The following is a 57,671-nucleotide window of genomic DNA, read 5'->3' as shown; positions in this document are numbered from 1 at the left end:
CTACAGAGAATGTGGCTCGAGGGGGGCGGTCATGCTGGTTCAGGTGCATTGGACAAACAAGAGATACGACTACGTGAAGGATTACATGCTCGACAGCCTGATAGAGGCCGGTGTCGTTGCCAGATTTCTCCGTTCTTCCGGCTGGGTGACCATCGGCATCGATCCGATTCGCAGGTCGAAGCATCAAAAGTCCTACGGCGGTCCGGAAAGAAGGCACATAGGAAGCGCTGCCGCATGAAACGCCGTCTATCAGGACGCTTCGACGTGGTACTGTCGGATTTTCTAACAGCCCCTTTGGCAGCGGTATTGTTGCTGCGGTAAAAGACGCCGGCGGCGTCCTACACTTCCCTTTTGCGACACGATCACCGCGATGTGCGATTCCCACTGCAACACCCATGTTCGGCTTCACTGAAGAACATCTCCAACGTTTATCCCCTCCGTCTAAAACCATTTCCCGGACGTCCATCTCTTTGTAAAAAAAATCGACAGAATCTCCGCGCAAAGCGCCAATCCTTTTTGAATCGGCCTGTTACGGGTTATTTGCCTTCCCGTCGGGCGGTCCTCACCCGGATTTTCCCGTGATTTCGGCTCACTTCGCTCTGAAAGCCTCTCTGCCTTTGTCGAGATACCTTACAGAAGGCGGCATGCCGGTTTGATAGGTCCGATGTAAAAACGGCTACTTGGAGTTATGGCACGGCTGGTGCAGTAGGAAAAGCAACTTAATGTCCCTTCAAGGAAAATGAGGTTAAAAAAGGAGGTAGGTCATGAAAAAGTTGATACTAGCAGCCGCTGCCGCGCTGATGTTCTCAACATCAGCCTTTGCTGAGCCGGTTCTCCAACTGTACATCCCTGGTGCTACTTACGATTCAACCGAGACCTGGGTCACAACCAGTAATTCCTTCACCCTCTGGGTTTTAGGTTGGGGAAACAAGGAGCCTATCACCAACGTCTTCCTGTCCGCCGCGTTCAAGACCGGTGAGACCGGCACCATCACTTTAACCCCGACAACGGCGGCTTCCCCTGTTATCGATCCATCAACGCCCTCAGCCCCGACCGTAGGCCCGAGCGGTGTAGGCGATCAACCCGTACTTGGTGACGGCAGCCTGCTTCCTAGCCACGGCATCTATGGTGCTGGGACTAGTTGGGTCTCCTTCGGCCTCGGCGATTTCACCCTTACGGACTCTATGATAGGCGACTTCAGCGTCACCGCACCTGACCTGTCCACGCTCTCCACCCCGGGGCAGATCAACGCCTATACCGTAGATATCACCGGTTACGCAAGTGGCGTCCACTTCGATGCGTACGACCACATACTCTCCGGGAACCACGTAAGCTACCTCTTCGCTCCCTTCTCACATGATGCAGAAGGTGGCGGTAACCCGCCCGTTCCCGAACCGGGAACCATAGTACTGCTCGGCGCAGGGTTCCTTGGCCTGGCAATTTATGGCAAACGTCGTCAACGCAGCTAGTTGCCGTACCGCGGAGAAGATGAAGAGAGGGACTAGACAAAGTCATCGATGGTTGACGACCCCTGAATAGGGAAGATGAAAGAATGACCCGCCACCGATTCCAGTATGCTTGGAACAGTGGCGGGTTTTTCTGTGGCAGTCTCGAGCGCCATGCCGGTGCATCCCCACATTGCAGCAAACCCGGTAGCTAACAGCCGGGCCTTCCTCAACGTTGTCGCAGGCTTCACTAAACCCGGCCCCTCACCTCCCGGCAATTACCAAAAAGATCCCGTCACTTATTATCTTTTTATAATCTGCCAAGAAATGAGTGTTACCTGCTTGCGTCACAGCCGGGCTATGTAAGAATATCCGACAGAGGCGTCGTCGTACCTTTGGTGTTACGGAGCAGTCAATGGGAGCGTCCCTTGTTGGAGCGAATTGGAGGAACCCCATGAAATTATTTTTGTTGCTGCTGGCGTTGTTGGTCGTCTTACCCGGATGTGGCAGCAAGACGAAAGAAGACCTATACAACGAAGGTGTAAAGCAGATGGACGCTGCCAACCCCGCCGGGGCCGTTGTCTACTTCAAAAACGCCCTCGACAAGGACGGCAACTTCCTGGAAGCGAGATACCAGTTGGGCAAGGCTTACGCCGCGCTGGGTAAAAACAGCCAGGCGGAAAAGGAATTTGCCAAGGTTCTCACCCAGAATCCCTCCCGCGATGAGGTGATGCTTGAACTGGCACGGCTTAGCAACGCCATGGGAAAAGGGGACCAGGCCTTCACAATGGGGCAGCAGTACCTTTCCAGGCATCCAGGGGATGCCCAGGGACTCGAGGTTCTCGGCATCTCATTCGTAGTTCGGGACAGGTACCAGGATGCCCGGGATTACCTGGTACGGGCGCTTCAGGCCGATCAGAAGCGCCCTGAAACAAAGCTGTACCTTGCCGACGTGTACCAGGCCCTGGGAGACGTTCAGCAGGCGAGGGGCATGCTGAACACGCTGCTCCAGACGCAACCGGACAACTTCAAGGCCTTGTTCAAGTTGGCTGCTCTGGAAAAGGTGGCCGGCAACACTGACAAGGCGGTCTCCCTTTACGAGAAGATCCTCAAGCTCGACCCGAACCGCAGTGAGGCCGTATACAAGCTCGGGCTGATTCAGGTGGAGAGAAAAGAGCTTGATCAGGCTAACGCCGCAGCGGAGCGGATGATCGACAGGTCGCCGAAAAACGGTGACGGCTATCGTCTGAAGGGAATCGTGGCGTTTTACCGCAAAGACTACGCCGAGGCCATCACGCTGCTGCAGCAATCGGTAAAACTCTCTCCCAACCCCGACGGGTACCACTTCTTGGGGCTTAGCTACTACAGTAAGGGGGAATTCGAGAACGCCCTGAGCCAGTTCCGCTTCATCCTTGACAGGATGCCGTCGGCGCGCCAGGCGCGCCTCGTGATGGCACAGACGCTTTTGGCCCAACAAAGGACTGAGGACGGCATCACCGAGATCAAAAAGGTCCTCGCCGCCGACGAATCCGATGCCGCTGCCCACGCCATGCTCGGGACTGCGTACATGTCCCAGGGCCTTTTCGACCAGGGGGTGCGCGAACTCGATCGCGCCACCCGGCTCGATCCGAAGCTGGTGGCGGCGCACCTAAAGAAAGGCGCGTTCTACCTGTCCAAGGGGAAAGGGCGGGAAGGGGAGGTTGAACTCGCAGCAGCGGTTCAGTCCGCGCCGAATGCCACGGGGGGCAGGCTCTTGCTCGCCTCTTACTACAGCCGCGAGAAGAACCCGGCAAAAGCCATTTCGGTTTTGCAGGGTGGGCTTAAAGGTGCGAAGTCGGACGCGGCGCTCTACAACGCCATCGCGGCTGTGCAACTGGGCTCGGGAAACAGGGGGGAGGGGCTTAAGAACCTGGAACAGGCGAAACGAATCGACCCCGCCTTCACCGCCTCGTACCAGAATCTGGCCAGTTACTATGCTGCTACCGGCGACTACACAAGGGCGATCAGCGAGTTCAATGCGCTGCTTGCCAAGGACCCGAGAAACGTACGCGCCATGCTCGGGCTTGCCGCACTGAACGATTTGACCGGTAAGGAAGCAGAGGCACTCTCCTTCTACCGGAAGGCGGTTCAGACCAAGGCGCCCGAGGCCTTTTTGGCGCTGGCTGCCTACCACCAGAAGAAGCGCGCGGACGGCAAGGCGATCGAGGTGCTCGACGAGGCGATCAAAGTTTTGCCGTCGGCAGTCGCTCCACTCGACTTCAAGGCCCGCATCTACCTGGCACAGAAGGATTATCGCAGGGCGCTCAAGGTGGCCGACGACATGGAACTTTTGAACCAGGAACGCGGGCTGAGGCTAAAGGTTGCCACCTATGCGGCCATGAAGGACCGCGCCAAGGCGATCGAGAACGCCCGCAGGCTGGCAGCCAAGCGGCCCGGCGCCGCAGACGGTCACCTGCTGCTCGCTTCGGTGTACCTGAACTTGGGCTCCGTACCCGAAGCGCTGGCCGAGGCGGATCAGGCGGTCCAGGCGGACGGCAAAAGCGCCGACGTGCGCATCACGCAAGGGAACATCTACAAGGCCGCGAAGGAGTACGACAAGGCCCAGGCCGCTTACCTCGCGGCAGCGAAGCTGAGACCGGACTACGCGCCCGCCCACACCGCCCTTGCCGAGATCCTCGACGCGACCGGGAAAAAGAAAGAGGCTGCCGCCAAATACCGGCTGGCGCTTAAATGCGATGCCGCGTACCTGCCGGCCCTCAACAACCTTGCCTACCTCTGCGCCGATGGGTACGGCAGCAAGGAAGAGGCGCTTCGTTATTCGTTCGAGGCCTATCGCATCGATCCGGGCAACGCCTTGGTGACCGACACCCTTGGCTACGCCCTTTACCGCAACGGGCGCAACGCGGATGCCGTCAAAGTGCTGGAGCGGGCGGCCGTGCTCGCTCCGGGGAACCCCACGGTGCGCTACCACCTGGCGCTTGCCTATCGTCAGACGGGGGATCTGGCCCGTTCGCAGAAGGCGCTCCAGGAATCCCTTGCCATGGGAGAGTACCCGGACCGCAAGGCGGCTCAGGCGCTTTTAGCACAGTTGAGAAAATAGATGCCCGGCGCGCGAGCCCCGCGGCGGGGAGGAAATCCGAACCTGTATGGACCTGCGTGTAGCTTTTTACATATTTACCGACGCGGTACTCGCCATCGCCGCACTGCTTTTGGCTGCCGGGGTGCGCTTCGGCAGCCCGGTCCTGGCCCAGGAATGGCGCCCGGAACAGGGGGTGATGGGTGGCGTCTTGTTCGTCTCCGTCACCCTCTTTTCCTCTTATCTGATGGAGGTATACTCGCTCCCCCGGGAGAGTCGCAAGCGCGATATCCTCGCCGCCTGCACCCAGGGGGGATGCGCCGCCTTTTTCTTCCTCTCCGTGGTCTATTACCTCTGGCCGGAGCTGATGCTTGGACGCGGGCTCCTCTTTTTCGCGTTGGGTTTTTTCGTGGTGCTGCAGGCCTCCTGGTACGCGCTCACCAACGTCAACTCAAGGAAGGTCCCTTTCGCCCAGCGCGTCCTGATTCTCGGCACCGGCGACCTCGCCTGCCAGCTCGGGGGGCTTCTCACCTCGCAAAGCGGCTCCTTCACCCTGGCCGGTTACCTCGAGTGCGACCCGGGGCATCGCCCGGAGCAGACGGTGCACGACCCGGAACGGTTCCGGTCGTTGATCATCCCGGCCCAGGACGATCTCTTGCAGATCGCGCGGGAGCAAAAGGCGTCGGTGATCGTGGTGGCGCTAGCCGAGCGGCGCGGCGTGCTGCCTCTACAGGAGATGATGCGCTGCAAGCTAAACGGCATCGAGGTCCTCGACGCGCCTACCTTCTACGAGCTGGTACAGGAAAAGCTTTTGCTGGAGGAGATGACCCCCTCCTGGATCATATTCTCAAGCGGCTTTCGCCGCACCGCCCTCATCAACGTGTACAAGCGCTGCATCGATATCCTCTTGTCGTTGACCGGCCTTTTGCTGAGCGCCCCCTTGTTGCCCCTTGTCGTCCTGGCCGTGAAGCTCGACTCCCCCGGCCCGCTCTTTTACAGGCAAAGGCGCGTAGGCCTCGGGGAGAAGATCTTCACCCTCTACAAGTTTCGCTCCATGCGCGAAGATGCGGAGCGTGACGGCGCCGTCTGGGCGCAGAAAAACGACGCGCGCATTACCCGGGTGGGCGCCGTCCTGCGCAACTCGCGCATCGATGAAATCCCGCAGCTCATAAACGTGCTGCGCGGCGAGATGAGCTTCATAGGCCCAAGGCCGGAGCGCCCGGAGTTCGTTGAGAAGCTGAGGCAGGAGATCTACTACTACTCCAAGCGCCACACCATCAAACCCGGTGTGACCGGTTGGGCGCAGGTCCGCTACCCGTACGGCTCCACGGCGCAGGACGCCATCGAGAAGCTGCGCTACGACCTCTACTACATCAAGAACCTTTCCGTGTTCCTCGACACCCGGATCATCTTCGAGACGGTCAAGGTGGTGCTTTTCGGACGCGGAAGATGAGTTAAAAGGAGGAAACAATGAGACTGAGACTGCTGGTACTGATAACGGTCGCGCTTTTTTCCCTCCCCGCCGCCCTCTTCGGAGGCGATTACCAGATCGGGGAGGGGGATCTCCTGGACATCGCGGTCTGGGGGGTGAAGGACCTGAATTTCCAGGTCCGGGTCCGCCCCGACGGCAAGATCACCGTCCCGGGCCTTGGAGAGGTGACCGCGAGCGGCAGCACCCCGAGCCAGCTTCAGGGGTACCTCGGGGGGCGGCTGAAGGAGCTGGTGAAGAACCCTATCGTCACCGTCACGGTGCGCGAGATCACCAACTCCAAGGTGTACATCTTCGGTTCCGGCGTGAAGGCGGGGGTCTACGACCTCTCGAGGCGCACGACGCTCTTGCAGCTTCTGTGCATGCTGCCGGAGGTGAAGACCGCCGACCTGCGCAACGCCTACCTCTTGCGCGAGGGGCAGAAGATGAAGGTCGATCTGCACCGCCTGTTTATCCAGGGGGACACGAGCCAGGACCTGCAGCTCGAGTCGAACGACTCGTTGTTCGTTCCGCTTCTTACCGACCGCAGCGTCTACGTTCTCGGTGCGGTGAACCTTCCGAAATCCATCGAGTACCGGGAGGGGATGAAGGTGATGGAGGCGATCCTGGAGGCGGGGGGCTTCACCAAGTTTGCCGACCAAAACGACGTGGTGGTGCGCAGGAAGGAGGGGGACAAGCCCCGCTCCCTGGAGGTCAAGGCGAAGAAGCTGTTCAAGGAGGGGGATCTCTCCCAGAACATCGACCTGAAGGCCGGGGATTACATACTGGTCAAGGAAGCATTTTTTTAGGCATAGGGGGCAGCCGTGCAGGAATCTGAATACAAGAAATACGTGCAGCTTGTCACGAGGCACAAGGAACGCTTCGTTCTTTGGGCGCTGCTGATCATGACCCTCGTCTTTCTGGTGAGCTACCTTCTGCCGAGAAAGTACGAGTCCTCGAGCACCGTGTTCATCGAGAAAAACGTGATCAGCGAACTGGTGAAGGGGATCACGGTCACCCCCTCCATGGACGACACCATCAACGTACTCACCTACGCCATCACCAGCCGGTCGCTTCTGACCAAGGCGATGGAGAGCCTGGACATGAACCTCGGCAAGGAGGGGAATGACGAGCTGATCAGGGATCTGCAGAAAAACATCACGGTGAAGGTCAAGGAGAAGAACAACCTCTTCATCATCTCCTTCGCCTACAGCGATCCGAGGATCTCGCGCGACTTCGTGAACACCTTGGTGCGGCTGTACATCGAGCAGAATACCTCGTCGAAGCGGGGCGAATCGTACGACGCCACCAAGTTCCTGGCCGAGCAGATCCAGACCTTCAACACGAAACTGGAGAAGAGCGAGGGCGAGGTGAACGCCTACAAGCGCGAGAAGGGTGGGATCATCTCGATCGACGAAGGCAAGCTCTTCGAGGAGATCAACACGGCCCAGCAAAAACTCTACGACCTGCAGTTAAGAAGGCGCCAGCTCGAGGGGATGCGCCAGGTGACCAGGCGAGCCAACGACCCCCTTCAGTCCAGGTTGATCGCCCTGCAAAAGCGGCTCGAAGAGTTGCGGGTGCAGTACACGGACAGCTACCCGGAGGTGCTCACCGTGAAGGGGGATATCGAGACGGTGCAGGAGCAGCTCAAAGCCCGCAAGGGGGGAGAGCCGCAGCCGCTCGACCCGCAGGAAGTGGCGAAGATCGACTCCGAGGTCGCGGCCCTGAAGGTGGTCGAGGAGGGGCTTAACCGGCATATCCAGAAGAACCGCGAGGTCCTGCAGAGTATCCCGGGGGCGAAGGCGGGGCTCGCGAAGCTCGAGGTGGAGCGGGAGAATCAGAAAAAGCTCTACGACGAGCTCTATGCGCGGCACGGGCAGTCCGAGGTCTCCAAGCAGATGGAAGTGCAGGACAAATCCACCACCTTCCGCATCGTGGATCCGGCGGTCCTGCCCGTCAAGCCCTCGAGCCCGAACCGGATCATGATCATGCTGGCGGGGATATTTGGCGGGCTCGCCGGCAGTCTCGGCCTCCTGGTGCTTCGGGACCAGTTCGACGGCTCGGTTAAGGAGCTCTCCTTCGTGAAGGCCCTGGGGGTACCGGTTCTCGCCGTCGTCCCGAGGATGGTCGATGCGCAGCAGGCGATAACGATGCGCAGAAGGACACACCGCATCATCGCGGTTGCAGCGGTCTATTTCCTGCTTCTGCTGGTGTTCCCGGTCATGGAGCTTCTGCAACTGCCGTACATGGACAGGCTTTTGGACCACCTGACGCCGATAAGCCAGGGGCTATGGGGGATGCTGCACTAGCGATAACGAACCGGCCGCGTCCCGACACGGGAGCGGGGAGAGCGGCAGCGAGGATATTATGAGCAGAATTGAGATGGCGATGGAAAAGGCGGCACGGCTCAGAGAGGAAGGGGCTCCCCGCGAGGCGGCAGAGGGGAGCGGCACCACGGAGGTTGCGACGGCGGCGCCGCCGGGGAATGCGACGCGCGTCGCCACGGCGCCGCCGGCAGTTCCGCCGGAGCGGGTGCTGATGCCCAGGCACCCCTTCCTGGTCAACATCCTCGACCCGCACTCACCGGCTGCCGAGGAGTACCGAAAGCTGAAGTCGGTCCTCGTGAAGCTCACCGACGGGGACAGGTTCAAAAACTCGATCATGGTGACGAGCTCGGTCCCCGGGGAAGGCAAAAGCCTCACGGCTCTCAACCTTGCCGCGAGCCTTGCCCAGGGGCTCGACCACACCGTGCTTCTGGTCGACGCAGACCTGCGCCGCCCGTCCCTGCACAAATACCTGGAGATCGAGCAGGGCCCTGGCCTCGCCGACATCCTCTCCGGCAAGGCCGAGATCCCCGACACCATCGTGCAGACCGGTCTCGGGAAGCTCTCGCTGATCCGCTCGGGAGGCCATGTGGAGAACCCGGTGGAGCTTTTCTCCTCACAGAAGATGCGCGCCCTCGTGGACGAGCTTAAAAACCGCTACCCGGATCGCTACATCATCTTCGACACCCCTCCCTTGCTCCCCTTTGCCGAGAGCCGGGCCCTCGCCAATATCGTGGACGGGGTATTGCTCGTGGTCATGGAACGGCTCGCCAGCGAGGAAGAGGTGCTGGAGGCGTACGAGTCGGTGAAGGGGCCGGGGCTTTTAGGGGTCGTGTATAACGCGGCGTGCGAGTCCGGAAATGACGAGCGCTACGCTTACTACAAGCACTACCAGGGGCAGGGACAGTAGGTCCGGGAGCTGTTATGTACGAGGAATTCTTCAACTTCACCAGAAAGCCCTTCGAGCTCGTGCCGGACCCGGACTTCATCTTCCTCTCCCGGTCGCACAAAAAGGCGGTCACCTACCTCGATTACGGCATCAGGGAGCGGGCCGGGTTCCTTCTTCTGACCGGCGACGTGGGAAGCGGCAAGACCACCCTGATCAGGGACCTGATCGGCAAGAAGTACGAGCGCGTGGTGCTTGCCAAGGTGTTCAACACGCGCGTCAGCGTCGAACAGCTCCTCGCAATGATAAACGACGACTTCGGCCTCGACGTCTCGGGTAAGGACAAGGTGGCCCTGATCCGCGACCTGAACGACTTCCTTTTGGAGCAGTACGCGAAGGGGAACGCGCCGATCCTCGTCATCGACGAGGCGCAGAACCTGGATGCGGAGCTCCTGGAGGAGGTGCGTCTGCTCTCAAACCTCGAGAGCTCGCACAACAAGCTTCTGCAAATCGTCCTCGTGGGGCAGCCCGAACTGCGCGACACCATGGCGGGGCCCGAACTCATGCAGCTGCGCCAAAGGATCAGCGTCAGCTGCCACCTGACCGCGCTCTCGCGTGACGAGACGACCGCCTACATCATGCATCGGATGGAGGTAGCGGGGAACCGGGAGGCCGTAGTCTTCACCGAGGAGGCGCTCGACCTGGTCCACGGCTTCAGCCGCGGCATTCCGAGGCTCGTGAACATCATCTGCGACTTCCTGCTGCTCGCGGCCTTCGCCGACGAGGTGCGCACCGTCACCGCCGCGATGACGCACGAGGTGGCCGACGATCTCGATTTCGAGCGCACCTATTGGGGAGTGGGGTTCCCCGCTCGGGTTGGTGCGCCAGAGCCCGTGAACGAGGCCGGTGGCGAAACGCTCGCGCGGGTCGAGGGGCGCCTGGAGGTTATCGAGGAGGACCTGGGTGAGCGCCTCCCCAGGGCCCTGAAGAGCTTCGAGGAAGCGATGCAGCGGATGCATGGGGAGTTTTCGAGGCGCATCGAGAGTAACGAGAAGAAGGTTACCGGCATCGCGGAGCAGTTGGAGACGGTCTCCTACGCTATCGAGAGCCTGGTCCTCTCCTCCGCGGGGCGTCCAGCCGCCGCGAGCTTCGCGCGCCGATTGATGGACGGAGTCAGCAATATCGGGGTGAAAAAATGACAGGGACCTTTCCGACACGCCGCACCGCGGCGACCTTTTTCGCCGCATCAGTTCTGGCCACCTCCCCGGCCCTAGCAGCCGATTTCCGCGTTACCCCTTCGCTTTCGCTCAGTGAGGAGTACAACGACAACCTGTTCCAGACCGCCCACCGGGAGAAAACGGATTTCGTGACCCGCGTACAGCCGACCATCGCGCTGTCGGCCGAGGGGGGGGGGTACACTACCAGTCTCTCCTACGGCGTCGACTACCGCTATTTCGCGAAGAATAGCCGCAGCGACCAGTTCGACCACCGCGCCGCCATGCTGGGCAACCTCCGCTTCTTCGACGACTTCTTCCACGTGGACCTCTCCGACACCTACAGCCGGGTCTCCTCCGAGTTGGCGCGTGACCTCACCGGCGAGAGCCTTGTCGTCAATCAGACGCTGCAGAATAACGCCATCGTCTCGCCTTTTTTAACCTGGCATCTTTCCGACAGTTCCACCCTGAAAACCGGTTACCGTTACCGCGACACCCGCTACTGGGGAGGCGATGGGGTCGACAAGACGGAGCACGACGGTTATGCCGAATGGAGTCACGAGATAAGTTCCGGGCTCGTTCTTTCTGCAGGTTACAGCTTCGCCCGCGTTAAATCCGATGCAGACGCTCTCGACCGCCACGAGGCATTCGCCGGGCTCAAATACGACTTCGGCACGGGGAATTTCCTGTACGCCAAGGGAGGCTACGACTGGCAGTCCTTCGACAGCGGCCTGAACAAGAGCGACCCCTTCTGGGACCTCGGGGCCAGCCGGGATTTCGGTCTTCTGGTTGCGGCTATCGGGACCAAGGTGCAGTACACCGAGGACCCGCAGACGCTTTCCACCAGGAACATAAACCACTACGCCACCTTAAGCCGCAACTTCCCGCGCGGTTTCGCGAGTTTCACCGCCTCCTGGTCGAAATACGAGAAGGAGCAACAGGTGCCGCGCGACGTCGAGAGGAAGGTCTTTTTCGGCCTTACCGGCCGATACGAGCTTCGTTCCGACCTGACGGCGAACCTGAACCTCTCCGGGGACCGCTTAGACAGCACGCTTCCCAGGGATTACCCCTACCACCTGACCGCCGGAGCTGGATTTGATTACACCCTGAGCAGCAATGTCGTGCTCGCGGCGAACTACACGCACATAAGCTACCGCGACAACCTCGACAGCGCTGCAGGTTCCGTCGAGGTGAACCGTGCCATAGTCGAGATGCGGATCACCAGGTGACCACCATGCTGAACGCGCTCACCGTAGACGTCGAGGATTACTTCCAGGTTTCGGCCTTCGAACGTTACGTGGACCGCGAAAAGTGGGACGAATATCCGTTGCGGGTGGAAGCGAACACGCGTCGGGTGCTGGAGCTTTTCGACTCCTTCGGCGTCAAGGGAACCTTCTTCGTCCTCGGCTGGGTGGCAAAGCGCTGCCCCGCCCTCGTGCGCGAGATCGGTGCGCGGGGGCACGAGATCGCCTGCCACGGCTACGGCCACCAGTTGGTATACCGCCTGGGTAAGGAAAAGTTTCGCGAGGACGTGCGCGGCGCCAAGGCGCTTTTGGAGGACGTGACCGGCAACCGGGTGGCTGGTTACCGTGCCCCGAGTTACTCGATCACGAGGCAGTCACTTTGGGCCCTCGACGTCCTCGTCGAGGAGGGGTTCGAGTTCGACTCGAGCATTTTCCCGGTCTACCACGACATCTACGGTCTTCCCGGCGCGCCGCGATTCCCGCACCTGATCCGGCGCGCCGGCGGAGTGATCAGGGAGTTCCCGCTTAGCACCTACCCGTTGCGGGTGGCAGGACACCAGTACCTCCTGCCGGTTGCGGGGGGAGGGTACCTGAGGCTCTTCCCCGTCTCCCTCCTTTGGCGCTGCATCGAGTCGATCAACGAAAGGGAAGGGGAGCCCGCGGTGCTTTACTTTCATCCCTGGGAGATGGACCCGGGGCAGCCGCGTATCCGGGCCGGGCTCAAGTCCCGCTTCAGGCACTACCTGAACCTGGACAAGACCGAAGGGAAGCTGAGGACGCTCCTTTCCGGCGTCCGCTTCGGCACCATGAGTGAGGTCTTCGCGGCCATGGTGGGAAGTGGGGAGGGGCTTCCCGGCGCCCCCGGCGGGGTGTATTCGTGAGCGGGCTATCGGTCGAGCTCTACGGGGGGGACGGGACGGAGTGGGACGACTTCGTGGCCTCGCATCCCGCAGCGACCAGCTATCATCGTTACCTCTGGAAAAAGGTGGTTGAGGAGAGCTTCGGACACCGTGGGTACTACCTGCTGGCACGTTCCGGCGGCAGGACCGTCGGGGTGCTCCCGATCATCCACATGAAAAGCAGGCTCTTTGGCAATTTTCTGGTCTCCGTTCCCTTTTTCAATTACGGAGGGCTTCTTTGCAGCGACCCCGCCGGGAGATCCGCCCTCCTGAAAGAGGGGGAACTCGTCATGGCGGAGTGTGACGCTTCGTACCTTGAACTGCGCCACCTGGCGGATCCTCTCCCAGGACTTGCCACCCGCAGCCACAAGGTGACCATGGTCCTGGACCTCGCCCCAGACTCCGAGAGCCAGTGGGGGCGTTTCAGCCCGAAGCTCAGGAACCAGGTGAGAAAGGCGCAAAAAAGCGAGCTGGAGGTGACGGTAGGGGGCGCTGAGCTCCTCGACGGGTTCTATCGGGTGTTCTGCCGCAACATGCGCGACTTGGGGACCCCGGTGTACGGACGGGAGTTCTTCGAGAACGTCCTGCATGCCCGAGAAGTAGAACCCCGCGTCATCTCCGTCCTGCGCGGCGGCGAAGCCATCGCCTCGGGCATCATGACCCGTTTCCGCGACAGGGTCGAAGTCCCCTGGGCCTCCTCCAATCGCGATTTCCGGGAGTGTTGCCCCAACAACATGCTCTACTGGGAGGCGATCAGGCTCGCCATCGGCGATGGGGCACGCAGCTTCGACTTCGGGCGTTCTACCCCGGGCGAAGGGACGTACCTCTTCAAGAAGCAGTGGGGTGCCGAGCCTGTGCCCCTTTACTGGCAGTACCTTTTGCGACCAGGAGCGGAGCTTCCTGATCTGAACCCGGCCAACCCGAAGTTCCGCCTCGCGGTGCAAGGGTGGCGGAGGCTCCCCGTGGCGCTCACCCGGCTTTTGGGACCGGCCATCGTCAGGAACATCCCATAGATGAGGGGCGTGATGCGCGTAGGTAGAACCCTCCCCCCAGCGGCGGTACCGATTTCCTTTAGGGAGATTCTTTCCGGTCTTGCGGACCTCGCCTCTGGCATGAAGGCCGTTGCGAGTTTCGAGACGGAATTGCGGGAGTATTACGAGGTCAGCCACGTATCCCTTGTCAATTCGGGAAGGACGGCCTTGACCGTCATCCTGACCGCTTTGAAGGAGTTGCATCCGGAACGGGAAGAGGTCGTCATTCCCGCCTACACCTGCTACTCGGTCCCGGCCGCGGTGACCAGGGCGGGGCTTAAGGTGCTCCCCTGTGACATTGACCCGGCGACCCTCGATTACGACTGGGAGAAACTCGAGGGGGCGCTCGACAGCGGGCGCGTGCTGTGCGCCGTGTCAGCACATCTTTTCGGGTTTCCAGCAGATGTGGACCGGCTGAAGGAACTCGCTTCTCCTCGCGGCATCTTCGTGGTGGAGGATGCGGCCCAGGCGATGGGAGGGGAGGTCGGCGGGAGAAAAATCGGCACCCTGGGGGATATAGCTCTCTTCAGTCTCGGGCGCGGCAAGGCCTTCTCCACTGTGTCAGGCGGCATCATCCTGACCGGAGACACAACACTTGGCGACGCCGTGACGCGGGCGGTCCGTGGGCTGCCGCGCGAAGGGTGGGGCGATTTCCTGCTGGCGTTCTGCTACGCGCTTGCGCTCTCCCTGCTGGTCCGACCCGGCCTCTTCTGGCTGCCAAAGGCGCTCCCCTTTCTGAGGTTGGGGGAGACCCGCTTCGACCCGCGGTTCTCCATGAAGCGGCTGGGGGCGTTCCAGGCGGGGCTTGCCAGGGGGTGGCAGGAGAGACTTGCCCGGCTGCGCGAGACGCGCCTGAGGAAAGCGGTATTCCTGGAAAAGGCCGGGGTGAAAGCCACGGCACGGTCCAAGGGGGCGATTCCTAACTTGATCAGGTTCCCGGTGCTCGTGGACGAGGCCAAGCGGAGACGCTTGATCGAGATGAGTGAGGAAGAGGGGCTCGGGGTGGCGCTGGTCTACCCCGACGCGGTAACCGGGATCGCCGAACTGAGAGGGACGCTCTTGGGCGGTCCGGCTCCGCAGGCCGAGCAGGTGGCTAAGCGCCTCGTTTCGCTACCCTTGCACCCATATGTGACGGAAAAAGACCTGCGGCGGATAGCGGATCTGCTTAACTCCGGGGCAGGCGAGGGCGGGAACTGAGACGTACCGGGAGATCTGGTGATGGTACTGGCACGAAACGACAAAATAAAATTGGCCCTGCTACTTGGTCTCTGGTTCCTGGTCTTTTACCCTGTCGTCCCCGAGATGGTGCGGGACTGGGCCGGCCATTCCGACAACAACCACGGTTTTCTGGTGCCGCTCATAGCGCTCTACCTCATCTGGCAGAAAAAGGACGAACTTCTGAGCGCCGAGATCGACTCCTCGAAGTGGGGGGCAGTGGTTCTCGTTGCCGGTCTCGCCGTTTTCCTGCTCAGTTTCGCGGGGGGGGTCGCCTTTCCGGCGCGGGTCGCCATGGTGCTTTCCCTTTTTGGCCTGTTGTGGTTCTGCACCGGGAGCGCCTGGGGGCGGATTCTGGCCTTTCCCGTCCTGTTCCTGCTCTTCATGGTTCCGGTGCCGGTCTCCGTGATTGGGCTGGTCTCCATGCCGCTGCAGCTCATGGCCACCAAGGTGTCCGCGAAGCTCATCGAGCACTGCTCCATCCCGGTGTACCGGGAGGGGAACATGCTTTTTTTCGTCGGAACCCAGCTCGAGGTGGCCGAGGCGTGCAGCGGGGTCCGCTCCATCATGTCCCTCACCATGCTGGGGACCATCTTTGCCTACATGTCGCAGGCCACGTGGAAGCGGCGCGTCGTCATGGTGCTGGCGGCGGTCCCCATCGCCATGACCGCCAACATCATCAGGATCACCGGCACCGGCATTTTGGCCCACTTCTTCGGTGACAAGGTGGCGCGCGGATTTCTGCACGAGTTCTCCGGGATCATCGTCTTCGTGTTCGGTCTCGCCGTGCTCGGGGGGCTGTATAAGCTGTTGAACAGGAAAAAGGTGGCGTGATGAGAAACGCTAGCTTCGTAACGGCATTGATTCTGCTGGTTCTGACCGGAGCAGTCAGCAGCCTTTTGGCCTACCGTCCCGTCCCGGTAGTGGTCGCCACGAACCTGGAAAAGCTCCCTATGGAGATCGATGGTTACCACGCCGTCGAGGACACCTTTCCCGAGTCGGTCTACAAGGAGTTGAACGCGGACAAAAATATCTACCGTCATTATCGTTCCGCCGACGGCAGAGTCATAGACCTCTACATCGGCTATTACGGGACGGCGAAGGGGGGGCGGACTGGACATAACCCATACTCATGTCTTCCCAGCGCCGGTTCGGCGATAGTCGAAACTGGAACGATCGACTGCACGATGTCTACGGGTAAAACCGCAAGAGTTAACGTTATAGTTGCCCGCAAAGATGAACTCAACACGGTGCTGCTCCATTGGTATCAGACTGGCGGGACTACGGTTGCCTCGAGCAGCCTTTATCAGAATCTAGGCCGGTTGGTGAACAGAGTTATGCATAATAAAGACGATGGTGCTTACATCCAGATTTCTCAAGCAGCCGCTGACGGCAACGTGGCTCAGGCTAAGCAGCATGTCAGGGTATTCGCCGGCAAGCTTCTCGACTCGCTGCCTGCTGCCTGGCCGGTCGAACGGTAGAGGTATGGTGGGTTCGATGGCGCCGTTACGCATCCTGCACATAACCCACGACCTGGCGATTGGTGGCCTCCAGCAGATGTTGGTAACCCTTTGCCGTACCGCCGATAGGCAGGCTTTCGAGTTTGTAGTTCTCTGCCTCAGGAGCCTCGGTCCTTTGGCTGGTGAACTGGGAACCTTGGGCGTTCCCGTCGTGCTGTTACCGCAGCCGGTTTCGCCAGGTACTGATTACCTCTCTTTCCTAAAAGTAGCCAAAATACTGAAGCAATACCCGGTTGATGTAATCCATACTCACAACACCCAGCCTCTCTTAGATGGTACATTGGGGTCTTTACTCAGCCTTCAGAAACATAGAATCATCCACACCGACCATGCTAGAGAGTTTCCTGATAAAGCCCGCTACATGTTTATGGAGTGGTTGATGAGTCACTTTGTGCACAAGGTCGTCGGGGTTTCTACTCATACAACGGCGAACCTGCATGCATATGAGAAGATCCCGGACTCAAAACTGCTTACTATTGAAAACGGAGTCGATCTAGAGCGCTTCTCATGCGGTGTTGACTGTATTCAGAAAAGAAGAGAATTGGGGGTTGCGCAGGATACACCGCTCATCGGCGTCATAGCTCGGCTGGAACCGGTGAAGGGTGTTGAGCACCTGCTGCGTGCGATGCCGGCGGTGCTAGGAAGGCACCCTAGGCTTACCCTCCTGATAGTGGGAGACGGATCCATAAAAGATTTTCTGGAGCAGGAGTGCAATCGGCTAGGTATTTCAAAACATGTCGTATTTACAGGGGCACGCGGTGACGTGCCGCAACTGCTCAAGCTGCTTGACGTATATGTCTTGCCGTCGGAGTCAGAGGGGCTCCCCATCGGTATTCTGGAGGCCATGGCTAGCGGCTGTCCCATCGTTGCCTCGCACGTCGGGGGGGTACCAGATGTCCTGGAGCACATGACTAGTGCTCTGCTGGTACCTCCTGCGGACCCTTTAAAGCTGGCCGAGGCCGTGTCCACCCTCTTGTCCAGCGGCAGTCTGAGGGAAAAGTTCGCTCGTAAAGCAAGAAGTATAGTGATTCAAAAGTTTTCATCTGAGGTTATGACCAATAAATACAGCGAATTGTACCTAGGAGGACGTTAGTTCGTTCCTCTTCATTTCTTGTGAAAGTAAGTGCACTACTGGTTTTCCCAGCTGTGTCTTCTTCGAATCTACCGTGTGATTTACTTCGGTAGAAAGTTAGCAAGGCGGGGCAACGTTTATGAGCGGTATAGGTGGGGCGTTGAAAGCTGATAGCGAGTCTTCGCCGAAAAATGTTTTGATGGTCTGCTACTACTACCCGCCTCTCAAAGACGTGGGGTGCAAGCGCAGTGTCGCGTTATCTGTGTATTGGAAAAAATATGGATGGAACCCCGTGGTCCTCAGTGTCAGAAATCCGGACCGCACCTACTGCTCGGTAGGGGGAGGGGATGTCCCTGCCGGTATAGATGTCGTCTATGCCTACTCGCTGTTCAACATGTACAAGGTTCTCGGCAAGCTGAACGGTGGCATCTGTAGGCTGCTGAGCCTTACAGGCATCACCCTTAAAAGGAATTATCTATACGACTTTTTTGCCTTTCCTGATATTTTCATAGGTTGGGTTCCTCTTGCCATCCTTAGTGGGTGGTTCATAATCCGAAGGAAGAAGGTGGACTTGATCTACGTCTCCTGTTCGCCTTTTAGTTCAGGCCTTGTCGGAGTCATACTCAAAAAACTCACGGGTCTTCCTTTGGTCATAGACTACCGTGACCCCTTTGGTCTGGATATCAGTAGGTACCAGAAAACTGCTTTTGTTACGTCCAAGTTCAGAAAGCCCTGTAATAAATGGTATACACATCAGTTGCTTAAGGCGTGCGACGTCTTTGCCGTGACCACTAAGGAGACGGAGCAGCTTTTTGTAGAACAGTTTCCTGTGGTAAAGAAAAAAATAAAGACATTCTACAACGGATTTGACGACAATATACTTTCTGAATTGGTAATTGACAATAAATACAAGAAGTTCACGGTTGTTTATACTGGTAATTTTTATTTTGAGCTAGAATGTGATTTTTTGTTTGAAGGACTAAGCATCTTAAAAAAGAAAAGTGTTATTTGTCATAACAATTTTGAGATGAGCTTTTACGGCACAGGCAGTGGATTGCAAAAATATATTAAAAAATATGGTTTAGAAGATGTAGTCATTTTACACGATAGCATTCCGTACGCCGAAGCCTTGCATGTGATAAAACGCTCGCACCTGCAGTTGCTAAGGATCGTTCAGCCTATGTTGAGTACCAAGCTTTTTGAAGGCATCGCACTCAATGTGCCGTTCTTAGCCGTCATTCCGCCAGGTGAAGCCGAACGCCTCATTCGGACCTACAACAAAAGCTCCTATATCGTTACTGACGCTTCGGCCCGGACAGTTGCGGAACGTCTCGAAGCTGCCATGGCAGACGCCAGCCTCGGTGCCACAAAGGGGTATGCAGACCCTGAAACGTTGGCTCTTTTCTCGCGCGAGCGGATTTCACTGGAATTCAAGACGCTGATCTGCAGAATCCTGCGACAAGGTTATCGAGTATGACGTCTGTCAAGGACAGTCTTTATTGGAACACTATGTTGAGGTTGCCGTTGAAGGTGATCTCTTTCGCCCTGTCGATTGTAGTCGCCAGGCTCTTGAACCCGTCGGATTTCGGCATTATGGCTATCGTGATGATGATTATTGCCTACGCCAACCAGATCACAAACGTTGGCATGAATGAAACCATCGTGCAACAAAACATCACCTGCAGGATGACCATCAATTCCATTTTCACCATAGATCTCACCGTTTCGGTTATTATGGCCTTGGTTTTCTTTGCATCTGCACGGAAACTTTCCGCCTTTTTCAGAGAGCCGCGCTGTGAAATGGCGATCAAGGTGATGTGCGCGTACTTCATTTTGTCGACCTTTTACGGGATTTCCCACGCGATATTAAGATCCCAGATGAGGTTCAAGGCCCTCGCGACCATAGAATCGCTTCATAACCTCGCGACCGGGGTGCTTTCCCTGGTGCTGGCCTATATGGGGTTCGGGTTTTGGTCGCTAGCTCTTGGCCAGATCGTACCGTTATTTTTATTCACGATCTTATTGTGTGCCGTCTCCAGGTGGCTACCGGTTGTTAGGCTCAGTAATTCACTTCTTAGGCCCATTTGGCGTTTCGGGCTCTGGAACTTTGCCAAAAGTCAGATCAACTTTGCCATCAGGCATATCGATACGCTGGTTATCGGCAGGATGCTCGGCACCTACCCGCTCGGGCTTTACGACAAGGCGCTCAACATCGCGGTAACGCCCTCAGAAAGCATACTCATGAACATAAACTCAGTTATGTTCTCCGCTTTCAGCCGCAGCAGGGCAAACAATGAGGAACTCAGGCGGCAGTTCGCCAAGGCCTTTTTGCTGACCGCTCTGGTCTCGGGGCCTTTGTACCTCGGCCTGATCGCTGTCTCGGGACACCTCGTTCATATCCTGCTCGGACCCCAATGGCAGGAAATGCTCACGCCTTTGCGCATCCTCTGTGCGGCGTTCGTGCTTAAATCCTTCGGAGGGGTTCTTGCCAGCTTTAACATTGGGGTCGGACAATACCGTAGCTATACGCTGCGGCTGCTATTTTCCGGCGTGTCTTTCGCCGGGTTATGTTTTGCGGGGGTACGATTCGGAATAGAAGGGGTTGCGTGGGCCTACTTTTTCTTCAGCCTGATCGAGTTCATTCTATCCTTCTCCCTTGCCACCTCATTCCTGAAAGTAAGCATTTATGAAGTCTATTCTTATGTCGAGACGGGGGCGGTTGGTTCAGTTATCATGTTTGTGCTGGTCCTGCTACTGTCCATGCCCCTCAAAGCAAAAACTGAGCTCAATCTGTTGGTGCTCATCAGTACTGGTTGTGTTGTCTATTGCTCTTACCTTCTCGTTGATAGGAATCCGCAGTTCCAGCAGCTACGTTCCGCCCTGTTCTCCGATCTTCGTAAGCTGTTTCCCGCAGTGGCAAGGCCGAAAAAGACATACCTTATTGTTTTGCCATGGGACATTTCGGAAGTGGGTGGAGTGAACGAAGTTGCCTATCAGCTATATCGACAATTGGAAAAGGGGGGGGTGTTCCGGCCGGTAATCTTGATTAATTCATGGTCCTCATTCATCCCTCGTTTTTCCCGCGGTGACGTGCGGACCATTCGGCAACGACTGTACCCGGAAGCTTTCGGAGGGACGAAATTCTCTAGTCGTATGGCGAAACGCGCAAATGCCGCTATCATCTCCCTGCTTTTGCGGCTGTATAATGTCGGCGTAGTCAATGTGCACTTCCCGTGTCTTTCGACGTGCTCCTGCTTCGGTGCTGCCGTCCGCGCTCCTCAGGCACCCTTCACCCTGATAATCTCCTTCCATGGCAGAGACATTGACGAGATCGTCTATGCGGGAGAGCTCGAGCGTGCAGCTTGGGAGCGGATTTTGGCTGCCGCCGACGGGGTGACTACCTGTTCGTACTCCTTGAAAGAGAAGGTAATCCAGGGACTGGACCTTCCTTCAGATGCTGTGACTGTCATTCACAATGGCGCCTCTTTGTGCATTGAGGACTCTATCTGCGAGACTCCCCCCCCCTACAGCGACTATATCCTCAGCGTGGGAACTTTCGAGGAAAATAAGGGGCAGGATATCCTGATTTCAGCCTTCGCAAAATCCTTTCACCTTACAAAGCACCGTTTGCATTTATTGTTTGTTGGTCGAGACACGCCCTATCTTGAAGTACTCAAACGCCTCGTGCAGAAGGAAGGCCTTACTGAACAAATACTTTTTTTTACCAATATCCCCAGAAAGCAGATGCCTGGTTTTTACAAGCATGCACGCTTTTTTGTCCTGCCGAGCAGAAAAGAGGCTTTCGGTATCGCCATTTTGGAAGCAGGTTTGTGCGGGCTCCCGGTTATTGCCTCACGGACAGGGGGAGTGCCGGAGATCATAACAGATACAGTGGATGGAAGGCTTTTCTCCGTTGCAGATGAATCCCAGCTCTTGGCTCTTATGCTGCAGTTCATATCAGGAGGTGAGGAGATCGTTATGCTGGGGAGTAACTTAAAGAAAAAGGTGCAGCAAAACTTCACTTGGGAGAGGATGACGGCCGACTTCGTCGCTCTCGCAAAGCCGGCCGTAGGGTGAATGCATGAAAATCCTTTATATCTTCCCGGGCCCGGTATATGGCATGACCTCGGATCACTTCCAACGGAGGTACAGGCTTTTGTCCGAGGTTTTCTCAGGCTACGTCTTGACCGCTTCCAGTTCGCCAGTGGATATTTCCGTCGGCGGTTTTCAGTGCTGCGCCTGTAAGCACATCGATGGTTTCGGAGGACGGCTACGCTTTGTGTTGTTCTGCCTCAGAAAAATCCTGGCCTTGAAAAACATCGATATTGTAGTTGCTTACGACCCTCTTCTCACCGGTGTTATTGGGTACGTAGCTAAGATTATCCTGAATGCTAAGCTTATTGTCGAACTCAACGGTGTTTATACCTCATCGCATGTTTGGGAAGGAGCTACTAACAAATTGTCTCCGAGGTTTCGCGCCCTTTTATTTCCATTGCTCGCCCAGTTTGTTTTATCACGCGCATGTGGAATAAAACTCACCTATCCTGAACAACTCGAACCTTTTAAAATAAACAGAAAAAATAAAATAATAAGATCTTTTTCCAATTATACTAATACCGAACTGTTTAAAAACATAGAGGAACGAAAAGAAATTCTATTCGTAGGGTTTCCGTTCAAGTTAAAGGGTGTAGATGTACTCATAAAGGCTTTCAAGCGAATATCAGGCCGTCATCCGGATTGGTATTTGAAGATTTTGGGATGGTACCCTGATCCCGCTGAACTTAATGACGAGATTGGCGGGCATCCGAGGATAGTTTATCACCCCCCGGTACCTTCGTGCGAGATGCCAGATCATATTGGACGGTGCGGGTTTTTAGTGCTGCCATCACGAACGGAGGCTATGGGGCGGGTCCTGCTGGAGGCGATGTCTGCAGGAAAGGCTCGTATCGGGTCCCGCGTGGATGGTATACCCACTGTTATTGCCGACGGTGTAGATGGAATTTTGGTAGAGCCTTCTGATATAGATGCTCTTGCCGAAAAGATGGAAACCCTGATTGTCTGCCCAGAGGTGAGGTACCAACTCGGTCGTGCCGGGCAGCTTCGTGCAGCAAGAGAATTTTGCTGGGAGGCGTACTTCAAGCATGTCGTCGACTTCTATGACGATGTGAAAAACAAACGAGAGGAATTGCATTGAAGGATAACAGCGGTTTCAAAAATAAATGGCTCGTTGCTGTTGCTGTGTATCTGTGCGTTGATCTTGGCAGACTGCAGGATCTTTTCCCTTTTCTTTCCCATGTCTGGCCCGGTGCACTAATGACGGTGGTCCTGATGGCTTTTCTTGTATCCAGTGGGGATCTGACTGACAGTTTTGTCAAGGGGTTGCCTCAGACTAGAAATTTCCTTCTTTTTGTAGTCCTCCTTTTCTGTTACGTACCGTTCGCTACCGCCCCTCGTGCAGCGTTCAACACTGCTCTTGGTGTTTCCTTGTTCGTGCCGGTCGTTTTGTCTTGCCTCGTTATCATAGACTCGCGCGAAAAAATCGAAAGTGTATGCAAGTTCTTGTGCCTGCTCTTTCTTTTTATTGGTGTGTACGCCCTGACTCATTCAGGTCGTGGTCCAGGCGGTTCGGTGGGTGACGAAAACGACGTTGGGTTATATCTGGTGAGTTTTCTGCCGTTCACATTTTTCCTACTCTCACAGGCTACATCCAGAAAAGGGCAGGCCTTGTGGGCCCTTTCTGTCATTGTTTCCCTGGCAGCCATTGTTATGACAAAGTCAAGGGGATCACTTGTCGGATTAATCGTCATGGCAGCGGTGTACTGGATTTTTGGGAAACGGAAGCTTTTGCTTATATCCATCACCCTTTTAGTCGCATTAGCTTTCACTTATATGACTGATGACGACTACAAGGCGAAGATGCTGACGATAACAGCTACCTCGGAGGGGACTGCAAATGAAAGGATCCTTTCTTGGAATGCCGCGTGGAAGATGTTCTTGGACAGACCGCTGGGCGTAGGAGGCAACAATTTCCCTAGGCACTTCTCAGAGTATCAGTCGACCGACCTGCGGCGCGACATGTGGGGAAGGGTTGCCCACTCCCTTTGGTTTACTTTGCTTCCGGAAACTGGAGTCATAGGGGCATACCTTTACTTTGCCCTCGTCTATAGGAACTTCAAGGATGTTTTTGCCGTAAAGCGTTATCCTCACGAGGCATTGCAGCAAAGGTTCTATGTATCCATGTCAACTGCTCTTTTGGCCTCGCTGATGGGATTTTTCGCGGCTGCATCATTTCTTTCTGTTCTTTACTATCCGATTTTCTGGTATCTGACCGCGCTCATTGTGTGTTTGAGAAATATCTCCTTAATGGATGCATCTTTCGCAATTAAAAGTTTCACCCCCTAAGGGCATGGCTCACGGAGTTTGGATGGTTTCTAAAGACGCTGACATTGCCGAGACACTGGCCGTCCCCCCCCGCAAGGTCCTCCATCTGCGGAGTTCGGGAGGCGTTTTGGGCGCCGAAAACGTGATCATTGAATTGGCAAAGCACTCCGATGCCTTCGGGTACCATTCGATAGTCGGTACTTTGAACGATGTCAGAGATGCGAAGGCGGAGTTCATGTTGACAGCAAAGGAGCTTGGCCTTTCAACGACCGGTTTTAAATGCAAAGGTAAGTTGGATCTCGCCTGTGCCTTAGAGATCAGGCGGTTTGTCGCCGGCTCTAAGATCGATCTCGTCCACTGTCACGGATACAAGGAAGATTTTTACGCTATCCTCAGCAGGATCGATGTCCCTATGATTGCAACGAACCACCTGTGGAAGACCACATCCGTGTCGTTGCGAATTTATAAAGCCTTGGACATCAGATTGCTGCGTATGTTTGATCTGGTAACAGGTGTTTCTGATGAAATTGTCACCGAGATGAGGGAGGTAGGAATCACGGGGGCAGTGAAGGTCTCTAATGGTGTTGATGTCGCCGCCTTCGATATTGGCGCAAAGCCAAGTGACTTGGCGAGTGAATTAGGCTTTAATTCTGGCTGCACCGTTTTGGGCATGATTTCGAGCCTCACCCCTGAAAAGAACCATGAACTAGCTCTTCAGGCGTTATCAAGAATCGGTAGTGAAGATGTCAAGCTTCTCATAGTCGGCGATGGCCCTCTTGATAGTGTTCTGAAGGCACGTGTTTCACAGGCCGGATTAGGATCAAGAGTGCTTTTTCTCGGACGGCGCAGTGATGTTCGGAAAATACTTTCCATGATCGATATATTTCTTCTCCCGTCGTTGCAGGAAGGGTTACCGATGGCCCTTTTGGAGGCGATGGCTTGTGGGAAGGCTGTTATTGCCTCTAAAGTGGGTGATGCCAAAAACCTTGTCACATCTGGTACCAACGGTTTGTTGGTACACCCCTGTGATACTGACGGGCTTGCTGCAGCAATAGAGACTTTGCTGGCAAATCCATCTTTGGTTGCCAAGCTTGGGCGACAGGCAAGGAGAACCGTGGTCGAACAGTTCAGCTCGAGCCGAATGACAGCCCAGTACTGTGAACTCTACGACCGGTTGCTTGGCCCTAAACAGCGGGGTACTCAGTGAGAATTCTTTGGCTTTCACATCTGATCCCTTATCCGCCCAAAGCAGGGGTTCTCTTGCGCAGCTACAATCTGTTGTTGCAGCTAGCAAGAGTCCATGACGTGGATTTACTATCCTTTGTTCAAATGGGATATCTTGAGACTTTTTATCCCTCCTATGAGTCCGGAATAGCGGATACGCGCCAAGCCCTCTCAGCATTTTGCAAACATGTGGAGTTTATCCCCATCCCGTCGGAGCAGCGTCCACTGGGTAAATATTTCCTTGCCGCAAAAAGCCTTTTTACTAAGAAACCGTATTCCATCAACTGGCTCAGCTCTCCGTTGTACTCAAAGGCCCTCTCACGCCTTGTTGCGGAAAACCGTTACGATATCATACATTTTGATACCATAAGTTTGGCGCCATACCGCTTGTTTTGCCCAAGCGTTAAGACTGTGTTGGATCACCACAATATAGAATCACATATGATGTTAAGAAGGGCGGAGAACGCACATCTGCTGGCACGGCCCTATTACTGGCAGGAGGGGCTTCGCCTTCGGTCATACGAAAGAAAAGTTTGTTCCCACTTCGATCTTCATATCACCTGTTCCGAACTTGATGCCCGTAGGCTTCTCAAGGTTGACCCGGGCCTTTATGTAAAAGTGATGCCAAATGGCGTCGATCCTTTGTACTTTTGTCCATCAGGGCGCAGTACCGCTGACAAGACAGTGATATTCGTGGGGTCTATGAACTGGTACCCGAATGTAGAGGCAATGCGCTATTTCATAAGCGCTGTATGGCCGGCGCTCAAGCGTGAGGTTCCTGATGCCAAGCTTCACGTTGTTGGGGCGCATCCGCCCCGATCGCTGTTAGACCTTGCCCAATTAGATCCATCCATCACATTTTTTGGATTTGTCAGTGACGTCCGGCCGTACCTTGAAGAAGCCACCGTCTATGTCTGCCCCATTACTGATGGCGGGGGGACTAAACTGAAGCTGCTTGATGCTTTTGCCATGGGCAAGGCGGTCGTAGCTCACCCCATCGCCTGTGAGGGCATCAATGCCAAACATGGCGAAAACATCATGTTGGCAACCACTGCTGAGGAGTTCGTTTCGAGAATACGTGAGCTTTTCGCCGACTCGAGTTTAAGAGGTGTTATTGGAGGGAATGCCAGAAAATTGGTGCTTTCCAATTACGCTTATGACTCGATCGGAAAGGATTTGTGCGAGAGCTATGAAAGGCTCTGCGGCCTGGGGAGTGAGATTAAGAGATGACGCCTGCGCGAAGATGGCTGGCTTGTTTGCGAGGGAGGGGCGTATGAGCAGGCAAAAGGTGACTGAATTCTTCGACCAAAATGTGGGGGACTATCAGTCCAAGCATTACGGGGGATCCGTCAGAACCTTCATGACAGTGCGGCTGGAAGCTGTGCTTCGGAATGTTGATCGGCTGTCCTTGTCTCGGGGCGCTAAAGTTCTGGATGCAGGTTGCGGCCCTGGAGCGTTGGTGGAAGCCCTGGCACGGCGCGAGCTCTGGGTCTCCGGGCTAGATGTCTCTGAAAACATGCTGGCCCGTACGGCTGAAAGGATGGAGTCCTTAGGGGAAGCCTACCCTGTATCGCTTAAACAAGGAAGCATAGACTCTTTGCCCTACAGCGACGACTCGTTCGATCTTGTCTGCTCTACCGGTGTCATCGAATACCTGGATACGGACCAGTTAGTTTTGCAGGAAATGTACAGAGTCCTGCGTCCGGGAGGGTTCCTCCTGATTTCAGTAACGAATGCATGGTCTCCCGTCAATTCCCTCGACTTCATCGTCGAATTCCTGAAAAGAAGGCACATGTTCTTACGTTGCTTTAACCGTATCTGGACACGGTTGGGAAAAGAACCGGTGCTACCGAGAAGTTTCAGAGTCCGTCGTCATAGGCCGAGCCGATTCAGAAAAAGTCTGAGGCAGGCGGGCTTCGAAGTTTTGGCGGCGGAGTTTTTCCACTTCATGCCTTGGCCACGGCCTCTGGATAAGTTTTTCCCGAAAGCTACCACGAGGCTCGGGGATAAACTGGAACAACTGTGTAAAACCAACCTTGCATTCCTGGGCGAAGGATACCTCGTAGTTTGTACCAAACAAAAATCCAGATAAGCCTGTCTCGCTCACTTCTCTCGTTGAAGCTTACACACTTGGTTGTCCGTCACTGTACTGTAGTGATTCCAAGGTTTCTAGGAGGAATAACTGAGACTCCAATTACCTCCGTGCCCGTTAGATACGCCCCCATCACGCTGCCATTGATGCCGTTTGACGGGTATGACTTACGTTTATAGTCGGAAGCTTTGTTTCCTCCTGGGTTTACGAATCCTGGATCTGTAGTGACGCTGTTGAGATCATATTTGCACGTGGTTTGCCAATTGCCCAAAGTCGTTGCCGTACATACTGTGTCATAAACCCTTGCAGAATATTTCCCCGAACTATAATAATTGTTGAAGTCGAGTTGGCCCGGGTTAGCTGCTGAGTATGTCCAAATTACACTCTGCTGCGGACTTCCGGCAACTATGTTGTTATAAAATGACCATGTTGTGGTTAATTTCGTACCGACACCCATGGCCCCGATGCTTTGACCATAAAAAGTATTATTGTAGATCTTGGCAGTGTTGCCAGCATTCTGACTGGTGTCGAGAGAAATCCCGTAACCGCCGCCTATTACTATGTTCTGATAAATTGACAGGCTAGTCACAAGACCATTGTAGTTCTGTACATAAAAGTTTGCATTCGTTGAGAGGTTCGCCAGGGGACCGAGAAGGTTGTTGTTGTAAACGTCGCTGTCGCTTTTGTATTTGGAATAAATGTTCTCAGTATTGTTGTAAAAAGTATTATTGAAAAAGTGGTTTCCAACAGAATTGCAAGTCCATATTCCAGCAGTGTTATGGTTGTTGTTTGGATCGATGTAACCGTGTATGTAGTTGTTATTGACCGAACAATAACTGCTGTCGAGGACTATTACACCTGCAACGTTATTGCCACTGTTTGAAAAGGTGCCCCCTATTAATTCACAATTTTGTATCGTGATGTAATTGGAATTGTCGATCTGTACTAGTGCAGCAGTACTCGAGTTCTGCGTCGTTACGATAAAACCATCCCATGTTACATACGTCTTGTTGTAAGCACCTATAATGGCTGCCGTTTGCGTTCCGGTATAGGGTGTGCCTTGTAAAATTGCGCCAAAGGGTACCAGACTCTTGAACACAATGGGAGCACCTGCAGTTCCGGAATTGGATGGGTTCAGTATTGGTATGTGGTAGTTTGAACTCTGCATCCCAGTTGCATAGGTTCCTGGGAAGAAGTATACAGTGTCGCCTGCTGCTGCGTTGGCTATCGCGGTTGAAACCGAGCATGGTGTGGATTGGCTGACGGAGAGAGCCCAGGTCGCTGAGCCTGTCGGTGCAACGTAGTGGTCAGCTGCCGATGCAGAGAGAACCGATGAGAACAGAGTCATATGGGCTATAATTGCAAACGTAATGAATGCCTTACCGTTTATCAAGTTGTGTGTTTTTTCCATCTCAGTTCTCCTTAAAAGTTGAAGGCGCGGTTCAACTCATTCCTGCTTTTTGTGACTGAAAGCCGCACTAATGACGCCTTCTGCACAGCCGCCGCTGGATGTCATTTCTTCCGGTTCTTCACTGTCACATACACGTTGGATGCCTGCTTTTGATTCCCCGCCGCATCGTAGGCTATTGCCGTGACAGCATACACACTGTTGTTTGTCATTTTTGTCGTGTCCCAGGCATAATTGTAAGGGGCAGTGGTCAGACTCGTCATTAACTGTCCGCCGACATAAATATTGACCTTCGTGACACCGACGTTGTCGCTGGCGCTTGCGCTGATCGTCACTGTCCCGCTCACCGTACTGTTGTTGCTTGGCGATGTTATGGAAACCGTCGGGGCTATGGTGTCGGGAACCGCGTTCGATACGTTGACGGAACTGCTTTGCGATACGGACACGTTGCCCGCTGCATCGTATGCCTTGGCCGTCAGCGTGTAACTGCCGTTGGTCACCGTCTTAGTATCCCAGTTGTAACTGTAGGGGGCGGTGGCGACGGTGGCCTGCAACACGTTGTTCCTGTAGAACTCCACCTTGCTCACACCCACGTTGTCGCTTGCGTTGGCGGTTACCGCAACGGTGCCGCTCACCGTGGACCCGGAAAGCGGCGAGGCGAGGCTGACGCTCGGGGCGATGAGGTCGTTCGATACGTTGATGGTGAGCGCTTGTGACAACCCGAGATTGCCGGCGGCATCGTACGCCTTAGCCGTTAAGGTGTAGACCCCGTTCGCTACACTTGCACTGTTCCAGGCGTACGAATAAGGAGACATGTTGGTGGCGGAGAGAAGTACGTTGTTCAGGTAGAACTCGACCCTGCTCACCCCCACGTTGTCGCTGGCGCTCGCGGCGATGTTCACTGGACCGCTCACCGTCACGTTGTTGCCGGGGGAGGTGAGGGAAACGGTGGGCGCGGTAAGGTCGTTTGCCACGTTCACCGTTATGTTCTGGGACTGCCCGATGTTTCCCGCTGCGTCATAGGCCTTGGTCATCAGGGTATAACTTCCCGCGGTAAGACCGCTGGTGTCCCAGGAGTAGACGTAGGGAGAGGAGGGGATGCTCGCCTTCAGCACGCCGTTTACGTAAAACTCAACCTTGGTAACCCCAACGTTGTCGGTGGCACTTGCAGTAACCGATACGGTGCCCGCCACGGTGGTCGAAGCTGAAGGGTAGGTGATGGTGGTCGTCGGCGGCTGCATCTCGGCAACAGTGACCACGTTCGAGTATGCACTTTCGTCGCCCGCCGAATCGTACGCGGTGACGGCAAAACTGTAGGAGTGGGAGGGGTCGAGGTTTGATACGGTGGCGTTGGTGAGGCTTTGTACGTCGATAGGCGCGGGACCCTGGAAAGGCTGAGTCGCAGAGTCGGCCTGATAATATAGCTTGTAGCCAACCACGGTGGTGTCCGGTGAGGGGTCCCACTGCAGGGACACGGAGGAGGCCGAGGCGGCACTGCTCATTCCCATCGCCATGATGGCGGCAACGACGGCGTTGACGCACATCTTCTGCAGGCGTACCGCGCGGTTGACCTCGCTCCTGCGCACGTACCCCTCGGCGACCAGGATGTCGCCGAGCTTCCTGCCGCTGTCCCCCTGTTTGGCGAGTGCTCGCCCCAACTGTTCGCGGGTGATGTGGCCGGTGGCGACCAGCAATTCACCCAGTCGGAGTGGGGTTTCTGTCGGGGTCTGCTGGTTCTGTTGCCAATCGAGAAGGCCTTTAAGCTGCAGCTCCGTGAGCATCCCCAGGCGCATGAAAACTGCGCCAAGACGTTCACCGCTCCGTTTTTGTTCGGCGATCGCTTCATCGAGCTGCTGTGCGGTTATCCGCCCCGACTGCACCAGCAGTGCGCCCAGAAGTTGCCGGTCGCCTGCAGCCAGCTTGACAGCATCCTCGATCTGGTTCAGGTGCTGCTGGATGGAGAGGGGGGCTGCCACGTCTTCAGGCCTTAAGACCCCCATCCTGACCAGAACGCCTCCAAGCAGCTCGTGAGTGGTTTTTTGTTCCCGTAGGGCTCTATTCAGGTCCCTTTTGGACACGAACTTGCCATCAAGCAGTATCTGTCCAAGGGCCCGTCTGGAAATCCTTTGAAACAGGTTAGGGCTCTGCATTATCAACTCCTTTCTGCAGGCAAGCGTACTGTCCCGCTCTGCAGTGCCATTTCGTCAGACTACAGCCTGACAGTGCAGCGATGTCGCCATGCTAAGTCTGTGGGACCAGGTGCTTGCTGGGGCGGATGGAGGAGGCTTGAGTCAAGTTTAAATGCTTTCTGCCCACCTGCAATGGTATTATTTTTTATATTTTGTTTCGATTTGTCAAGGTATTAGCGGTGTGAAAGGTTTAAGTTGAGCAGGCTATGACTATCGCGTGCGCCTGTGCCTTGGCTTGATTCAGATTGCATAATTCCCGCTGTCGATTATATTTCCCGCATGATGAAGGTGTGCCACATAATCCTCGAGGCTTTGGCCTGCGGCGTGCCGGTCGTGGCCCCGGCTGTCGGAGGGATCGGCGAGATCCTCGCCGACGGCGTGGAGGGGTACCTGGTCAAGGAAAGAGAACCCGCCGCCTTCGCCAGGCGTTGCATCGAACTAGTCGACGACACCCGACTGCGGCAAGACATGTCCCGGGCGGCGCACCGGAAAGTCCTAGCGCGGTTTTCTGCGGAAAAGATGGCGCAGGACTACCTACGGGTCTACCGGGAACTCCTGGCGGGCTGACACCGGAGCACATCATGCCCATTCTCCTGTTTTTATTTATCTTCCTTGTCTTTTGGGCCTACTTCGGTTACCCACTCTCCCTGTATCTCCTCAGCTACCTTCGACGCCGCAATGTGGCGAAGGCTCCCATCACACCGCCTGTGACTTTCATCATCACCGCATTCAACGAGGAAAAGCGCATACGGGAGAAGCTCGAAAACACGGTGGCGCTAGACTATCCCGCGGATCTGCTGCAGGTGGTGGTTGCCTCGGACGGATCCACCGACCGTACCAACGACATAGTCAGGGAGTACCAAGGCCGGGGCGTCGTCCTTTTGGAGGTTAAGGATCGCGGCGGCAAGGAGAATGCCCAGAAGGAGGCGGTAGCCATCGCCCGTGGGGACATCCTGGTCTTTTCCGATACCGCGACCATCATCGAGCCGGACAGCCTGTACCGCATTACGGCCAATTTCGCCGACTCGACGATCGGCTGCGTGAGCAGTGTGGACCGGGTAGTGGGGCGGGATGGAAAGCCGTGCGGCGAGGGGGCCTACGTGCGCTACGAGATGTGGCTCCGCGATCTGGAGGGGAGGGTGAATTCCCTGGTCGGCCTGAGCGGCTCTTTCTTCGCAGCAAGAAAAGAGGTCTGCCGCGACTTCTCCCCGAACATGCAGAGCGATTTCAGGACACTTTTGAACAGCATGAGGCTGGGGCTGCGCGGAGTGGGGGACACCGAGGTGATCGGGTTGTACCAGGACGTGGCGGACAGCAGCCGCGAGTTCGACCGCAAGGTCAGGACTGTCCTGCGGGGGATCACCGTCTTTTTCAAAAATCTGGAATTTCTGAACCCGTTTCGCTATGGCCTCTTCGCTTACCAGTTTTGCTGCCACAAGCTGCTGCGCTGGCTGGTACCCTTTTTCCTGACGGCGGCACTGCTGATCAACGCCTTTCTTGCGCCTTTCTCACCGCCGTACCTTTTCCTATTCCTGCTCCAGTGCATCTTCTACCTCCTGGCCGTTGCCGGCTGGAAAAGGCCCTCCCTGGCCCGTAGTCTTGCCGTAAAGCTGCCCCTTTATTTTGCCACGGTGAACCTGGCCATCGCCGTCGCCTGGGTGCGCTATCTGCGCGGTAATCGCCTGGTTATGTGGACACCGTCAGAGAGATGAAGCTGCCACGCCTGAAACTCCTAGCCGCACTTTTCTGCGGATTTCTGATCTTTGTGGTCATCCCCTCGTTTACCGAGGTACGGGCTCTTCTCGCCGCCCCCCTGTTTATCACCGAGACGGCAGCGCGCGGCGACGCCTGCTATGTACTTGCCGGCGGCGAGACCGTCTGGGAGCGACTGAACGCCGCCGCCGACCTGGTGCACCTGGGGAGGGTGCCGAGCATCTACCTGATGGACAACCCCGCCCGGGACCAGTACAACGTGCGGGAGGGACGTTCCTGGAGCAGGGGGCGGTGGTACGTCGATTACCTCGTCTGGCGCGGAGTGCCGGCAGAGCGGATCAGGGTCATCCCGGCTGCGGAAGGCTTCTTCGGCACCCGCACCGAGGCTGCGAACCTAGCCTCGCATCTTGATGCCGGAGTCCGCCAGGTGGTGATCGTGAGCTCGGCTCCGCACATGCGGCGGGCGCTTATGGCCTTCCGGGATGCCCTTCCCGCAACGGTAGCCGTTGTTCCCTTCGCGGCCACCGAACTGCGCAGCAGTCAGGAACTCTGCCATCCCCTGTGGATCGAATACGTGAAGTTGGCGGTATACAGCGTGATGTCCCGTTGGAGGTAGAGCTGCAAGCCCTATTTGTGAAAAATGTGATCTGGATCACTGCGGACAGCCGTTAAATTTGATTAAAGAAGGAGCACAATTAGGTACACGACAATACTAAACCATCCGCGAGGGTGGGACGGAAAGCCTATTGGGTCTCTCTGAGACAGCCGGGTCGCCGAAATGCCTGCACTACAGGTCGGTGCCCGGTTTTTTTGCGTCTTGAGCACGGGCTCCACCTCTCGTGGAGGTCCGTGTTGAAAACCAAGCGCGTTCTGCAGCTCCTTCTCCCCCTTCTTTTGGTTCCTGCCGCAGCTTTTCCCGCAACGGTGAGCCTTCAGTGGGACCCGTCCACCGATCCTGATCTCGCCGGTTACCGTGTTTACTACCAGGCCAACTCCTCGGCACTCCCCTTTGCCGGCAACGGCGCAGTCGAAGGGGCGGCACCCGTGAACGTCGCTAACAGCACCACCGCTTCCATCAGCGGCCTCGACCCGGGCAGCTCCTACTATTTCGCGGTCACCGCCTACAACTCGAGCGGCGCGGAAAGTGCGTACTCCAACGTGGTCCAGGTAAAAGAGATGGTCCCGCCTGTGGTGGATATCGCCGTCTCGTCCGCAACCACTACCCTGAGCGGTACGGTTTCCGTAGGCGTCGACGCTCAGGACAACGTCGGCGTCACGAAGGTGGAGCTCTACGTGGGCAACACGCTGCTGGGAGCGGGGAGCACGGCTCCTTGCGCGTTCAACTGGCAGACCGCATCCATGCCCCCGGGGCAGTACACCCTTTCGGCCAAGGCCTACGATGCCGCCGGCAACGTGGGGACCACGGAGAAGGTCGTCTACGTAGCTGGTGACACGTCAGTCCCGACGGTCACCATTTCGGCTCCCGCCAACAGCAAGCAGGTCAGCGGCACCGTCACCGTGACGGCCGGCGCCACCGATAACATCGGCGTCACATCTTTCGCACTTTACGATAACTCAAGCCTCATATACGCGGCGAACCAGGGTGCCATCAGCTATAACTGGAACACGGTAGCCGCAGGCAACGGGAGTCACACCCTGGTTGCCATTGCCTCCGATGCCGCCGGAAATGCAGGTTCCGCCAGCGTGACCGTCAACGTCGCCAACGATGTCGTTGCTCCGTCCGTCAACCTGGTGCTGCCTTCCTCTCCGTATCTCAAAAATGCCAACCTGAAGGTGGCGGCGTCGGCCCAGGACAACGTGGCCGTAGTCCGGATGGAGGTTTACCTGGACGGGGTTCTGCTGTTGGGGACCAACTCGGGTTCCATCAGCGCCACGACCAAGGTGGGCGCCGGAAACCATACCGTCACGGTCGCGGCGTACGATGCCGCCGGGAACAAGGGGACCAAGGCCATGAACGTGTCGCGGTAGTGCCAGCGCGGCTGCGCGGCTAAACGCGCGGTTTTTAGCCGCTTTCTTTAAAAAAACTGTTGCTTTTCTCTTATGAATCAAATAGTATCCGCTCCCGATGGAGGGGTTTCCCGTCCAGCTAAAATGAATACAGGTACACGATAATACTAAACCACCCGCGAGGGTGGGACGGAAAGCCTACAGGGTCTCTCTGAGACAGCCGGGTCGCCGAAATGCCAAGTACTGGTGTCGCGGTCCCGGCTTTTTTCATTTCCCCTATCACTCCCTTCCGAAAAAGGCGTACGGCCGAGGCCTGTCATGGGAGTGAGCATGCTATCTAATGGAAAAGCCAACACCTTTTCCGCCCTTTCCGCCTTGTTGTCTGTTGCAATTCTACTCATCGTTGCCCCTGCCACCTCTCTTGCCACTGATGTCTCGCTAGCCTGGGACCCAAGCCCCGACCCCGACCTCGCGGGTTACCACATCTATTACCAGGCGAACTCCGGTGCCTTTCCGTTTCAGGGGACCGGGGCCATCGAGGGTAACGCCCCTGTCGACGGAAGAAACAGCACCTCTGCGACGATAAGCGGGCTGGATCCGGCAAACTCCTACTATTTCGCGGTGACCGCCTACAACTCCTCTGGTGCCGAGAGCGTCTACTCCAACATCGTCACGGTGCCGGAGGCGCTCCCCCCGACTGTCAGCATAACCTCGCCGGCCAATAGCGATGCGGTCTCCGGGACGGTGACCGTCACCGCTTCGGCTACCGACAACGCCGGTATCGCTAGGGTGCAGTTCCTGGTGAACGGGGTACCGGTCTTCGAGACGGCCAAGCCCCCCTACAGCTTCGCCTGGAACGTCGCCTCCCTGGCCAAGGGAAGCTACGACCTTGCCGCCAGGGCGGTCGATGTCTCCGGCAACGAGGCGGTATCGAAAGCGGTCACCGTTTCCGTGCCTGGGGACGTGATCTCCCCCACGGTATCCCTTGTCACCCCGTCACAGGCCAGTGCCGTCGGCGGTACGGTCTCCATCTCCGCCAGCGCAAAGGACGATGTCGGGGTCGCAAGGCTCGAGCTGTACCTCGACGGGACGTCGGTTTACAGCGGTGCCCAAAACACGGTGAGCTTCGACTTCAACAGCACACTTGCTGCAAACGGCAGCCATATCGTGAGCGCCCGGGCCTACGATGCAGCCGGCAACACCGGCTCCGCGTCGGCCACCTTCTCGGTCTACAACGCCGTCAAGCTCACCGACCCGACCCCGCCTGCAACGGTCTCGGCGCCCCTCACCATAGCGGATGCCCAGCTCGCGCTGCAGATTGCCTCGAGCCAGGTTGCCCCGGGGAGTGAGGAGCTTTTGCGCCTGGACCTTGCCCCCTACGTGAACGGCACCTCGCAGCCCAACGGCAGGATCGATACCGGCGATATCGTGGTGATCCTCTCGCTGCTTACGGGGAAGATCTAGATGGGGCACATTGGATTATGGAGGGAAATGATGCGGTTTGTTAAGCGGGTCCTGGTGGCCCTTATGGTGATGACTCTGGCTGCCTGCGGCGGCGGTGGGGGAGGAGGGGGGAGTGCGGTAGGGGGAGCCGATTCCGGCGTTCCGGACCGCACCGCTCCCAGCGTGGCGCTCACCGCCCCGGCGGAGGGGACCGTGGTGCACGGGGTCACCCTCATCAAGGCCGCGGCCTCCGATGACGTGGGGATTGAGCGGGTGGAGTTCTACCTGGACGGGGTGCTGCAGGGAAGCGCCACCAGTGCCCCATACTCCTTTTCCTGGGATCCGTCGGGAGTCGCTAAGGGTAGCTACAACTGGACCGCAAAGGCCTATGACGCCGCCGGCAACGTGCAGACCTCCACCGAAGTCGCGGTAACCGTGCCGATCTACGCGGCGATGAGCACCGTGTTGAGCGGCAGTACGGCGGTAGGGACGGTGTTTCTTGCCGGGCTCCCGGCGGCGGCTCCTTACGGGGTGAACTTAGTGGTGACCATGCCGACGGGTGCGACCCTTGCCGGCGCAGCCGCTTCCGGACCCTATGCTGCGAGCGGTATGGTCGGCACCTCCGGTAGCAATGCCGTCATACTCGCAAGCAGCAACCTTGCCTCGGGAGAGATCCTGAAGCTTTCCTTCACCAATGTTCCCCCCGGAGCGGTGGCGGGGGATTTCGCTGTCGCCGTGTCGGCGGTGTTTGACGGTGGGGGCACCCAGATCCAGTAAGGTTCGGGGCGGTATAAGTGGGGCAGGGGGGGCTAGTGCCTCTTGTGGTTCTGTCTCGCGTCGAAGAACCCCTTGTTCAAGAGGATCGCCTTGCCGTCCAGGATGCTGATCGCCTGAGACTTCTCAAGGCTGCGCAAGACCCGGCTCATGGTCTCGCGGGTCACCGAAGCGTAGCTCGCCATCTGCTGGTGCGTCATCTTCACGTCGATGATCACGCCGCGGTCGTCGCGCACGCCGTAAAGCTCCCCCAGCCGGTCCAGGAGGGATAGCACCCGGTCCTGGGCGTTCTCGGCGTTGAAACTCAGGATCTTGATCATCTCCCATGACTCGCGCAGTCGGCTGCACAGAAGCTCGATGATCTTTTTGCGGATCTCCTCGTTGCGCAAAAGGTACTCTTCGAAATCCGTTTTGTGCAAAAGCCCGATCACCGAGTCCTCGTGCGCGATGATGGTCGCCGGCGAGGTCTTGTTGTCCAGAAGCGACATCTCCCCGAAGAAGTCGTTTTTCTTGTGGATGGTGATGATCTGCTCTTTCCCCTCGTCGTTCATCTTGACAACGCGCACCTTCCCGGAATAGATCAGGTACATATAGTTCGAGGTATCCTCCTCGTAGAGCACTATCTGTTCCTTCTCGTAGTTCTTTTTCCTGAACAGTTTCTCGACCTGTTCCACCTGTTCCGGGGTGAGGGAGGAGAAGAATGGGATGCTGCTGATAACGCAGGATTCCTGTTTCTGTCTTTGTGACGCCGGTCCTGTCATTTTACCGCCTCCAGCTTGCAATTTACCCCAGTCAATCGGTGATTTACCACAAACAATTAGCACTTGTCAATTTGTGCCTTAGGCTGTATAGGTATAGCTGTGTTCAGCGCGGCTCTGTGAGTGCCGCTATTCTTTACCAGGAGGATCTCTTGACGGCAGAACGTATTATTTCGGTGGTGGGGTTGGGCTACGTCGGCCTGCCCGTCGCAGTGGCTTTCGGAAAGTGCCGTACCACCATAGGTTTCGATATAAACCGCAACAGGATCATGGAACTGCGCGAGGGACGCGACCACACCGGCGAGGTGGAGGCCGCGGACCTGGCCGAAGCCGACATACTCTTCACCGACCGCGTCGAAGACCTGAAAAAGGCGGACTTCCACATCGTCGCTGTCCCCACCCCCATCGACCAGGCCAACCAGCCTGACCTCACCCTCATGTACCGCGCCAGTGAAACGGTAGGCAGTGCCCTGAAAAAGGGCGACATCGTGGTCTACGAGTCGACGGTGTATCCCGGTGTAACCGAGGAGGAGTGCCTCCCGATCCTCGAGCGGGTCTCCGGGCTCAGGGGAGGGGTGGACTTCAAGGTCGGCTACAGCCCCGAGCGGATCAACCCGGGGGACCGGGAGCACACCTTCACCAAGATCAAGAAGGTGGTCTCCGGGCAGGACGCCGAGACCCTGGAGGTCGTGGCGCAGGTGTACGGCTCCGTGGTGACCGCCGGCGTCTTTCGCGCCTCCTCGATCAAGGTGGCCGAGGCGGCGAAGGTGATCGAGAACACGCAGCGCGACCTGAACATCGCCCTCATGAACGAGCTTGCCCTCATCTTCGACCGGATGGGGATCGACACCGGGGATGTGCTTGCCGCCGCCGGGAGCAAGTGGAACTTTCTGAACTTCCGCCCCGGTCTCGTCGGGGGGCACTGCATCGGGGTGGACCCCTACTACCTGACCCACAAGGCGGAGAAGAACGGCTACATCCCGCAGGTGATCCTCGCCGGGCGGCGCATCAACGACGGCATGGGGAAATTCGTGGCGCAGCGCGCCGTGAAGGAGATCATCCGGGCTGGGCACCACGTGCTCGGCTCCTACGTCACCGTGCTCGGCCTTACCTTCAAGGAAAACTGCCCGGATCTCAGGAACTCCAAGGTCATCGACATCGTGAAGGAGTTCGAGGACTACGGCGTCGAGGTACAGGTGTGCGACCCGATGGCGGACCCCGAAGAGGCGCATCACGAATACGGCGTCAGTATCATGCCGATGTCGAAGCTAAAGCCTGCGGTCGCGGTGGTGGTCGCTGTGGCACACCGCGAGTACCAGGAACTGGGCCCCGCCGATTTCGCGCGGCTCATGGTGGCAAACCCGGTGCTCATCGACGTGAAGGGGCTCTTCGACAGGGAGCTTATGAACGGGGCCGGGATACGGGTCTGGAAGCTGTAGCAGGGGTCGGCCGGCCGAGGGGATGCCATGGCGCTTTCGCTGATCGCGGTTTTGTTGCTGCTTGTTACCGTACTGCGCATCGTGCAGTTGGAGAAGCGAAGCGCCGTCCGCAGCTTTCTGGCATTCCCCGTCCTCGCCCTGGCGGTCCTGGAGCTTGCCGACCTGTTCGCCCTCGAATCCTTTTGGCCCGCGAGGGATTGGAAAAGGACGGGGCTATTCGTGGAGGCGCTCCTGCCTCCCTTGTGGCTCCTTCTTAGTCTCACTTATGCGCGTGAGCTCCCGGAGCGCGGGCTCACTGTCCGGACACGGGTCCTCCTCGCCTGTGCCTGTCTGCTCCTGTTGGTGCCGGCTTTTCTCCCCGTCACCTCCTTTTACTACGCCCCGGATTTCCCGGTGGAGCCGCTGCTTTTTCTGGCCGACGCGGGTTTCTATTTCTACATCGCCATCCTTGCGCTGCTCGTGATGGCGCTCATCAACTTCGAGTCCACCCTGGCGCACGCCTCGTCCGAGGCCCTGTGGCGCGTGAAGCTCGACATCGTGGCGCTCGTCGCGACGCTGTCCGTGCTCGTGTTTTACTACTCGAACGCGCTCTTGTACCGCTCCATCAACATGGAGCTCGTCCCGCTGCGCTCTTTTGTTTTCATCGTCGCCTCCCTCATGATGCTCTATGCCCGCACCCACTGGCGCGGCAGCGCCCGGGTGAAGGTTTCCCAGGCGGTGTTGCTGAAATCGGTCGTCATCTCGGTGATCGCGGTCTATCTCATCCTGCTGGGGCTTCTGGGGGAGGGGATGAGGTACTTCGGGCCGCAGTTCCCGCGTGTGCTCACCCTGGCCCTTTGCTTCTCAGGCGGCATCCTTTTGCTGCTGCTCCTTCTCTCCGAGCGCGCCAACCGCGAGTTCAAGGTCTTCCTGCACAAACATTTCTACCAGAGCAAGTACGACTACCGCTCGCAGTGGCTGGGGCTTACCCAGAGGCTCGCCACCTTTGACTACGCCGACGAACTGGCGCACCGGGTGCTACAGGCCTACTGCGAGATCTTCGGCGTGCGCGGTGCGGCCCTGTACCAGCACCAGAAGGGGGTCGGCTGGTACTGTGTCGGCGGCCTTCTGGAGTTGGAGCCTATGGCCGAGACCATCGAGGACGACAGCCCCATCCTCGCTTCGCTGCGCGAGAAGCAGTGGGTCTTCAGCTCCTCCGATGCGAACCCCGAACTGACGGAGGCCGACCGCGCCCTGCTTGCTCGCTACGACATCTCCTTCGTGATCCCTCTTTCTGAAGGGGAGGCCCTTTCCGGCTTCATCGTGCTGGGTGCGCAGATCGTCCCGGACGAGCAGTACCGCTACGAGGATTTCGACCTGATGAAGACCATCGCGCGTCAGGTCTCGGTCGCCATGCAGCACCAGCGTCTTTCCGAGCAACTCACCCAGGCGAAGGCGATGGAGGCGGTCGGAAGCCTCGCCACCTTCGTGGCGCACGACCTGAAAAATCTCGCAGCCACCATTTCGCTGGTACTGCAGAACGCGGGCGAACACATCGACAACCCCGAATTCCAGAAGGACATGCTTAACAGCCTCGGCAACACCACCAAGAAAATGCAGGGCCTCATAGGACGCCTGCGTAACTTAGGGGAAAGCGAACTTTTGCAGAGGCGTCCCGTCGAGATCCTGTCCCTCGCCAGGCGCTGCGCCGAGATGGTGCAGGGACGGACGATAGATGTGACCGGGAGCTGCCAGATGGTCCTTGGCGACGCGGAGGAGTTGCAGAAGGTGCTTTTGAACCTCTTTTTGAACGCGGTCGAGGCCTCCGCGCCGGAGACCCCCATAACCGCCGAGGTGGGATGCAACGCCTCCCCCTTCATCAGGGTGACCGACCGCGGCTGCGGCATGTCGCCGCGCTTCATCAGAAACGATTTGTTCGTCCCATTCCGCACCTCGAAACGGACCGGTTTGGGGATCGGGCTTTACCAGTCGCGGCAGATCGTCGCGGCGCACGGCGGCAGGATCGAGGTCGCAAGCGTCGAAGGGGAAGGGACGGTGTTCACCGTCCACCTCCCGGTCGCGCAGGCCGAACCGGCAAGAGGGTGCAGCGCCGCCGCATAGAGGAGGAGTAGTGAAAAAGCTTCTTATTGTCGACGACAACGAGGATATCAGGCAGCAGCTCAAGTGGGGGCTGACCCAGGAGTACCAGGTGCTGCTCGCCGGAGATGCGCGCGAGGCGCTCTCCCTTTTCCGAAGCGAACACCCGGCTGTCGTGATCCTCGACCTCGGGCTGCCGCCGTACCCGGACAGCTCCGTGGAGGGGTTTCGCTGCCTGGACGAGATGCTTGGGCTGAACCCGGTGACCAAGGTGATCATGCTCACGGGAAACAACGAGCGTGAGAACGCGCTGAAGGCGATGCGCATGGGGGCCTTCGACTTCTACGCCAAGCCACCCGTGCTCACCGAACTCAAGGTGATGATCGGGCGCGCCTTCCATATCGCCACCCTGGAGGAACAAAACAGCTCCATCACATCCAGCGCCGAGCCGGAGGAACAATGGGGGATGGTCGGGCGATGCGCCGAGATGCAGGCTGTCTACACCACCATCAGGAAGGTTGCCCCCTCAAACGCACCGATCCTCATCACCGGCGAGAGCGGCACCGGCAAGGAACTGGTCGCCGCGGCCATCCACGAGGCGAGCCAGCACCGCAAGGGGCCGCTCGTTGCGATCAACTGCGGCGCCATTCCCGAAAACCTCCTCGAGAGCGAGCTCTTCGGGCATGAGAAGGGTGCCTTCACCGGTGCCCATACCGCGGTGCGCGGCAAGCTGCAGTTCGCGCACAAGGGGACCCTTTTCCTCGACGAGATCGGGGAGTTGCCGGTGAACCTGCAGGTGAAGCTTCTGCGCTTTCTCCAGGAGGGCCTGATCCAGCGTGTCGGGGGGAGGGAGGAGATCCCGGTCGACGCCCGCACCACCTGCGCGACCAACATCGACATCCAGAAGGCGATCGAGGAGGGGCGCTTCCGCGAGGACCTCTACTACCGGATCGGGGTGGTCACCATCAAGCTTCCCCCACTGAGGGAGCGCGGTGACGACGTGCTGCTGCTTGCCGACAACTTCCTGCGTCTATACTGCAAGGAGAACAAGAAGAAGGTGCGCCTCTCCCCGGCCGCGATAGCCTTTTTGAAGCGGCACGATTGGCCGGGCAATGTGCGCGAGCTGAAGAATCGGATCCAGCGTGCCGTCATCATGTGCGACGGCTCCAGCATCGGCCCCCTCGATCTTGGCTGCGACTTCGAGCCACCCCCTGTGCCGGTTTCTTCGAACGACGGGCTTTCGCTTCGCGAGGCGCGCGAGCGGATGGAGCGTGAGATGATCCTGAACGCCATCGAACGCCAGTCTGGGAACATCCTGAAGGCCGCCGAAGAACTCGGCGTCAGCCGCCCCACGCTCTACGACCTGATGAAGAAACTCTCCATCCATCAATGAAAACTTAAGTGTTCTACGTGAGGGGACGCATGGGGTAGGGTGCAGGCAGTAAAGGCTGCGTGAGCAAGAGAAAAGGCCGCCTCACCTTTGAAAGGGGAGGCGGCCTTCCTTTTTCTGCGTCTTAGAAGCGCTCGAAGTCGCCGTGGTCGAGGTTGATGGCTACCCCTTTGTCGACCGCGGCCTGTCTGGCGCGCGCCCTGGTGTCTTTCTTGGCGCTCGTCCCGGAGTAGGTGAGGGAGGCGGCCTCGCGTGCCCTTGTCCCCATCTCCCTCCGCCCGGCCGGGGCCTCGGCGCTGTTCACGTGGAAGAAGGAGATGGTTTCCTGCAGCTGGGCCGCCTGCGAGGAGAGCTCTTCGGCGGTGGATGACATCTCTTCCGCCACCGTGGCGTTTTTCTGGATCACCTGGTCCAGCACCTGAATCGCCTGGTTGATCTGCTGCGCACCGCCGTCCTGCTCCTTGCTTGCCGCGCTGATCTCCTGAACCAGCTCCGCGGTCCTCTGGATGTTGGGCAGTATTTCCCCCAGAAGGGCCTCCGCCTTCTCCGCGATCTCCACGCTCGAGGTGGAGAGTGTCGATATCTCGCCGGCAGCCTTCTGGCTGCGCTCGGCGAGCTTTCTCACCTCGGCCGCCACCACCGCGAACCCCTTGCCGTGCTCACCTGCGCGCGCCGCCTCGATGGCCGCGTTCAGCGCGAGCATGTTGGTCTGGCGTGCGATCTCCTCGACGATGGAGATCTTCCCGGCGATCTCCTTCATGGCGGCTAAGGTCTCTGCGACGGCCTTCCCTCCCTCCTGCGCGTCAGCGGCCGATTTCACCGCGATTCTCTCGGTTTGCATCGCGTTGTCGGCGGTCTGCCTGATGTTGGCGCTCATTTCTTCCATGGAGCTCGATGCCTGCTCGGCGGAGGCCGCCTGCTCCGTTGCCCCCTGCGAGGTGTTCTCCGCGTTTTCTGCGAGCTCCTTGCTCCCTATGCTCACGTTGTCCGCCGCCTGTTTCACGTCCAGTACCACGTCGGAGAGCTTGCGCACCATAGCAGCGAGGTCCTTTAGCAACTCATCCTTCTCCGAGCGCGGCGTCACTTCGACGGTCAGGTTTCCGTCGGCTATCTCCTTGGTGATGCCGATCACGCCGTCCATGGCCTGTTTCACGCTTTTCAGGCTGTCGTTGATCCTGGCGAAGTCGGAGTGTGTCTCCTTCGTGTGCTTGTCCGGCTGCACGATGGCGAAATCGAGGTCGAGGTCCCCCTCCGAGAGGAGCCTGAGGTTCGCGGCCATCCGTTCGATCTCCACCTTGGTGTAGTCGCGGTTCCTTATGATCGCCGTCAGGTCCTGGACCACCTCGACGTAACCGATCTTCTCCCCCTTGCGATTCAGCAGGTACGAGGTGTCCTGTTTGCAACCCGAGCCGCACCAGTCGAAGTAGCTCTCGCCCACTCCCCTTTGCAGCTGTTTGATGCCGCACCCCTCGGTGCTGCAGATGTTGGCCGCGGCGTTGCTGCAGGCAAGCCCGAGCGCGGTGACCCGGTCTCTGATGCGCCCCTCCTTGACCAGGAGCGCCTCGAAGGGTTTGTTCAGGAAGGTCCAGTTCATGTCGTTGTCGGTGACGTGGATGGGGAAGGGGACCGCGTCGATGATCGCCTCGTACCAGTCGTTCTTATCGACCACCACGTCGAGCGTCCGGTTCACGCCGTCCACGATGGCGCGAAACTCACCCTGGTGCCTGGAAGCGTCGGAGCGGGTCTGGAACTCACCGGCCAGCGCCGCGTTGACCAGCTTTTCCGTGTCCTCGATCATGGCGCCGACGGCGTCCTTCACCCTGGAGAGGCTCGCGTTGATCTTCACGAAGTTCTCGCGGGTTACGCCGGTATGCTGGTCCGCATCCGCCACCTGCAGGTCGAGGTCGAGATTCCCCAGCGCCAGCCTGGTCAGGTTCTCAGCCATGCGCTCAACCTCGGTATGGGTATAGTCGCGGTTTCTGATCATGGCGGTGAGGTCGGTCACCGTCTCTACGTAGCCGATCCGCTCCCCCTTGCGGTTTATCAGGTAGGCCGTGTCCTGTTTGCATTCCGACCCGCACCAGTCGAAGAAGCTCTCGTTCACCCCTTTGTGCAGCTGCTTTATGCCGCATCCCTCGTTGTTGCAGATGTTGGCTGCGGCGTTGCTACAGGCAAGTCCCACGGCGGTGTCGCGATCCTTGATGCGCCCCTCGCGGACCAGGAGCGTCTCGAACGGCTTGTTCATGAAGGTCCATTTCATGTCGTTATCGGTTACGTGCACCGGAAACGGCACCGCGTCGATGATGGCGCGGAACCAGTCGTTTTTCTCAATGAGCCGTTCGCATTCCTCTTCCAACGACTGCGTCCTCGCGCCGACGGCGCGGGAGAGCCAGACCCCAAGCGCGAGGGTGGCTATACAGGCCGCCACTGAGACACCCACTCCGATCCCCGTCGAGCCCCGCATCGCGACGAGACAACCCGCCATGCCGAGCAAAGCTGCGACGGCGAATCCGACCAATACCTTTGCCTTCAGTTTCAGTTCCCCCATTTTTCTTCCTGTCCTCTCTTCGGGTTGTAGTGACGGCGCCAGAACCGGCGCTGGATAATTCAGCAGTCAGGCACGACAGACATGCGGCATCTCGGGAGCAGAAAAGGTAATTTCTGTGCTTTCACCGGACGTGATTCTTTACAGAATTGGTTGCTTCTTCGGAGGTGGGCGAATTTAATGTAGGAGAAAATGGTTGGTCATATCTAACGTAAGAAGGGGGCGTTACCGGGATAGCTTACGATTTCCGTATAACAGGCTGATAGTGCGGATAAAAAAAGTATACAGAACGGTAAATGTATTGCATTTTTTTTGGCTAATCCTGTGCTGACTGCATTCATCATCTCATCCAAATGGGGCCGCCCCAGTTTTCCGGGTGTCTTTTTAGGTCGGTTACACTGCTTGTGGCGAGGTGGGGCGGCGGGCTTTTCAGCGTGGCGTCGAAGAGGGAGAAAAAAAGGGCTGGCATCTTCTGCCGGCCCTTTTCACGTTCAAATGTCTTTTACAGTCCCGGTGGGGCTGGTGGCGGGGTCCAGGCTGCCGGTGGTCTCGGTACCGCTGAGCCGAGCGGGCGGCTTTCACAAGCAGGACAGCTGACGGTACCGCTTCCGAAACAGGCGCTGCAATCGGACTCCCAGATATCGAGCACCGCGACATAATACCTGTTACCGGTGCCACCGCACTCGGGGCAGGTGACGGTCCTTTTGCCTTTGCAGTCCATACAAATTGCCATTATCAAACTCCTTCCGTGCCGTGGCACGTGTGACTCGTTGCGCAGGAGTAGTGCAGTATAAAGTATGAATGTGAGCTGTCAATTAAAATTAACAAATTTTTAATTTCATTTGAGTCGCCGCTCCTGTACCTACGTTAAGACGAGAGGTAGCGGCACATCGCGCGACAGGTAGCGGCATATCGTGCGATAGGTCATGGCACATCGTGCAATAGGTCGTGGCACATCGTGCAATAGGTCGTGGCACATCGTGCAATAGGTCGTGGCACATCGCGCAATAGGCCATTGCACATCGTGCAATAGGTCATGGCACATCGTGCAATAGGTCATGGCACATCGTGCAATAGGTCATGGCACATCGTGCAATAGGTCGTGGCACATCGCGCAATAGGCCATGGCACCTCGCGCAATAGGTCATGGCACATCGTCCCATAGGTCGTGGCACATCGCGCGATGTGGAGCTCCATTCAAGCTGAATGGCATGCCGCACCACCCATATGGACCTCGGCTGGAGGCAGCGGTGATCTGCTTTGGGGAGAGTGGAGGTTACAGATTGCTTTCCCGGACCAACAGTGCCGCGGCGTTGCGTGTGATCTCCCCGAGGAGGCTCTGCTTCTGCGCCTCGATGTGTACCACGCCGCGCAGGGGGACCAAGGGAACCGTGTGAGGAGCGCAGTTGTCGAGACGTACCCTGAACACCGGGGTCTGCGGGATCTGTGCACCGCGCGCGTCGGGGCGGGTTGGTAGTGGCCCACCGGACGACGAGGCGAGCATGGGATCGTCGATCTCCGGCACGTTCACCCGGTCGATGTCGGCTACCGTGCAGCTCACCGGGCCGAATTCGCTTGCGTCCGGCAGGAAACGGGCGCGAGCCCCAGGCTGCAGCCACTTAAGGTCGCGCTCGCCGACGTAGCTGTCGATCCGGTTACCGGCGGTATCGGCCAGCAGGTATAGTGGTTCTTTCGCCGACACCCAGACCCCCGGAGCGATCTCGTCGTTTCGGGCCACGATTGTCCCGTCGAACGGGGCCCGCAGGGTGAGCCGGTTTCGCTCTCCTTCTAGCCCGGCCTGTTCGCTACGGTCCACTTCGTAGCGGCGCTGAGGTACCATCCCCTGGCTCAATAGTTGCGGGTCGAAGCTCTGCCTGGCTGCCTGCCACGCCGATGTCGCTGCCGAGGTGCCGGCCTTCTTTATCTGGGCCTCGAGTTCAGGGACCTGCAGCTTGGCGAGGAGCTCTCCGCGACGGACCTTTGCGGTGCCGTCGTCGGCGGTCTGAAGCAGCATACCGCCGCGCGGCGCCGAGACCTGCTGCTCGCGTGCAGGCAGAAGCACCCCCGGCGCGGCGACGTCCCCCTGCCAGGGAACCACGAGAAGGGCGATCACCCCTGCCACGAGTAGCAGGGTGGTGAAAAGGGCGAAGTTTAAGGTGATGCGGTCTCTCATTTTCCACCAGTCGGCCCCCTCGCGGTAGAAGGGGAGCAGTACGAACCAGCCGATCTCGATCCCGAAGAGGAAGATCCCAAGGGCCTTGAAGAAGTAGTGGTAAACCAAAAGCGCGATGCCGATGAAGACGGAAAAACGGTAGGCCCAGACGGCGTAGGCGAAGCCTACCAGAAAACGCCTCCTCCCTCGCGAGGCCGGTTCAGGAGGAGGGTCCTTGAGGCCGAAGAGCCTCTCACGCAGCCACCAGCGCCCGAAGGCGAAGGAGCGCGCATGCAGGTTTGGGATTCCGAGGAGGTCGGAAAGGAAGAAGTAGCCGTCAAAACGCATGAAGGGGCTCGCGTTCAAGGCGATGGTCATCAACAGGGTCGTTGTCGCCAGCATGAAGGCCGCTCCCCGCCACGGCCCGTCGGGAAGGAGCAGCCATGCCCAGAGGGCGGCCAGGGCCAGGATGAGCTCGGCCAGCACCCCCGCCGCCCCGACCGCGAGCCTTTGCCGGCGTGAGGTGAGCTTCCACACCTCGTTGGTGTCGGTGAAGAGCATAGGGGTCATTACCACGAAGGCGACCCCCATAGCGGGGATGCGGCACCCGAAGCGGTGCGCGGTGAAGGCGTGCCCGAACTCGTGGATGACCTTGGCAAGCGGGATGATGCACCAGAGGGCGAAAAGCGCCTCGCCGCCCCGGTAGGCTGTGAAGGCGTGGGCGAAGAGGTCCCACTGCCGCGAGGCGAGGTAGAGACCAAGGGCCGCCGCCACGAGTGCGATCAGGAGGAAGACCTTGGTGTAGATCCATCCGACGAGGGGCGAGGTGGTGTCGAGAAAGCGCTGCGGTCTGAAAAGGGGGACCCGGAAGAAGAGGTAGTTGTGCAAAAGCCAAGTGGCGCCGCCGAGCTTGCGGGCCCGTGCCGCCGCGACGAGGTAATCGGTCCCGGCTGCGGAGGGGAGGTCGAGCAGGAAGTTGCGCTGCAAGAAGGTGGTCACCTCGGCGAGGTCGGTCTCGGTAGCGTCGAGGGTGGTCTCCCGGCGGACCGCTTCAAGCACCGCCGCGACTGATCCCAGGTGCCAGCGGGAGAGGATCTCGAAGGCTGGCCAGGCGAGCAGGTAGTAGCGGTTGTTCGCCGGATCGTGCAGGGTCCACCCGGGCGAGCCGTCCGGGGCCGTGGGGGCCGGGAGTAGGTCAAGCTCCTGCCGTAGCGGTGGGAGTGCCAGGTTCACCATCCCAGCCTCTGGCGCAGTGCCGTTATGGGGCGCCGGAAGATGAGGCGCCCGAGGCTGACCTTTTCACCATAGATGCGCACCGTCCCGGTGAGCCCCAGCCGCGGCGGTGTTGCACCCGGGGCGAAGTCGGCCTTCAGCCGATACGCCGCGTACCCGGCCGGGTTCAGCTCCGGCTTGAACGATGCGTAGCGCAGGGTCCCTTCCACGGGATGCTGCGGGTCCGTCCCGAGATATAGCTTCACCCTCGAGCCGAGTTCCAGGTTCATCGCGTCCGCGACCGGGAGGTGGATGAGCATATCAGCCCGGGCAGGATCGGCGATTACCAACACCCGTTCACCGACCGAAACGTTCTTCCCTACCCAGTCGCTCTGATCTGTGAACACCGCGATCCCGGATCTCGGGGCGCGCACCTGGAGGCGGTGGAACATCTGTCGCGAGTAGGAAAGCTCTGCCTCCTTCTCTTGCATCTTCCCGCGCCTCGGCTCCATCTCGCCACGGGTCTTGTCGTCGGAAAGCGCCATCTGCACCGACTGGCGATATTCCTCGCTCGCCACCTCGTAGGCCTTCGCCGCCACCCCCATCTTGGCGCGCAGTGCGGAGCTGTCGTATTCGAACAGGAGATCCCCCTGGCGCACCGGCTGGTTCGGGTGCAGGTAGAAACGGTCGATGACGCCGTCCAGTGGGGATCTGACCACGAAGGGATCCTTGGGGGTCACCTCGGCCGGTGCGAGCACCGAGAGGCGAACGGGGTAGAAGAGGGCGGCGACGGCGAGGGCCACCGGGATCAGTTTGAATGCCCCGCGGAAGACGCCGCTTCTCGGTGCTCCGCGCCTTTTTCCACCCGCAAGAGCCCACAGGGCGTGCGCGTATATCGAGGCAAGCTCGTCAAGGAGGGTGAGTTCCCCCTCGAGCCACTCCTCGTCACGGGCAAAAAGCAGAAGTCCGAGGAGGGAGCCGTCCTTGCCGCGCAGCGGGACGACCGCCGCGTGCGCCGGAAGCCATTCCCCCCAGCGCTCTCCGAGGGCAGCCGGAAGCTCCGAGGGGCCGGTCGCGCGGCTTTTCTGTTCTTTGCGCCAGTTCGGAAAGACGCGGGCTAGCCACTGCACGTAGGGTGCGCTCGGATCGCTCTCCGGGAGCCCCGACACCGCGTAGACCCCCTTTCCCTGGAGCCACAACGCCCCCTGCCGGTAACTGAGGACCTGCTTGGTCTCATTGACTGCGATGAAACCTACTTCGCGGGGATCGGCGGCCTGACGTGCCCGCCGCCCGATCTGCAGGAGCAGCCCCATCCCGAGCAGCCGTTCATCCTGGATCTCGGTCATCTCTGCCCCTTGGCGAAGCTCGCCGTCCCGCTCATCCCCGTCACGAGCTCATCGTGGTGCCCCACGATCTCGCCCATGACCGGAACCGTCTGGCTTAAGGGGTCGATGCGGGCACCTATCCTCACCACCCGCGCCTCGTAACTTTTCCCCAGCTCCTCGATATGCACCGTGAAGCGCCCCTTGGTGCGCAGCCAGGAGAGCCAGCGGGAGGGGACGATCATCCTCACCTCGAGCCTGCTCGTGTCGAGGAGGTCCATGAGCGGCTTGCCGGGCGAGACGTACTGGAAGCGGTCCACCTGGAGTTTCGCGACCCTTCCTGAGAACGGCGCCTTCATGGTGCATTTCGAGACGGTCACCTGCATGGCGGACACCTCGGCATCGGTTTCCTTCACCTTGGCGCGGGCCTGGTCGACCTCGAGGCTGCTGATCGAGTTCAATTCCGCGAGGCGCTCGCTCACCTTCAGGGTCTCGCGAGCCGCCTCGGCCGTCGCCTGCGCCTTTTGCAACTGCGCCTGGAGCAGCGAGCAGTCGAACTCGACCAGGAGCTCTCCCTGTCGGAAGGAGTCCCCCTCTTTGAAGGGGAGCTTTAGTACGTTTGCCGCGATCTCCGACGAGAGCGTGGTCTGCTGTGCCGGTGCGAGTTGGATGCGGACCATTCCCTCACCGGTGGAGACCCCGGGAAGGGAGACGATACCTGCCAGTGTGCAGGCAAGAAATGAAACCAGGCGGTTGGCCCGGCGAAACGAAAGCAGGAGGTGAGGAATCTTCATATCGGTTCCTTCTGTGAGCAGATTAGCGCAGCCCCGCCGGAAGGGGGGGCACCGCCGGTGTGACCGGCGCGGAAGACCGGCAAACGGCACGTTGATAAAACTTCTCCGGAGCCGGGCACTTGGTATCCAACTGGTTCCTGATCGCCAGGGACAGCTGCGAAAGCTCGTGGGACCCTACCGTTTCCGGCAGCGGGTCCTGCCCGAGGCTTGCGTTCACCTGCCCGTAAGCGTTCTGCACCGCGGCGTAGTTCTGGTAGTTGCGGTATTCCGCCATGAGCGTGGAGGTTGCCGAACGGATCTCGTTGATCCTGCTCTGCGAACCGCTTGCCGCAGCGTTCCTGGTCTGCTCGTAGATCTTCTTCTCCACGTCCCTCAACTCGCCGGCCAGTTCGTACTGGCGTACCTGGGTCTGGTAGTTCTGGTACGCGATGTGGACCTGGGTGAGGATCGCCATGCTGAGCGCCATCCGCTGCGCCTTCACGAGCTCAGCCTGTCCCTTGGCCAGCTTGTACTGGCTCGGGCCGCTCAGCAGGCTCATGAGGTTCCAGGTCATCCGCGCGCCCCCCTCGATCCAGCTGTTGTTCACGAGGAGGCTGTTGGAGTCGTAATTCCCTCCGACGTTCACCTCGATGCCGGGGAGCATCCTGAGTATGGATTTGCGCACGTCCGCCGCGCTGATCCGTTCGTTGTAATCGGCCTCGACCAGCTCCGGGCGCTGCAGCAGGGCCTTTTCCTCCATGGCGCTAAGGTTGTCGCACAGCCCCGGTACATCCATCCCTGGCGGGACGACGAGGTTGAAAGGTTGTCCCGGGGGGAGGTTCATCAGTGCGGCCAGGCGCGGCTTGGCCTGTTGCAGTTCATCCCGGAAGATCTCAAGCTGCTTCAGTACCTCAAGCAACGTCTTACGGTAATTGAGCGTCTCCAGCGGCGGGCGCAGTTTCTCCCCCTCGACGCATTCGATGTCGTTCAACGTTTTGCGCACCTCGGCCAGCAGCGGCTCGAAGCGTCCTTCCATCTGCTGCGCCCCCAGCGCCTGCCAGTAAGCCTGGCGCACCTGCTGGATGATCGTGTGCACCACCTTGCGGCGACGCTCGTTCATGATGTGGGCCCGGTCCGCCTGCTGCTTGGCCTGAAGGTAGCTCACTCCGAAGTCGAGGATGTTCCAGCTAAGGGTGAGATCGGTGGTGAAATGGTCCCGGACGGAGGAGTAGGAGGGGACCAGCGACTGCTCGTGAGTCTTGTAGTTAATGCTGGAAGAGGCGTTGTAGTTGTCACGCTGTGAGTAGCCGGCCGAGGCGACGAGATGCGGCAGCATGTCGTAGGACATCGCGTCTGCCTGCCGCAGAGTCAAGGCATCTTCCATTATCTTTATGCGATGGTCGAGGTTGTATTTTAGCGCCCGCGCCATCGCCTCTTCGAGCGTGACCGGGGCCTGTACCGTTTCCTGCCCCTCGTACATGGCCAAGCGGTCCGCGGCGACCCGGGACATGAGATCGCTTGTCGACAAAGGTTTTGTATGTACGGCGCAACCCGTACCGAAAAGGAATAATGACGCGATCACTGCGTACGGCGTTGTTTTCCTCATGCTGGCTCCTGAATTCTTACGACTCGTTTGATCGAGAATCATACGGCGTGCCCCTTCTTGGCGGGAGTTTTATCGAACATCTTCACCAGTTCCATGCTGCGTTGCCTGTTGTTCTCCCCAGCAATTTTATCGGCTAAAGAAGCACGACCTTTAAGGGCGCGATGTGGCGACAGTTCGGTGCCGCGATCATTTTTTGCGTGCGGCGCTTCCGGTTTCTCCTGGGCAGGTTTTTCAGCCGGTTCCGCACCGCCGGCGGCGGGTTTCTGGGGTACTGCGTTCGGGCGGGCCGGGGCGATGGTCAGCTTGAACACCGTCGATGCCGCGTTTCCCTTGGCGTCGCTCGCCATGACCTTCACCTCGAAGGTTCCTGTCGCATTCGCAGGCGGACGGTTGACGATGAAACGGCCGGTAGTTGCGTCGAAGCTCAGCCACTCGGGAAGCGGCTGGCCGTTGGACAGTGTCGCATCCACTTTCACCTCTGCGCCGGGCTCGGAATGCCTGAAGACACCGGAGGGGAGGGCGAAGGTGGAAACGTCGTTGATCTGGACCTCCTGGGGCGCCGGTGGATTAACTACGTAGAGTGCCAGGTCGCTCACCGTAGCGTGGCCCGCATCGGTCCCGAAGACGACCACTCCGTTGGAGATGGCGGCAGTTGCAGGGCCCGTTCCTACACTTTGGGACGTCGAGGTCCTGTCAGAAATCTCAGTTGATGAAGACTGTGCCGGAACGGTCGGCTGGGCTGCTGCCCCCCCGGAAGTGGAAGCGTCCGATTGGCCGGAACGGGCATCGGTTGAGGAAGTAGCACCCTGGGTATTCGCCGTCGTTACGGTGAGCTGGAACTGGACCGCTGCCGTGTTGCCGTTCGTGTCGTGAGCGGTGACCTTGATGTCCACTGCGCCGGAGGTCCCTTCCGGCGGAACGGCGGTAAAGCGACCGGTGCTCGAGTCGAACTTGATCCAGTCGGGGAGCGGCCTGCCATCGGTGAGGGTCGCCTCGAGGGTCACCTTGTCGCTCGTGCCGTTCTGGACGAAGACTCCGTTGGGAAGGTTGAATGCCGTTGCCTGTTGGGCGTTGGCCTCCTGGGAGGACGGCGTCTGTGCCGCGAACAGCCCTTCCTGCCCGGCGGTCATGTCCGAGCGGGTGTAGTTGACGACGCCGCTCTGCTCGGTTTCCGCCGGAGTGCCTTCGAAGGCTGTGGGTGTTGTGTCGGCACTGGTTTGGTTGGAAGAAGTGTGAGAGTCCGTCCCGGTGATCAGATCTGTAGTCGTGGAGGGGGACGTTGCGGTCGGCGTGGTCGGCGCAGGCGTCGACGGAGCGGCAGTCGTGTCCGTCCCGGTGGTGGTGTGCGGCGTCGAAGTGTCGATTTTCAAGGTGAAAGCGCTGGCGCCGGTATTGCTGTTCCCTGCCGCATCGGCGGCAATTGCGGTAAAGGTGTGGGTCCCGTCGGAAAGGGCGGCCGTGGGGGTTACGGTCCAATTGCCGTTGCTGTCCGCGGTGGCCGTTCCGATGATGGTGGTCCCTTCGTAGATGGTGACGGTGCTTCCCGGTTCGGAAGTGCCGACGAGGGTCGGAGTTGCGTCTTTTATCGTGCCGTTGTCGGTGACGCGAGCAACTGTGGTGTCGGCGTCGTCGACGGCAGCCTGGATGGCGGGTGTCGGCGCTGTTGTATCGATGTGTACGGTGTAGCCGTCGGCAGTCGAGGCGGAGTTTCCGGCCGCATCGGTGCTGGACGCTGTGAAAGTATGAGTGCCGTTGCCGAGTGAGGGCGCGGTAAAGGTCCAATGGCCGGAATTGTCGGCCACCACGGTCCCCACTAGTTCGCCTCCGTCGAATACCTTCACTGTACTACCGGCCTCGGCGGTACCGGCCACGGTCGGGGAGGTGTCGTTGGTGTAGGCGTTGTTGGCTACGTTACCGGTTTCCGGTGCGAAATCGTCCGTTACCGTGTTGATGGTGGGGGCGCTGGGAGGGATAACGTCTACGTTGTACCCTTTGGTAGTCGTGGCAGTTGTTGAACCGCCGCCTGCGCTGGTGGTGGTGACGCTGGCGTTGATGGTCATGTCCGTGTCGGCGGCGAGCTTGCTGCCCGGGACGTTGATGCTGAAGGTCCTGGATGCGTCGACGGTGCCGGTGTAGTTCGTCCCGTCAACTGTAATGGTTACGGTGTCGCCGGTCTGTACGTCACCGCCCACGGTGCCGGTAACGGCGACGGTCCCGGCCGCCTCGGATATGTTGAGGACGTTGTCGGAGGTGATGCCATTGAGCGTCACAGAGGCAGTCGGTGCGGTGACGTCTTTGGTGTATGCCTTAGTCGTCGTGACAGTCGTAGCGTTACCGGCTGAATCCGTGGTTGTGACGCTTGCATCAACGGTGAGATCCGCATCGGCGGCGAGCTTGCTGCCCGGGACGTTGATGCTGAAGGTTCTGGAGGCATCGACGGTGCCGGTGTAGTTCGTCCCATCGACGGTGATGGTTACGGTATCGCCGGTCTGCACATCACCGCCCACCGAACCGGTAATGGCGACGGTACCGGCTGCTTCGGAGATGTTGAGGACGTTGTCGGAGGTGATTCCATTCAGCGTTACAGACGCAGTCGGTGCAGTGACATCTTTGGTGTATGCCTGAGTCGTCGTGGCAGTCGTAGTGTTACCGGCTGAATCCGTGGTTGTGACGCTTGCATCAACGGTGAGATCCGCATCGGCGGCGAGCTTGCTGCCCGGGACGTTGATGCTGAAGGTTCTGGAGGCATCGACGGTGCCGGTGTAGTTCGTCCCATCGACGGTGATGGTTACGGTATCGCCGGTCTGCACGTCACCACCCACTGTGCCGGTGATGGCGACAGTACCCGCCGCCTCGGAGATGTTCAGCACGTTATCCGAAGTGATGCCATTGACCGTTACAGATGCAGTCGGGGCAGTGAGGTCCTTGGCGTAGGCCTTGGTGCTTGTTGCCGTGGTTGAGTTCCCGGCGGCATCGGTGGTGGTCACGCTGGCGTCAATGGTGAGATCCGTATCGGCGGCAAGCTTGCTGCCCGGGACGTTGATGCTGAAAGTCCTGGAGGCGTTCACAGTGCCGGTGTAGTTCGTCCCGTCAACGGTAATGGTTACCGTGTCGCCAGTCTGTACGTCACCGCCCACGGTGCCGGTGATGGCGACGGTACTGGCAGTTTCGGAGATGTTGAGGACGTTGTCTGAGGTGATGCCATTCACCGTTACGGATGCTGCGGGGGCATTGAGGTCTTTGGAGTACGCCTTGTTGTTTGTTGCAGTTGCAGAGATACCTTCAGCGCTTGTGGTGGTAACGCTTGCGTCAATGGTCGAATCCGCATCGGCAGCAAGTTTGCTGCCAGAGACGTTGATGCTGAAAGTCCCGGAGGCGTCGACGGCGCCGGTGTAGTTCGTACCGTCGACGGTGATGGTTACGGTGTCGCCGGTCTTTATATCACCACCTACGGTGCCGGTGATGGCGACGGTACCGGCAGCTTCGGAGATGTTGAGGACGTTATCCGAAGTGATGGTGTTCAATGTCACAGACGCGTTTGGCGGCGTGAAGTTAAGGGTGTATGACTTCGTGCCGTTTGCGGTTGTCGAGTTCCCGGCGGCATCGGTAGTAGCCACGCTCGCGTCGACGATGAGATCCGTATCGGTGGCCAGTTTGCTACCCGGCACGTTGATGCTGAAGGTTCTGGAGGCGTCCACGGTGCCGGTGTAATTGGTCCCGTCGACGGTGATAGTTACGGTGTCACCGGTCTGTACGTCACCGCCCACGGTGCCGGTAACGGCGACGGTCCCGGCAGCCTCGGAGATGTTCAGCACGTTATCCGAAGTGATGCCATTGACTGTTACAGATGCAGTTGGTGCTGTGACATCTTTGGTGTATGCCTTCGTGCTTGTTGCAGTGGTTGAGTTACCGGCGGCGTCGGTGGTGGTCATGCTTGCATCAATGGAGAGGTCGGCATCGGCAGCCAGCTTGCTGCCCGGAACGTTGATGGCGAAGGTCTTGGATGCGTCCACGGTGCCGGTGTAGTTCGTCCCGTCAACGGTAATGGTTACGGTGTCGCCGGTCTGCACATCACCGCCTACCGAGCCGGTGATAGCGACGGTCCCGGCCGCCTCGGAGATGTTCAGCACGTTATCGGAAGTGATGCCATTGACCGTCACAGATGCAGTCGGTGCGGTGACGTCTTTGGTGTATGCCTTGGTGCTGGTTGCAGTGGTGGAGTTCCCGGCTGCATCAGTGGTGGTCACACTTGCATCGACGGTGAGATCCGCATCGGCAGCAAGCTCGCTGCCAGGGACGTTGATGCTGAAGGTCCTAGATGCGTCCACGGTGCCGGTGTAGTTCGTCCCGTCAACGGTAATGGTTACGGTGTCGCCGGTCTGCACATCACCGCCTACTGAGCCGGTGATAGCGACGGTCCCGGCCGCCTCGGAGATGTTCAGCACGTTATCGGAAGTGATGCCATTGACCGTCACAGATGCAGTCGGTGCGGTGACGTCTTTGGTGTATGCCTTGGTGCTGGTTGCAGTGGTGGAGTTCCCTGCTGCGTCGGTGGTGGTCACGCTGGCATCGACGGTGAGATCCGCATCTGTAGCAAGCTTGCTGCCGGGGACGTTGATGCTGAAGGTCCTGGATGCGTCCACTGTACCGGTGTAATTGGTACCGTCGACCGTGATCGTTACTGTATCGCCGGTCTGGACATCACCGCCCACGGTGCCGGTAATGGCGACAGTCCCGGCCGCCTCGGAGATGTTGAGGACGTTATCGGAAGTGATGCCATTGACCGTCACAGATGCAGTCGGTGCGGTGACGTCTTTGGTGTATGCCTTGGTGCTGGTTGCAGTGGTTGAGTTACCGGCGGCGTCGGTGGTGGTCACGCTTGCATCAATAGTGAGGTCGGCATCGGCGGCGAGCTTGCTGCCCGGGACGTTGATGCTGAAGGTCCTAGATGCGTTCACGGTGCCGGTGTAATTGGTACCGTCAACGGTAATGGTTACGGTGTCGCCGGTCTGCACGTCACCGCCCACAGTGCCGGTAACGGCGATAGTTCCGGCGGCCTCGGAGATATTGAGGACGTTATCCGAGGTGATGCCATTGACCGTTACAGATGCAGTCGGTGCAGTTATATCTTTGGTGTATGCCTGAGTCGTCGTGGCAGTCGTAGCATTACCGGCTGCATCAGTGGTGGTAACGCTTGCGTCGACGGTGAGATCCGTATCGGCGGCAAGCTTGCTGCCAGGAACGTTGATGCTGAAGGTCCTGGAGGCGTCCACTGTACCGGTGTAATTGGTACCGTCGACCGTGATCGTTACTGTATCGCCGGTCTGGACATCACCGCCCACGGTGCCGGTAACGGCGACGGTCCCGGCCGCCTCGGAGATGTTCAGCACGTTATCGGAAGTGATGCCATTGACCGTCACAGATGCAGTCGGTGCGGTGACGTCTTTGGTGTATGCCTTGGTGCTGGTTGCAGTGGTGGAGTTCCCTGCTGCGTCGGTGGTGGTCACGCTTGCATCAATAGTGAGGTCGGCATCGGCGGCAAGTTTGCTGCCAGGGACGTTGATGCTGAAGGTCCTGGATGCGTCCACGGTGCCGGTGTAGTTCGTCCCGTCGACGGTGATGGTTACAGTGTCGCCGGTCTGTACGTCACCGCCCACGGTGCCGGTAATGGCGACAGTCCCGGCGGCCTCGGAGATATTGAGGACGTTATCCGAGGTGATGCCATTGACCGTTACAGATGCAGTCGGTGCAGTTACATCTTTGGTGTATGCCTGAGTCGTCGTGGCAGTCGTAGCATTACCGGCTGCATCAG

The 57,671-nt window shown here is 58.4% G+C and carries 40 protein-coding genes and 2 riboswitches; of the genes, 31 read left to right on the top strand and 9 right to left on the bottom strand.

Features of this window, described 5'->3' with window-relative positions; genetic code table 11:
* Positions 1-31: 31 nt before the first annotated feature.
* From E4633_RS15825 to E4633_RS15720, 22 genes are all read left to right on the top strand, one after another.
* Entirely contained in the window at positions 32-238 is a 207-nt protein-coding gene (locus E4633_RS15825; RefSeq protein WP_135870362.1) for a GSU3473 family protein, read from the top strand.
* 526 nt (positions 239-764) lie between these two features.
* Positions 765-1,469, top strand: a complete 705-nt coding sequence (locus tag E4633_RS15820) for a choice-of-anchor N protein (protein ID WP_135870361.1) — start codon at positions 765-767, stop codon at positions 1,467-1,469.
* Between the two features lie 430 nt (positions 1,470-1,899).
* Positions 1,900-4,545, top strand: coding sequence for an XrtA/PEP-CTERM system TPR-repeat protein PrsT (gene prsT, locus E4633_RS15815; protein ID WP_135870360.1), 2,646 nt, complete (start codon positions 1,900-1,902; stop codon positions 4,543-4,545).
* Between the two features lie 46 nt (positions 4,546-4,591).
* A complete protein-coding gene (locus E4633_RS15810; RefSeq protein WP_135870359.1) occupies positions 4,592-5,974 on the top strand; it encodes a TIGR03013 family XrtA/PEP-CTERM system glycosyltransferase in 1,383 nt (460 codons plus the stop codon).
* 17 nt (positions 5,975-5,991) lie between these two features.
* Positions 5,992-6,798, top strand: a complete 807-nt coding sequence (locus E4633_RS15805; RefSeq protein WP_135870358.1) for a polysaccharide biosynthesis/export family protein — start codon at positions 5,992-5,994, stop codon at positions 6,796-6,798.
* A gap of 15 nt (positions 6,799-6,813) precedes the next feature.
* Positions 6,814-8,298 carry an XrtA system polysaccharide chain length determinant gene (locus E4633_RS15800; RefSeq protein ID WP_135870357.1) on the top strand — a complete coding sequence of 495 codons (1,485 nt, stop codon included), beginning with the start codon at positions 6,814-6,816 and terminating at the stop codon, positions 8,296-8,298.
* Between the two features lie 58 nt (positions 8,299-8,356).
* On the top strand, positions 8,357-9,223 hold the full coding sequence (locus tag E4633_RS15795; RefSeq protein WP_135870356.1) for an XrtA-associated tyrosine autokinase: 867 nt from the start codon (positions 8,357-8,359) through the stop codon (positions 9,221-9,223).
* A gap of 14 nt (positions 9,224-9,237) precedes the next feature.
* Entirely contained in the window at positions 9,238-10,398 is a 1,161-nt protein-coding gene (locus E4633_RS15790) for an XrtA/PEP-CTERM system-associated ATPase (protein ID WP_135870355.1), read from the top strand.
* Positions 10,395-11,642, top strand: coding sequence for a TIGR03016 family PEP-CTERM system-associated outer membrane protein (locus E4633_RS15785; RefSeq protein ID WP_135870354.1), 1,248 nt, complete (start codon positions 10,395-10,397; stop codon positions 11,640-11,642). Before E4633_RS15790 ends, E4633_RS15785 begins: the two co-directional genes overlap by 4 nt.
* Positions 11,643-11,647: 5 nt before the next feature.
* Positions 11,648-12,538 (top strand): XrtA system polysaccharide deacetylase, encoded by an 891-nt coding sequence (locus E4633_RS15780; protein WP_135870353.1) that lies wholly within the window; start codon positions 11,648-11,650, stop codon positions 12,536-12,538.
* Entirely contained in the window at positions 12,535-13,569 is a 1,035-nt protein-coding gene (locus E4633_RS15775) for a FemAB family XrtA/PEP-CTERM system-associated protein (RefSeq protein WP_135870352.1), read from the top strand. Before E4633_RS15780 ends, E4633_RS15775 begins: the two co-directional genes overlap by 4 nt.
* Positions 13,570-13,581: 12 nt before the next feature.
* The gene (locus tag E4633_RS15770) at positions 13,582-14,784 is read left to right on the top strand and encodes a DegT/DnrJ/EryC1/StrS family aminotransferase (RefSeq protein WP_135870351.1); all 1,203 of its coding nucleotides are present in this window, start codon (positions 13,582-13,584) and stop codon (positions 14,782-14,784) included.
* A 21-nt stretch (positions 14,785-14,805) separates the two neighbouring features.
* A complete protein-coding gene (gene xrtA / locus E4633_RS15765) occupies positions 14,806-15,636 on the top strand; it encodes an exosortase A (protein WP_135870350.1) in 831 nt (276 codons plus the stop codon).
* Complete coding sequence (locus tag E4633_RS15760; protein WP_135870349.1) at positions 15,636-16,283, top strand: exosortase C-terminal domain/associated protein EpsI; 648 nt, start codon at positions 15,636-15,638, stop codon at positions 16,281-16,283. Before xrtA ends, E4633_RS15760 begins: the two co-directional genes overlap by 1 nt.
* Positions 16,284-16,299: 16 nt before the next feature.
* Positions 16,300-17,415, top strand: a complete 1,116-nt coding sequence (locus E4633_RS15755) for a glycosyltransferase (protein WP_162604980.1) — start codon at positions 16,300-16,302, stop codon at positions 17,413-17,415.
* Between the two features lie 118 nt (positions 17,416-17,533).
* Positions 17,534-18,871 (top strand): glycosyltransferase, encoded by a 1,338-nt coding sequence (locus E4633_RS15750; protein WP_135870347.1) that lies wholly within the window; start codon positions 17,534-17,536, stop codon positions 18,869-18,871.
* A 74-nt stretch (positions 18,872-18,945) separates the two neighbouring features.
* Positions 18,946-21,471: an oligosaccharide flippase family protein gene (locus tag E4633_RS15745; RefSeq protein WP_246038063.1), complete on the top strand. Its 2,526-nt coding sequence runs from the start codon at positions 18,946-18,948 to the stop codon at positions 21,469-21,471.
* Positions 21,472-21,475: 4 nt separating this feature from the next.
* Entirely contained in the window at positions 21,476-22,588 is a 1,113-nt protein-coding gene (locus E4633_RS15740) for a glycosyltransferase family 4 protein (RefSeq protein WP_135870345.1), read from the top strand.
* Positions 22,585-23,796: an O-antigen ligase family protein gene (locus E4633_RS15735; RefSeq protein WP_135870344.1), complete on the top strand. Its 1,212-nt coding sequence runs from the start codon at positions 22,585-22,587 to the stop codon at positions 23,794-23,796. Before E4633_RS15740 ends, E4633_RS15735 begins: the two co-directional genes overlap by 4 nt.
* Positions 23,797-23,818: 22 nt before the next feature.
* Complete coding sequence (locus E4633_RS15730) at positions 23,819-24,982, top strand: glycosyltransferase family 4 protein (protein ID WP_162604978.1); 1,164 nt, start codon at positions 23,819-23,821, stop codon at positions 24,980-24,982.
* Positions 24,979-26,229 carry a glycosyltransferase family 4 protein gene (locus tag E4633_RS15725; RefSeq protein WP_135870342.1) on the top strand — a complete coding sequence of 417 codons (1,251 nt, stop codon included), beginning with the start codon at positions 24,979-24,981 and terminating at the stop codon, positions 26,227-26,229. The genes E4633_RS15730 and E4633_RS15725 overlap by 4 nt, the downstream gene beginning before the upstream one ends.
* A 43-nt stretch (positions 26,230-26,272) precedes the next feature.
* Positions 26,273-27,091: a class I SAM-dependent methyltransferase gene (locus tag E4633_RS15720; protein WP_162604977.1), complete on the top strand. Its 819-nt coding sequence runs from the start codon at positions 26,273-26,275 to the stop codon at positions 27,089-27,091.
* A gap of 49 nt (positions 27,092-27,140) precedes the next feature.
* On the opposite strand, the gene E4633_RS15715 is transcribed toward E4633_RS15720, so the two are convergent.
* Together E4633_RS15715 and E4633_RS15710 are read right to left on the bottom strand one after the other, a co-directional pair.
* The gene (locus E4633_RS15715; RefSeq protein ID WP_135870340.1) at positions 27,141-28,502 is read right to left on the bottom strand and encodes a right-handed parallel beta-helix repeat-containing protein; all 1,362 of its coding nucleotides are present in this window, start codon (positions 28,500-28,502) and stop codon (positions 27,141-27,143) included.
* Between the two features lie 101 nt (positions 28,503-28,603).
* Complete coding sequence (locus E4633_RS15710; RefSeq protein ID WP_162604976.1) at positions 28,604-30,499, bottom strand: Ig-like domain-containing protein; 1,896 nt, start codon at positions 30,497-30,499, stop codon at positions 28,604-28,606.
* A gap of 477 nt (positions 30,500-30,976) precedes the next feature.
* On the opposite strand from E4633_RS15710, the gene E4633_RS15705 reads away from it, so the two are divergent.
* From E4633_RS15705 to E4633_RS15680, 6 genes are all read left to right on the top strand, one after another.
* Positions 30,977-31,255: a glycosyltransferase gene (locus E4633_RS15705; protein WP_246038038.1), complete on the top strand. Its 279-nt coding sequence runs from the start codon at positions 30,977-30,979 to the stop codon at positions 31,253-31,255.
* Positions 31,256-31,269: 14 nt separating this feature from the next.
* Positions 31,270-32,400, top strand: a complete 1,131-nt coding sequence (locus E4633_RS15700; RefSeq protein ID WP_135870337.1) for a glycosyltransferase family 2 protein — start codon at positions 31,270-31,272, stop codon at positions 32,398-32,400.
* Complete coding sequence (locus E4633_RS15695; RefSeq protein WP_135870336.1) at positions 32,397-33,017, top strand: YdcF family protein; 621 nt, start codon at positions 32,397-32,399, stop codon at positions 33,015-33,017. Before E4633_RS15700 ends, E4633_RS15695 begins: the two co-directional genes overlap by 4 nt.
* 85 nt (positions 33,018-33,102) lie before the next feature.
* A riboswitch (cyclic di-GMP riboswitch) is annotated at positions 33,103-33,179 on the top strand.
* Positions 33,180-33,253: 74 nt separating this feature from the next.
* Positions 33,254-34,390 carry an Ig-like domain-containing protein gene (locus tag E4633_RS15690; protein WP_135870335.1) on the top strand — a complete coding sequence of 379 codons (1,137 nt, stop codon included), beginning with the start codon at positions 33,254-33,256 and terminating at the stop codon, positions 34,388-34,390.
* Between the two features lie 135 nt (positions 34,391-34,525).
* A riboswitch (cyclic di-GMP riboswitch) is annotated at positions 34,526-34,602 on the top strand.
* Positions 34,603-34,699: 97 nt separating this feature from the next.
* Positions 34,700-35,833, top strand: coding sequence for an Ig-like domain-containing protein (locus E4633_RS15685; RefSeq protein WP_162604975.1), 1,134 nt, complete (start codon positions 34,700-34,702; stop codon positions 35,831-35,833).
* Between the two features lie 30 nt (positions 35,834-35,863).
* Entirely contained in the window at positions 35,864-36,589 is a 726-nt protein-coding gene (locus tag E4633_RS15680) for an Ig-like domain-containing protein (protein WP_135870333.1), read from the top strand.
* A gap of 32 nt (positions 36,590-36,621) precedes the next feature.
* Here the strand turns inward: E4633_RS15680 and E4633_RS15675 are convergent, their stop codons facing one another.
* Positions 36,622-37,347 carry a Crp/Fnr family transcriptional regulator gene (locus E4633_RS15675; protein ID WP_135870332.1) on the bottom strand — a complete coding sequence of 242 codons (726 nt, stop codon included), beginning with the start codon at positions 37,345-37,347 and terminating at the stop codon, positions 36,622-36,624.
* Positions 37,348-37,496: 149 nt separating this feature from the next.
* Between E4633_RS15675 and E4633_RS15670 the strand changes: the two genes are divergently transcribed.
* Genes E4633_RS15670 through prsR form a run of 3 tightly spaced genes read left to right on the top strand, consistent with a single transcriptional unit; the run spans position 37,497 to position 42,252 of the window.
* Positions 37,497-38,783: a nucleotide sugar dehydrogenase gene (locus E4633_RS15670; protein ID WP_135870331.1), complete on the top strand. Its 1,287-nt coding sequence runs from the start codon at positions 37,497-37,499 to the stop codon at positions 38,781-38,783.
* A 27-nt stretch (positions 38,784-38,810) separates the two neighbouring features.
* Positions 38,811-40,883, top strand: coding sequence for an XrtA/PEP-CTERM system histidine kinase PrsK (gene prsK / locus E4633_RS15665; RefSeq protein ID WP_135870330.1), 2,073 nt, complete (start codon positions 38,811-38,813; stop codon positions 40,881-40,883).
* Between the two features lie 10 nt (positions 40,884-40,893).
* Positions 40,894-42,252: a PEP-CTERM-box response regulator transcription factor gene (prsR, locus tag E4633_RS15660; RefSeq protein WP_135870329.1), complete on the top strand. Its 1,359-nt coding sequence runs from the start codon at positions 40,894-40,896 to the stop codon at positions 42,250-42,252.
* A 121-nt stretch (positions 42,253-42,373) separates the two neighbouring features.
* Here prsR and E4633_RS15655 read toward each other — a convergent pair whose 3' ends face one another.
* From E4633_RS15655 to E4633_RS15630, 6 genes are all read right to left on the bottom strand, one after another.
* Positions 42,374-44,734: a methyl-accepting chemotaxis protein gene (locus E4633_RS15655; RefSeq protein WP_456237294.1), complete on the bottom strand. Its 2,361-nt coding sequence runs from the start codon at positions 44,732-44,734 to the stop codon at positions 42,374-42,376.
* A gap of 1,336 nt (positions 44,735-46,070) precedes the next feature.
* Positions 46,071-48,182 (bottom strand): HlyD family efflux transporter periplasmic adaptor subunit, encoded by a 2,112-nt coding sequence (locus E4633_RS15650; protein ID WP_135870327.1) that lies wholly within the window; start codon positions 48,180-48,182, stop codon positions 46,071-46,073.
* Entirely contained in the window at positions 48,176-49,504 is a 1,329-nt protein-coding gene (locus E4633_RS15645) for an efflux RND transporter periplasmic adaptor subunit (protein WP_135870326.1), read from the bottom strand. The genes E4633_RS15650 and E4633_RS15645 overlap by 7 nt, the downstream gene beginning before the upstream one ends.
* On the bottom strand, positions 49,501-50,274 hold the full coding sequence (locus tag E4633_RS15640) for an efflux RND transporter periplasmic adaptor subunit (protein ID WP_135870325.1): 774 nt from the start codon (positions 50,272-50,274) through the stop codon (positions 49,501-49,503). The genes E4633_RS15645 and E4633_RS15640 overlap by 4 nt, the downstream gene beginning before the upstream one ends.
* Before the next feature lie 22 nt (positions 50,275-50,296).
* A complete protein-coding gene (locus E4633_RS15635; RefSeq protein WP_135870324.1) occupies positions 50,297-51,859 on the bottom strand; it encodes a TolC family protein in 1,563 nt (520 codons plus the stop codon).
* Positions 51,860-51,897: 38 nt separating this feature from the next.
* On the bottom strand, positions 51,898-57,671 hold a 5,774-nt coding region (locus E4633_RS15630), incomplete at its 5' end, for an Ig-like domain-containing protein (RefSeq protein WP_135871658.1).

The sequence above is a fragment of the Geomonas terrae genome, from assembly GCF_004791675.1.
Classification (GTDB): domain Bacteria; phylum Desulfobacterota; class Desulfuromonadia; order Geobacterales; family Geobacteraceae; genus Geomonas; species Geomonas edaphica.
Note: the sequence above shows the minus strand (reverse complement) of the source record. Positions and strands in the feature narration are given on the sequence as shown.

What these genes read in the sequence shown, in the direction of transcription:
- E4633_RS15825 (WP_135870362.1), top strand. Translation starts at nt 32, where the DNA reads ATGCTGGTTCAGGTGCATTGGACAAACAAGAGATACGACTACGTGAAG.
- E4633_RS15820 (WP_135870361.1), top strand. Translation starts at nt 765, where the DNA reads ATGAAAAAGTTGATACTAGCAGCCGCTGCCGCGCTGATGTTCTCAACA.
- prsT (WP_135870360.1), top strand. Translation starts at nt 1,900, where the DNA reads ATGAAATTATTTTTGTTGCTGCTGGCGTTGTTGGTCGTCTTACCCGGA.
- E4633_RS15810 (WP_135870359.1), top strand. Translation starts at nt 4,592, where the DNA reads ATGGACCTGCGTGTAGCTTTTTACATATTTACCGACGCGGTACTCGCC.
- E4633_RS15805 (WP_135870358.1), top strand. Translation starts at nt 5,992, where the DNA reads ATGAGACTGAGACTGCTGGTACTGATAACGGTCGCGCTTTTTTCCCTC.
- E4633_RS15795 (WP_135870356.1), top strand. Translation starts at nt 8,357, where the DNA reads ATGAGCAGAATTGAGATGGCGATGGAAAAGGCGGCACGGCTCAGAGAG.
- E4633_RS15790 (WP_135870355.1), top strand. Translation starts at nt 9,238, where the DNA reads ATGTACGAGGAATTCTTCAACTTCACCAGAAAGCCCTTCGAGCTCGTG.
- E4633_RS15785 (WP_135870354.1), top strand. Translation starts at nt 10,395, where the DNA reads ATGACAGGGACCTTTCCGACACGCCGCACCGCGGCGACCTTTTTCGCC.
- E4633_RS15780 (WP_135870353.1), top strand. Translation starts at nt 11,648, where the DNA reads ATGCTGAACGCGCTCACCGTAGACGTCGAGGATTACTTCCAGGTTTCG.
- E4633_RS15770 (WP_135870351.1), top strand. Translation starts at nt 13,582, where the DNA reads ATGCGCGTAGGTAGAACCCTCCCCCCAGCGGCGGTACCGATTTCCTTT.
- xrtA (WP_135870350.1), top strand. Translation starts at nt 14,806, where the DNA reads ATGGTACTGGCACGAAACGACAAAATAAAATTGGCCCTGCTACTTGGT.
- E4633_RS15760 (WP_135870349.1), top strand. Translation starts at nt 15,636, where the DNA reads ATGAGAAACGCTAGCTTCGTAACGGCATTGATTCTGCTGGTTCTGACC.
- E4633_RS15755 (WP_162604980.1), top strand. Translation starts at nt 16,300, where the DNA reads ATGGCGCCGTTACGCATCCTGCACATAACCCACGACCTGGCGATTGGT.
- E4633_RS15750 (WP_135870347.1), top strand. Translation starts at nt 17,534, where the DNA reads ATGAGCGGTATAGGTGGGGCGTTGAAAGCTGATAGCGAGTCTTCGCCG.
- E4633_RS15740 (WP_135870345.1), top strand. Translation starts at nt 21,476, where the DNA reads ATGAAAATCCTTTATATCTTCCCGGGCCCGGTATATGGCATGACCTCG.
- E4633_RS15730 (WP_162604978.1), top strand. Translation starts at nt 23,819, where the DNA reads ATGGTTTCTAAAGACGCTGACATTGCCGAGACACTGGCCGTCCCCCCC.
- E4633_RS15720 (WP_162604977.1), top strand. Translation starts at nt 26,273, where the DNA reads ATGAGCAGGCAAAAGGTGACTGAATTCTTCGACCAAAATGTGGGGGAC.
- E4633_RS15715 (WP_135870340.1), bottom strand. Translation starts at nt 28,502, where the DNA reads ATGGAAAAAACACACAACTTGATAAACGGTAAGGCATTCATTACGTTT.
- E4633_RS15710 (WP_162604976.1), bottom strand. Translation starts at nt 30,499, where the DNA reads ATGGGGGTCTTAAGGCCTGAAGACGTGGCAGCCCCCCTCTCCATCCAG.
- E4633_RS15700 (WP_135870337.1), top strand. Translation starts at nt 31,270, where the DNA reads ATGCCCATTCTCCTGTTTTTATTTATCTTCCTTGTCTTTTGGGCCTAC.
- E4633_RS15695 (WP_135870336.1), top strand. Translation starts at nt 32,397, where the DNA reads ATGAAGCTGCCACGCCTGAAACTCCTAGCCGCACTTTTCTGCGGATTT.
- E4633_RS15685 (WP_162604975.1), top strand. Translation starts at nt 34,700, where the DNA reads ATGCTATCTAATGGAAAAGCCAACACCTTTTCCGCCCTTTCCGCCTTG.
- E4633_RS15680 (WP_135870333.1), top strand. Translation starts at nt 35,864, where the DNA reads ATGCGGTTTGTTAAGCGGGTCCTGGTGGCCCTTATGGTGATGACTCTG.
- E4633_RS15675 (WP_135870332.1), bottom strand. Translation starts at nt 37,347, where the DNA reads ATGACAGGACCGGCGTCACAAAGACAGAAACAGGAATCCTGCGTTATC.
- prsK (WP_135870330.1), top strand. Translation starts at nt 38,811, where the DNA reads ATGGCGCTTTCGCTGATCGCGGTTTTGTTGCTGCTTGTTACCGTACTG.
- E4633_RS15655 (WP_456237294.1), bottom strand. Translation starts at nt 44,734, where the DNA reads ATGGCGGGTTGTCTCGTCGCGATGCGGGGCTCGACGGGGATCGGAGTG.
- E4633_RS15650 (WP_135870327.1), bottom strand. Translation starts at nt 48,182, where the DNA reads ATGGTGAACCTGGCACTCCCACCGCTACGGCAGGAGCTTGACCTACTC.
- E4633_RS15645 (WP_135870326.1), bottom strand. Translation starts at nt 49,504, where the DNA reads ATGACCGAGATCCAGGATGAACGGCTGCTCGGGATGGGGCTGCTCCTG.
- E4633_RS15640 (WP_135870325.1), bottom strand. Translation starts at nt 50,274, where the DNA reads ATGAAGATTCCTCACCTCCTGCTTTCGTTTCGCCGGGCCAACCGCCTG.
- E4633_RS15635 (WP_135870324.1), bottom strand. Translation starts at nt 51,859, where the DNA reads ATGAGGAAAACAACGCCGTACGCAGTGATCGCGTCATTATTCCTTTTC.